Consider the following 46,673-nt stretch of genomic DNA (forward strand, 5'->3'; position numbering starts at 1 on the left):
CCCACCAGGGCCCATTCTGTCGGGTCGTCGGGAGTGAAGTGGATGGTGTCGCCGTCCGGCTGGGTTCCCGTGATCTGGAACGATCCGTTGATTTGCAGCATCGTCATAGTGACTCCCGAAGACTTGAACGGCTGGCGGGGATGGGCGAGATGCCTGCTGAACCACGCTATTCCCCCGTCGGGAGGTCTGCAATTGCTGCCATTGCCCGCCTCTCGTCGCGCTCCTGTTGGCTGTCCGTCCTATGCTGAGAGGGGGGAGCCTTTGCTGGAGGTCGGGATGGCCAACGGGAAAGCCTTCAACGGTTCGCGAAACCCGACAAAACTCAGCGGGAATGCAATCGCCTTCGCTTTCCTGTGGGTTACTTCGCTCTTGTTCGGACGCACGACGCATACGGCGGAGGCGTCGAAGCGAGATGACTCGTACGAGCCGACCAGGCCGAAGAACGTCGTCCAACTCCCCAAGATCCGCAAGGAGCTGTCCAGAGTCCACAGGACGGCCTGGCGGGAGCGAGCCGCCGCACGCATTCTCTACCTGGAGCAGCAAGCGGATCGCGAGAGGTGCCGGACGGTCGAGGTCCAATCCGAGCAACGACAGCGGGAGAAGACGCTGGAGGGGGTCGCACGGCATCTGGAGGAGGCCGGCCATGCCATCTGCGCGCGGCGCCGCCCCTTCTCCGGAGCCGCGGCGCTCGAAAGGACCTGGGCGAACCTGCGCGCGGCCGATGTCATGCTGCTCGGGCTGTGCTCGGAAGAGGACCTGATCAGCCGGAGCACCGACGTGCTGAGCTATGTCGAACAGCATCTCGGTCCGGGCAACCCGCTTCGGGTGAGGGCGGAGGCGGTCGCGGGACGTATGGAGGTGGGAAGGCTTCAGCCGGGGGACCGCGGCCTCCTCGTCCTGGCCCTGAGTGCCGCGTACGACGCGCTGGACGCCGAGGTCAGGAGGGTGCGCAGCCTCAGCGTCATCCTGCGCATCGCCACCTTCTTCGTGCTCCTCGGCGCGGCTGGACTCGCCGCATGGGGCTGGTTCAGTCCCCATTCGCTGAACCTTTGCTTCATTCCCAAGGGAGAGCTCAACGCGGCATGCCCATCCGGAGAGGTTCCAAAGAGGCCGCCCGCTGTTCCCAGCCACTACGCGCGACATACGGACGTGCTCGTCACCGAGGCGGCCGGGCTGGCCGGTGCGGCTCTCACGGTGATCGCGTCCCTGCGCCGGATACAAGGGACGAGCACTCCCTACATGCTGCCGCTGTCGGCGGCCCTGCTGAAATTTCCCACCGGGGCTCTGACCGCGTTCATAGGCGTGCTGCTCATCAGGGGGGCTTTCATCCCCGGCCTGAGCGACCTGGACTCCAGCGCACAAATCATGGCGTGGGCTGTCATCTTCGGCGCTGCGCAGCACCTCGTGACGCGCTTCGTCGACGCCCGGGCCCGCGAGACGCTGTCGGACGTGGGGCGAGCGCCGACCGATCCGGAACCGAGCAGCCCCGAGACCGAACCGGTTCCTGCGCAGACAGGTAAAGGGGCCACTCATGACATGTGATGTCCAGCGGTCCCATGGGGAGACGCGCAGTCATGCCGTGCCTAGCATGCCGGGGACTGCCTTCCCGCTGCCGGGCTCTGTGGGCCGCCCGCTCGCGTGAATCGGTGGCTGCGCTCCACTTTCGCCACATGCAGTGTGTAGCTCTGGTACCACTCGGCCCGCCCGCGCTTCTGTGCCGCGCGGTGCTCGGTGTTGCTCCGCCACTCCGTGAGGGCGTCGGCGTCGCGGAAGTAGCCGACGGTGATGCCGAGGCCGCCGGGAGTCTGCGCGTGGTCCATCCCCAGGAAGCCGGGTACGTCCTTCACCAGGTCTTCCATGCGCGCGTTGGTCTCGCTGTAGCCGCTCTGGTCCTCGGTTCGCACCGTGGTGAAGACGGCTACGTAGTAGGGGGGGTTCGAAGGCTTCGACGGGCGTGACAGGTGCTTCGGGGTGATCACTCATGGCGCCACTGTAGGGAGACCGCGCCCATGATCCGGCGACTTTGCCGAACGGGATCCGAAAGGGAGCGCCCTCTTGGAGAGCGGGCCCGACGGCCGGCTCTGCTATCGGGTGACCGTCACGGTCACGTCGTAGCGTTCCTGCCCCGGTGAGCAGCGCATGGCCTCGCCGCACGAGTGACGTCGGGCTGTGATGTGCGCTGTCCCGGGTTGTAGTGCGGTGAACCGTGCGGAGGAGAGGCCGCAGCCGCGGCCGGGCGGGCAGGTGGCTGCGACGGTCGTACCGCCGCCGCCGGGGTCGAGAACCCGTGGGTTCGAGCCCGCGGGGGTGGACCAATAGGTGCTGTGCAGACGCACGACGAGGTGGGTGCCGGTGGACACTCGCACCGTGGTTCCACGAGCCCCTTCGTCGAGAACGACCGAGTGGGCGGCGGATCCGGACGCCGAGGGCGGGGGAGTGGGCGATGCGGAGGACGAGGATCCCGCCGTGCCGGACGCACAGCCGCCGAGGGCGGCCGTCGCGGCTGCGGCGGCCACGGTGGCGAGCCCGGCGCGCAGCGTGTGCCGGGCAGAGGGGATGGGGACCGGCGAAAGGAACAAGGGGCCCTCCGGTGGTTACCGCCCGGGGTGGCCGGGACGGGAGTGGGGGCGGGCCGTCGGCCCGCCCCCACCGTGCGGTGCGAGGTGTCAGGAGACGGTCACGTCGTCGTAGTAGGTGTAGGTCGCGTCACCCGCGTAGTTGTCGTCCTTGTTGGTGAGGGTGAGCGTGTAGTTGTGGCCCGCGGTCACGGCGCCCGAGACCTGCTTCCAGCCTGCGCCCTGGGTGCAGGTCTTGGCGAGCAGGGTCGTGGTGGTGCCGGCCGTGGTGTCCTGGAGGGTGGCCGTGGCCCAGTCGTAGGTCACCGTGTCCGGGCAGGTGACGTTGTACCAGAAGGAGACCTTGCTGGTGCCGGACGGAGCGGTGAAGGACTGGGTGAGCGAGGAGGTGTTGGTCGGGCCGGTCGCGCCGACCATCGCGCCGTAACTGCCGCTGTGCGCCGCCGAGGTGGTGGCGGAGGTGCTGCCGCTGGTGGTCCAGCTCGACAGGCTGCCCGTCTCGAAGGTGCCGTTGGTGAGGGTGCCGCCGCCACCGCTGCTGCCGCCGCCGACGATCGCGTGGGAGATGGCGCAGTTGTTGGTGTCGTTGGACCAGCTCGCCTGCTCCGCGAAGGTGCCGGTGCCCATGGTCACGTTGGCCGCGCCGCCCGTGCTGCCGGGGGAGATCCAGGCACACTCGTCGGCGTTCTCCTGGCCGTCGTAGGAGCTGCCGGTGTGGTTGGTCCAGCCGCCGGCCGGGTTCTGGTCGGACATCATCTCCTGCCACTCGTGGCCGAGTGTCATGGTCCAACCGTCGAGCGTGCCGGGCGAGTTGACGAAGCCGACGCCGCAGCCCGAACCGGAGTCCATGTTGTACGGCTGGTTGCTGAAGGCGATGTCACCGTAGGAGGAGGACACGGGCCCGCCGGAGAGCGTGCTGTCACCGTTGTAGTCGTGCCAGGCGCAGTACTGCCCCTGGTAGCTGTCCGGGTTGGTGTTGTGCGGCGACAGGATGACGTAATAGGCGTCCCGGTTGGACGCGGCGGTGGTGTTGCCGAAGTGCCCGGCCGCCTTGACGGCCTCGGCGCCCAGCTGGTGCCCAGTCGCGGCGCTCGGGGAGGCCGCCGAGTTGTCGTACCAGACACCGGACAGCACGCCGCCGCTCTGGTACGGGATGAAGTTCGCGTTGGACGGGCAACTGGTGGCGCCCGACGTCACGTTCGGTCCATCGCACCACTGGGTGAGGTCGGCGGACCACCGCTCGTTGCCGGTACCGATGTCCTTGAACATCTCCTGGGCGACGGGGGCGGCGCCGTCCGGGTCGCCGGAGAACGTGGCGTCGCCGCTGCCGTTGGTGCTCTGCGTCCCCCACTGCGAGCCGTAGAAGACGAGGTAGACCTTGGAGTGGCCGCTCTGGACGCCGATGCCGTCGATGCCGCCGCCGTAGGACAGGGTCTGCGGGCCGGTCGCCGCGGTGGCGGCCGGGTGACTGGCCGCCCACGACTTCATCTTGGCGTTCCGCTGGATGGTGGGAAGGGCGCCGTGCCGGTACGGGTGCTGGTACGCGGGGCTGTAGGGGTTGGATCTCGCCGCGTGCACCGTGGCCTGAGGGGCGGCTGTCGCCTGCGGGGTGATGGCGAGTGCCAGGCCGGTGGCCAGGGACAACGACGCGACACCGGCGAGGGTTGCTCGGGCTGCGCCGCCTATGTGGGGAGTACCCATGGGTGATGGGAACCTTTCTTCGCACGGACCTCCGCCGTCGGTGCGGGGAGGTGGGTTGCATGGGACGCCGACAGGGCGCATCACCCGACAGCCGCCTCCGGACGTCGACGTCGACGCCGGTTTCGTCGCGGAGCAGGACAAGGGAGCCGAACGGCGGTTGCGTCACTGCACGGGCGGCGGTGTGCACGGCAGTTGGGCAATTGACGCGCGGCGGTGCGATCTGCGGGGAATCCAGTCCTGACCTGAACGAAGGAAAAGGGCAGTGAGAAGGGTCGCGCTGCCCCTTTTGGCGCTGGAAAGGTGATGCGTTGTCAGACGCGGCAGAGCAAATCAGATTTGACAGGCGCAGGTCAATGGAAGCAGGCAGCTTTTACACAGGGACAGGACTGTCGCCCTCTGGTGCGTGGCCGCTCCCCTGTCGTCTGTGTTCCGTTTTCGCTGGTCGAAGCGCAAGTCTGCTTGTTCGAAGCCCAGTTGGCGGAGTCGGGAGCAGGGTGTTTCATGACTGATCGTTGACCATGGGCGTCGGTGTCATGCACACCAGGACGAGAAGTCGGAGAAAGCGGCAGGCAATACTTCGCCAAGAACCGGTAATCGGCGGGCTATTGCTTTGCATGGTTTCCATTCGGATTCCCTGCCGCGATAGACAGGGGCTCGCTCGTGTTCGCGCCGAAGTCGCTGTCTACACTCCGACGATGAACGACATACGGTGCACCCAATGTGGTGCGGTGGGGCTGGAGCCGGGCTTCGTCGAGGACTCCGGGCAGGGCGCTCGCGGATACGCGCGCTGGATCGCCGGCGTCCTGGAGAAAGGTCCGCTCGGCGGCGCCAGACGGATGGGCCGGCCGCACTGGCAGATCGATGCCTACCGCTGCCCGATCTGCGGACACCTGGAGATGTTCGCGGTACAGCGCGCCTGAGGGGGCGAGCGTGAGCGGGCGGCAACCGTTCGCGCCCCGACCTGGTGGTGAGCGGGTGTCTGCCCCGGCGGCTGCCTGCTCTGTTGATCAAGGACGCTGAAACTTGCGTCCTGGGGGGTGGCGTGATAGCGCCGCTTCGGGGCACTCGGGAGGTAACGTCCGGTCACGCCAGGAGGTACGTCATGATCGCGCTCGGCATCATCCTGCTCATCGTCGGTTTCCTTACCGGCATATCGATCTTGTGGACCATCGGCATCATCCTGGCCGTGGTCGGCGCCGTCTTCTGGATCCTGGGATCCATGGGGCACGCGGTCGCCGGCCGGCGCCACTATTGGTGACCGTGACGCTCCTCGAGCGGCCCTTGACCTGAATCAAGGCCTGGCCCGGTTGTGACTGAGACCAGGGTGAAAGATCGAGGGCGCGGCCGTGCTGTCATGGCATGAGCGGCCGCGCCCCGCCCTGCGGCTGGCGGCCCGGAGCCCGCCAGGGTCAGGAATTTTCGAGAGGACACCCCGCCTCCTTGCCTCCTTTTCGGCCGCCGGCCACCTGGTCTCAGAGCCAGGGGCCGGCGGCCTTCCGCGTTGCGGATCTCGTGAGCGGTTGCCAGAAGATTCGTCCGCTGCTGTGCAAGAGCTTGCTGGATGGGTACCTGCGTTCGGTGGCCGGCCGACGACGGGTGCCTGCCAGTTTCTGTTCCTGAGGCAGGGGGAGGGCGAGTTGAGGTTGCGTGAGGGGCATGACGGACGGCCCACGCGGTACAACGCCCGGATACTGGCGGGTCGTTACCGCCTGGACGGGTTGATCGGCTGGGGTGGTGCGGCCGACGTGCACCGCGGCTTCGACCTGCAACTGCGGCGGCCCGTGGCCGTGAAGATCTTCCGGTCCGGTACCGGCTTCGACACCGAGGAGGGCTTCCGCAGCGAGGCAGTGATCCTGGCCCAGCTGCAGCATCCGGGGCTGGTGACCGCCTATGACGCCGGAAGGCATGACGGCGACGCCTACCTCGTCATGCAGCTCGTCGACGGCCCCACCCTCAAGACCCGCATCGCCGAGAGCCCTCTGTCGCCCGAAGCCGCCGCCACGCTCGGGGCGGGCCTCGCCGACGCCCTGGACCACGCCCACGAGAAAGGGATCATCCACCGGGACGTCAAACCGTCGAACATCCTCCTGGACGCCTCGGACAGCCCTCATCTGACCGATTTCGGTATCTCCCGGCTCCTGGACTCCACCACGCACACCGCCACCGGCACCCTCATCGGCACGGCCGCCTATCTCTCCCCCGAGCAGGTACTCGGCAGGCCGGTCGGCCCGCCGGCGGACGTCTACGCTCTCGGACTGGTCCTCCTCGAGTGCCTGACCGGCAGGCTCGAATACGAAGGCAGCCCCCTGGAGGCGGCCATCGCTCGACTCCACCGCCGACCCACGCTCCCCGACTTCCTGCCCGACGCGTTCGGCGACCTGCTGCACCGGATGACGGCTCTGGACGAGCAGGACCGCCCCACGGCACGGGACTGCGCCCGAGCACTGGCCCACCTGGCCGACGTCACGTCCACTGCGGAAGCGGTTCAGCCGGGGGTCCCGGCCATGAGCAGCGCCGTATCCCGGTCGACCGCGCACGACGGTGACGGTGACAGCGACCGCACGCACCGCAGCCTGCTGCCCAGCGCACAGCGGCTCGGTACCGCGGCGGCCGCGGCCGGTCTTCCCCGGGCGGCCTCCCGGCCCGCCTTCGCCCGCAGCCGTGTGGCGATATGCGGATCAGCGGCTGCCCTGGTCGCCGTGATGACCGCCGGCCTCATCGCCACCGATGGCCTCTCGCACAGCGCCACCGGCGAAGCGGCTCCGTCCGCCAGTGATCACCCCGCCACCTCCGCGTCCCCGAAGACCTCGGCCGACGAGGGCAGCTCCGCCGCTCCGAAGGCCTCGCCCTCTTCCCGCTCGGCCGCTGCGCACCCTCTCCGCGCGACTGTCTCGGACAGCAGTGCTGTCTCATCCCCCGCTGATCGGCCGACGCGGCACCTGACCGATCCTGCCTCCCGGACCTCCGGTCACGGCAAGACAACCGATGCGACGGCGGGGAAGGCCGCAGGCAAGAAGAAGTCTCCCGCGGAAGCCCATGGCCAGGGGCGAAAAGGCCGGGAGTAGCAGCGCACCCTTGGGCGACGGGCGGAGTGCCGCCCCTGTCATGTGATGGCCTCGCCTGTCATGTGATGGTCTCGCCGTCGTGGGTCCCTCCCTCGCAGTACTTGGTGTACGTGCTGTCCCCGACCGCGTTGATGATGATCACCCCGCCGCCTCTGACGCACTCCTGTGCGGAGATGTCCGCGAAAACCTGCGTCGTGCTGCCGGCGGTGGATGACTGTGGCGGCTTCTGGACGACAGGCGCGGCAGCCTGTACGGGGGCTGCTCCAAAGCAGAGTGCCGTGGTCAGCGCTACGACCACGATCGCCGGCGACAGTTTCATGGGAGCCCCGTTTCGTACGGTTGCGGGATGGCCGTACCAGCGTCAGCGCCACCGCCGCCGGTCGCGACCAGCGGCGGGCCACACGAGGGACACCGGGACTGCCTGCCCGGCCCGCGGCTCACAGGGACGTCAGCCAGGCCGCCGTGTCATCGGGGTGGGCGAAGCGGAGGGTGTGGAGAGGGGCGAAGCGGGGGTCGCTCACCCGGTGCTCGATCTCGCGGTGGCGGGTGCCGTGTTGGGACCAGGCCCACCAGGCAGGGTGTTCCCGGCTCAGCCAGTCCTTCCAGGTCTCCCTGTTGCCGCCGAAGAGGGCCTCGCGTGTGACGGTGCGCCGGAAGGACCGGCGCAGGACGCGAGGCATGATGACGCGTCTGGGATAGTCCAGCCAGATCACCGTGTCGGCTCGGTTCCACAGCAGGTCACGGACTTCCGGATAGCCGATGGAGTCGATGATCCAGCCGGGCTCCGCGGTGAGCCTCGATACGTCTTCGGTCAGCTCGTCGTTGACGGACCAGTCGGGGCCGCTGAAGTACAGGGCGTCCATCTCGTGGTGCGGCAGGCCCAGACGACCGCTCAGGGCTTGGGCGAGGGTGGACTTGCCCGCGCCGGTGACGCCCACCACCAAGATCCGTTCCATGGATGCCCCCGGTCCTGACCTGCCACTGCCTACGCATCAGCGGCGACGACGCCATGGAGGTGATTGTCTCCCTGTAGGGCCGACGAGGTGATGGCGGGTGCGGTCATGCGATCGTGGTCCTCAGGTCCTGGTGGTCTCGGCGGCGGGGGTGGGAGGGAGGCCACCGGGGATCGCGGCGAGCAGTTCGCGGGTGTACTCGTGGCGGGGGCGGGTGAACAGTTCCTCCGGCGGGCCCGTCTCGACGACGCGGCCGGCCCGCATGACGGCTACCTGGTGCGCGATCTGCCGTACGACGGCCAGGTCGTGCGAGATGAAGAGGTAAGCCACCCCGGTGTCGGCCTGCAACTCGGCCAGCAGGTCGAGGACTTGGGCCTGCACGGACACGTCGAGGGCGGAGACCGGCTCGTCGCAGACCACGAGGTCGGGGGAGAGGGCGAGGGCCCGGGCGATCGCCACGCGCTGTCGCTGTCCGCCGGAGAGCTCCGCCGGGCGGCGCTCCAGGGTGGCGGCGGGAAGGGCCACCCGGTCGAGGAGTCCGCGGGCCCGGGCGAGCCGGGAGACGCGGTCGCCCACCTTGAAGGCCCGCAGCGGTTCGGTGATCACCTCGCCGATGCTGAATCGGGGGTCGAGTGAGGCGTACGGGTTCTGGTAGATCAGCTGTGCGCGGCGGCGCAGTTGTCGGGCCCGGGAGCCCTTGGCGGTGGTGGCGTCGGTGCCGTCGAAGAGGATCTGCCCGGCGGTCGCGTCGGCGAGGCGGAGCACCAGGCGGGCGGTGGTCGACTTGCCGGAACCCGACTCGCCGACGAGGGCGAGGGTCTGCCCCCGGTGCAGGGTGAAAGCGACGTCGTCCACCGCGCGCAGGGTACGGGGGCCGTCCCCGGTGTGAGGCAGCCTGAACTCCTTGACCAGCCCGCGGACTTCGAGCAACGGCGTCGTATCCGACGCGGGGACGGAGGCCGGGGTGCGGGGCCGGGTCGTGGTCAGGCTCGGGGCGCTTGCCAGCAGGTGCCGCGTGTAGTCGTCCCGGGGGTCGGCCAGGATGTCACGGGTGGGGCCCGCCTCGACGACCTTGCCCTGGGACATCACCACCAGCCGCTGGGCCCGGTCGGCGGCGACCCCCAGATCGTGGGTGACGAGCAGGACCGCGGTGCCCGACTCCTCGGTCAGGTGCTGAAGATGGTCGAGGATGACGCGCTGCACGGTGACGTCGAGCGCGCTGGTGGGCTCGTCGGCGATGATCAGCTCGGGTCGGGCGGCGATGGCGATGGCGATCAGGGCGCGTTGCCGCATGCCTCCCGACAGCTCGTGGGGATACTGGCGGGCGCGGACGGCCGCGTCGGGCAGCCCCGCCCGGTCCAGGACGGCGACGGCCTCGGTAGCGGCCGAGCGGCGGGTCGCCAGGCCGTGGATGCGCAGCACCTCGGCGACCTGGTCACCGATGCGCTTGACCGGGTTGAGGGAGACGGTCGGGTCCTGCGGGACCAGGCCGATCCGCGCTCCGCGTACGGTGCGCAGTTCCGGCTCCGACAAGGTTGCCAGGTCGTACCGGCCGAAGCGGATCGTGCCCGCGTCGATGCTGCCGTTCGCCGACAGCAGCCGGGTGATGGCGTGGGCGGTTGTGCTCTTGCCGGAGCCGGACTCGCCGACCACCGCCGTCACCTGCCCCGGCCACACGTCGAGGTCCACGCCCCGAACGGCCTCGACGGTGCCGCCCCGGGTGCGGTACGACACCGACAGCCCGCGTATCTCCAGCAGTGGTGTGCTCACGTCCTCACCGTTCTCATGCTCGTGGGTCATCGCTGCCGGGACCATTCGCCGTCCAGCGCCCGGGCGACGCGGTTGGTGGCCAGCACCGTCGCGGCGATCGCCAGCCCGGGCAGCGCGGTCAACCACCAGGCGTTGGCGAGGTAGTTGCGGCCGTCGGAGATCAACGTGCCCCACTCCGGGGCCGGCGGGGGAGCGCCGTAGCCGAGGAAGCTCAGGGCGGAGACGGCCAGGATGGAGGAGCCGAAGTCGAGGGTGGCCAGGACGATCACCGGGCCCGCCGCGTTGGGCAGCACATGTCGGCCCAGCACCGAGTACCAGCGGGCCCCGCTCGCGCGCGCCGCCTCCACGAACACCGCCTGCCGCACCCGCAGCACCTCCGAGCGCGCCACTCGGGCGAACGCGGCGACGCTGGCGATGCCGACGACGACCGCCACCTTCACCGTGCCGTAGCCGAGTGCGGTGACCAGGGCCAGGGACAGGAACAGTGCGGGGATGGACAGGAGTACGTCGACGCAGCGCATGAGTACGTCGTCCACCCAGCGGCCCACGAACCCGGCGACCACGCCGAGCAGCCCGCCGACCACGAACGCGACCAGCACCGCGATCAGCGTGGCCTTCAGGGACAGTTGGGCGCCGTGGACGACCCGCGAGAACACATCACGGCCCAGCTCGTCGGTGCCGAACCAGTGACTGCCGCTCGGCCCGCGGAAGTTCTGCGACGGGACGCCCTTCAGCGGGTCCTGTGAGGTGAACAGGTCGGGCCGGAGCGAGGCCAGCACCACCAGCACGAGGACGACCAGAGACAGCAGCAGACCTGGGCGGCGCACCACGAAGCGCAGCAGCCGCCGTACGTCCACGCGGCGTCCCGGCTCCCGGCCCGTGCCCGCCGTGACGGGGCGGGCCGGGCCGAGCGCTGATTCGATCGGGTCGTCGACGAGACTCTGGCTCATGCGAGGGCCGCCCTTCTGCCCGAGGCCACCACGATCCGCGGGTCAAGGAGTGGATAGACCAGGTCGATGACCAGGTTCGTCGTGACGAAGATCAGCGCCCCGAACACGACCACCCCTTGCACCAGTGGAATGTCCTGTGCCGTGACCGCCGCCGCGGTGACGCGGCCGAGGCCGTCGCGGGAGAACACCGTCTCGACGACCACCGAACCCGCGATCAGTTGCCCGACCAGCAGTCCGACGACCGTCAGCGCGGGCAGCGACGCGTTGCGCAGCGCGTGCCGCAGATGGACCCGCCACCGGTCGGCGCCCTTGGCCCGGGCGGTCTCGACATACGCCTGGTCCAGCGCCGTCAGCAGGCTCTTGGCGAGGACCTGGGCGATCTGCGCGCCCGTCGGCACGGCCAGCGTCAGCGCAGGCAGCACCAGACCCCTGAGTCCGTCGTTGCCGAACGCCGGGAACCAGTGCAGCCGGAAGGAGAACGTCTCGACGAGGAGCAGCCCCACCCAGAAGGTCGGGACCGACACGCCGAGCGGCGGCAGCGACAGCAGCAGTTGGCGCAGCCAGCGCCGCGCGGTGTAGGTCGCCAGGACCGCCAGACCGCCGCCGAGGACCACCGCGAACAGCAGGGCCGCGCCGGTCAGTTGCAGTGTCTGCGGCAGGGCGTCGGCCAGCGTCGAGGTGACCGGGCGACCGGTGGACACCGAGTCGCCGAAGTCCCCGCGCACCGCACGCCCGAGGTACTCCGCGTACTGCACCGGCACCGGCTTGTCGAAGCCGTACTCGTGCCGCAGGGCGGCGATCCGGTCCGGGTCGACCTGCCCCGAGTCCATCCCGGCACTTGCCATCGCCGTGACCGGGTCACCCGGCAGATAGTCCAGGACCAGGAACGACACCGTGTACGCCGCCCACAGCACGCCCACCGCTTGCGCCAGCCGTTTGATCACATAACGGCGCATGCGCTAGCCGATCCAGGTGTAGTGCAGCTGGAGCCGGCTGGAGGCGTCGAAGTCGAGGTCGTGCACCTTCTTCGCCACGCCCAGCTGCGTCTGGAGCTCCACGACCGGCACGTAGTAGGCGTTGCGCACGATCAACTGCTGTGCCTGGAACACCAGTTCCTTGCGCTTGGCGGTGTCCGTGCTCGCCGCTTGTGCGGTCAGGACCGTGTCCAGGCCGCTCGAGGGGACGCGGTAGAAGTTGGCCAGCTCGGTGGAGAAGGAGCTGCGCAGGATGTCCGGGTCGGCACGGGTGACGTTGCCCCAGGCCGCGTCGTAGTCGCCCGACTGCAGCGTCGGCGCGAGCTGGGTGACCTGAAGCTGCTTGAGGGTGACCTGGATGCCGACGGCCTTGAGTTGCTGCTGGATCAGCTCCAGCGCGGGCTGGTTGGTGCCCGCGTTGGGAATCCAGTCGATCGTCAGACCGAGCTTCTTGCCGTCCTTGGTGCGAATGCCGTCGGCGCCGGTCTTCCAACCCGCGGCGTCCAAAAGGGATTTGGCCTTGGCCGTGTCGGACGTCAGGTCGGCGGTGAGGCTGGTGTAGCCGGGCGTGGTGTGCGCGAGGACGCTGGTCGCGGCCTGTGTGCCGGTGGGGAAGACGGTGTCGGCGATCTGCTGCCGGTCGACGGCGGACAGGATCGCCCGGCGCACCCTGGCGTCCTTGAGGATCGGCCGCGAGTTGTTCAGCCCCAGGCCGAACACGATGCCCGGGTTGGCCCGCCGCTGGAGGGCTACCTGACCGCCCTTGAGCGCCGCCTCGTTGGCCCTGCCGACGCTGGAGACGGCGTGCACCTGACCGGACTGAAGGCTGCCGGCCCGTACCCCCGCCTCGGGCACGACCTTGAACACCAGCTTGTCCAGGTACGCCTCGCCCTTCTTGCCCCACAGCGAGGATCCCCATGCGTAGCCGGTGCGCTTGGCCAGGGTGACCGACTGGTTCTGCACGTACTGTTTCAGCACGAAGGGCCCGGACCCCACCACTCCGTCGCTGCACTTCTGCTGCGGGGTCCTCTTCACGCTCGCCGACGACTCGATGCCGAGCGAGTGCGTCGAAGTCGCCTGCAGGAATTGGGCGTTGGGCTTGGCGAAGGTCACCTTGACGGTCAGCGGGTCGACGACGGTGGTGCTCTTGACGCCGCTCAGGTAGCCCTCGGCCAGGGTTCCCAGGGCACCGAGCTTCGGTACCGCGTCGAAGTTGTCCTTGACCACCTGCGCGGTCAGCTTCGAGCCGTCGCTGAAGGTGACGCCGGACCTGAGATGGAAGGTGAAGGTGGTGGCGTCGGAACTGATGTCCCAGCTCTTCGCGAGCCACGGCACGATTTTGCCGGTCCTGGGGTCCTGGTCCGTCAGGGAGTCCACGATCTGGCGGACCGAGTAGATGGTCTCGTTGCTGGCGACCTGCTGCGGATCCACGCAGCCGGCGTCCGAACTCACCGCGAAGGTCAGGGTGCCGCCGGCCGCGGGCCGTCCGCTGCCGCCGGCGGAGTCGCCGCCGCTGGAGCCGCAGGCGGTCAGCAGCACGCTGGTGGTCACGAGGGCGGACAGTGCCGCCCACCGGGAGGATCTGACATGGGGAAGTGCGGTCACGGAGGGCTTCTCCTACTCGTGTCACCGGGCACGGGCGCGGGGCGTGGCCGTGCGCGGGCGGCCGACCCCGGGCGGCGCGATGCCGCGGCCGGGGGCCGCTGTGCAGACGGGGATCAGAGGCAGACGGGGATCGAAGACGTCCGGAGATCAGGCGCGAAGGGTGCGGCGACGGCGAATGCCGTATCGTGACCGGCGGCTGGAGGGGCCGTCAGGCCTGACAGAGGCAGCTGGTCGAGCGCTTGAGGTCGATGTGGCGTCGACGCGAGAGCCGGGAGAACACGGTGGCGTCGGCGAAACGGGCGCTGAGGTCACCACCGTGCCGCATATCGGTCCTCCACCTGTCCGGCCCCGGACCGGGGCCACGCGCTTGCGGGATCGTCGGTGATCCCGCCGGGCTTTCACCTGGAGCACCCCACCGCGGGGGAGGGTTGCCGGTCAGCGAGCCAGGGCTTGACGCTGACACTCAATGCCGTTCTTGATCGTACGAAGAGATCTTGTCGTCGGTCAATGGCCGGGCCGGCTCAGGAACCTCCGCGCTCGCGGGGGATCTTCTGCCCGGCCTCGATCGCCACCGGCAGCCGGTTCTCCGCCGGGGGCAGCGGGCAGGTGGCCAGGTCCGTGTACGCGCACGGCAGGTTCGAGGCCCGGTTGAAGTCCAGGACGACCGTGCCGTCGGCGGCGGGCGCTTCCACGCTCAGGGCCCGGTTGGCCGCGTACGTGGTGACGCCGGAGGTCGCGTCGGTGAACAGCACCAGCAGCCGGCCCCCGCCCGAGCCCGGGAACGCGGTCAGCGACAGCTGCCGCCCGTCCAGCTCGAACTCGATCCTGCCCGGAGCGTCGTAGACGTGCTCCAGTCCCTCGACCGCGGCGCCCACGGTGGTCGGCCGCGGTGCGTCGAAGGGGATGTAGCGGCCGGTCACCGCCCAGCGGGGGTCGGGGGCGTAGGCGGGCGTTCCGGTGAAGGCCGTACGCAGCGGCGCGTCCGGGTGCCGGGGGCGCACGATGTCCTGGCCGCCGCGCCGGGCGACCTCGATCACGGCGTCGCCCCAGACGGCGTTGACGCCGCCGCGCTCGGGGATCACACCGAAGTGGTGCTCACCGCGCACCGGACCCTCGTCCAGGTCTACGACGACCCCCTCGGGGCCGGTGTGCCAGGCGCCGGGCGCGTCCGGGAAGCGCTGCGACCGGTCGTCGAGCCAGTGCAGGCCGGTGACCGCCAGGAACCCGTGCGGGTCGGCGAGTCGGGCTTCCTGGGCGCGATACCACTCCAGCCATGTCTCGGTGAAGGCATGGAGGTCCGTCGTGGTGGCCTCGGTGGTCATGGGCGATCTCCTCTGGATCGGGGGTGAATTGGTGCGAGCCGGCGGCGGGCGCCCGGCTCGACGGGCTTGTTCAGCGGGCCGGTTCGCCCAGGAGCCGCCAGGTGCGTCGGCGGTCCGCCTCTCCGGCGATCTCGGTGGACGAGAACACGACCTCCGTGGCGCCGGCGTCGCGGTAGCGCCGTACCTCGGCCTCGACGGTCTTCTCGTCGCCGATCACCGCCAGATCGGCGGCCCGCCGGCCGCCCGACAGTTCGATGACACGGGCGTGGGACGGGATCTGTTCGTAGAACGCGAGGTTCTCGGTGAACCTGGCCCGCACCGCGTCCACGTCGTCCGTGACGACACCGGGCACGAGCGCCACGACCCTGGGTGCCGGGCGGCCCGCGGCCTCGGCGGCCGCGTGCAGGGCGGGCACGATGTGGTCCGCCAGGGCGCGCGATCCCGCCAGGTAGGGCAGGATCCCGTCCGCCAGCTCGCCGCTGACCCGCAGCGCCTGCGGCCCCATCGCGGCGACCAGCAGCGGCACGCCGCTCTCCGCGCCCGGTACTCGCGCCGGGACGGGGTGGTGGCCGTGAGCAGCTCGCCCTGGAAGTCGGCCGTGCCGGTCTCGGTCAACTGGCGCAGGGCGGTGAGGAATTCGCGCAGTCGGGCGATGGGCCGTTCGAAGGGCAGGCCGTAGCCGGTCTCCGTCAGCAGCTTCGTGCCCAGGGCCAGCCCCAGGTGGTAGCGGCCGTGGGTCGCGGCCTGGGCGGTCTGGGCCTGGCTGGAGACCAGCAGCGGGTGGCGGCCGAAGACGGGGATCGCCGACGTGCCGACCTGCAGACCCGGCACTTCGCGTCCGACGATCGCCGCGAGCTGGGGTGAATCCGCGCCGAAGGTCTGCCCGAACCAGGCCGACGCGAGTCCGGACTCCGCGGCCTCCCGGGCCAGTTGAACGGTGGCGTCGACCTGGTTGGGCGCGCCGGCCGCGTTGAGCGCTGCTCCAACAGTCATGTCAGTCCAGAACGGCGCCGGACGCAGCCGCATTCCGGTCCGCGTGTGACAGCTTCTTGTCAGTCATGTGTCCTGGACCTGTGTCGAGAGGTGCGCGCAGGCCGAGGTGCTCGCGCAGGGTGGTGCCGGTGTACTCGGTTCGGTAGACCCCGCGTTCCTGCAGTTCCGGGACTAGCAGGTCGACGATGTCGTCGAGGCCGTCGGGGATGAGGTACGGCGTGATGTTGAAGCCGTCGATCGCGCCGTGCCGCACGAAGTGGGCGAACTTGTCGGCCAGGCCGGACGGAGTGCCGACGTGTCCGCGCTGCGGCCCGAGCGCGATGACGGTCTCGCGCAGCGACCAGCCGTGTGCCTCGGCCTTCGCCCGCCACTCGGCCACGACCGCACGCGGGTCGGCGACGCGCCGTGCCCCGAAGGAGCCGTCGTTGTCGGTGACGACCGGGTCCTGCTTCGGCAGCGGTCCGTCGGCGTCGCGGCCGGAGAGGTCGATGCCCCACAGCAGTCCGGCGATCCCCAACGCCGTCGCAGGGGTGACCTGTTGGAGCCGGATCCAGCGCTTCTTCTCCCGGGCCTCCTCCTCGGTGGCGCCGAGAATGATCTCGGTGCCGGGCAGGATCCGCACAGCGTCGTCCGGACGGCCCACCGCTCGCAGCCGACGCCGGATGTCGTCGGCGAAGGCGAGCGCGTCGTCGAAGTCGGTGCCGTGCGCGGAGAAGATGACGTCGGCATTGCGGGCGGCGAAGTCGCGCCCCTCGCCGGAGTCTCCGGCCTGGAAGATGACGGGGTGGCCCTGGGCGCTGCGTGGCAGGGTCGGCACGAGGTCGACGTCGAACTGCGGTCCCTTGTGTCGCACCGGGTGTACGGCGCCGGGTGCCGACCAGGCGGGCGCGTGCGCCGATCCGGCGACGGCGCCGTCCTCCCAGCCGTTCCAGAGTGCGCGGGCCACGGTAAGGAACTCATCGGCGCGCCGGTAGCGGTCGGCGTGGTCGAGGTAGCCGCCGCGGCGGAAGTTGGCGCCGGTCCAGGCGTTGTCCGTGGTCACCACGTTCCAGCCGGCGCGGCCCGCGGACAGCAGATCGAGGCCGGAGAGGCGGCGGGCCAGATCGGCGGGCTCGTTGAAGGTGGAGTTGGAGGTCGAGACCAGGCCGATGCGGCGGGTGACCGCGGCCAGCGCGGCGAGCTGGGTGATGGCGTCCGGCCGTCCGGCGACGTCCAGGTCGTGGATCTTGCCGTCGACCTCGCGCAGCCGGAGGCCCTCGCCGAGGAAGAACGCGTCGAACAGGCCGCGTTCCGCGGTCTGGGCGACCTTGCGGAAGGAGGCCGGGTCGATCTGGGAGCCGCTGTCGGGGGCGGACCAGATGGTCCAGTGATTGACGCCCTGGAAGAACACCCCGAAGTGGAGCTGGGCGTCGGGCCGGGGTACGTCGAGGGGGTCTGTGCGGGTCATCGTGCGTTCTCCCGGGCGGCCGGCGTCGTGGCGGCGAAGCGATTGGCGGGGCGCTCCAGCCCCAGGGTCGAGCGCAGGGACGTACCGGGCAGGGGACGGGCGATGAGGCGCCGCTCGGAAAGTGCCGGCAGGACGAGGCGGGAGAGGAGGGGCAGGTCTTCGTCCAGAACCAGCGGATGCAGTCGTACACCGTCGACGTACCTGCTCAACTCGATGAGTAGGGAGACGAGTTGGTCGGCTGAGCCGATGTGCCGCAGCCGTCCGCGGTCGGTCCACGGTGCGTGCCGTTCGAGGTCGGCGACGCGCTCGGCGCCGGTCGACTCCGGCGTGTCGAGCGCCACCTCGACCTCGGCGAGGACACGGGGCGTGCCGGCTGCGGCGGCGGCCGTGGCGACCGACGCGACATCGCGCCCGTCGACGAGGGCGACGTCGAGCTGCGCGGCGGCGACCCGGTCCGGCCGGCCCAGGACGACGAGCTGTCCCTGGGGCGGGCGCGGGACGATCGCCGGGCCCTTGACGGTGTATGTCTCGCCCGTGAAGTCGATGTAGTGGAGTCGGTCGCGGTCGAGGTAGCGGCTGGTGGCCACGGAACGGATGACCGCGTCGTCCTCCCACGAGTCCCACAGGGCGCGGGTCACCTCGACGCCGTCACGGGACTCCCGGGCCCGTGACTCGGCGTCGGCGACCAGTGGACGCCCCCAGGCGCGCGCGGCCTCCGGACGCTCCTCCTCCGTCACCACCCACCCGGCGCGGCCGGCGGAGACGTGGTCCAGCGACGCCAACTGCCCGGCTACATGGAAGGGTTCGGCGTAGGTGACCGGGACGACGGGCGCGATCCCGATGGTGCTGGTGGACGCCGCGATGAAGGCGGCCCGTTCCACCGCGCCGATGCGGCCCACCGGATCCGGTGCGGCGCCGGGCGGCAGCACGCCGTCGTCCAAGGTGATCAGGGTGAACCCGGCATGCTCGGCGACGGCGGCGACCTGGGCCACGCGGCGCGGGGTGAGCAGCTGTTCGGGGGAGTGGGCGGCGCGGCGCCAGGCCGCGGGATGGGTTCCGTCACCGTCGATCTCGACGGCGAGGTGCAGGGCAGGACCGGACAACGGGGTTCCTTCCGGGAAGCACACGCGGACTCGCGGCGACAGGGCCACGAGGGGACGGCCGGCGGGACGGCCGGCAGATGTCAGACGTGTACGGAAGGACAGACCGCGGAGGAGGTACGGCAGAAGTCGACATGCCGTCGGGTGATGAGTCGCGCACCGGTGCACGTACCGCGCGGTGCCGCGCCCAGTACGTGCATCAAAGCCTCCGGTGGTCAGGGATTTCCTTTTCAACGTACGTCGCCTGCCCCGGCGAGTGTCAAGGTCGGACATGGCGGAGTCACGTCCGACCGGGACGTGTGCGGCACTGCGTGTCCGCAATGCAAGACCGGACCGGGTAGGCATTGACCGACGAGGTGGGCGTCTGCTGGACTCCCCTGCCATGAACCCGCGCGTGGACCTGACTCGGCGGCGCCACATCGATCTGGCGCACGTCTCCAGCGCGTTTTGTTGTCGCTGACCCGGCGAGCGGTCGTCGGCAGCGGCGGGGGCGCGTAGTCGGCCCGCGGCGGCCCGAGACGTGTGAGTCCGCCCCTTCCGCATTGCCTCCCCACGGGATCGAAGCACCCAACTCCCTGTGAGCTCTTCGCGCCGTACGAGCGGGAAGCCCGTCGGCGTACGTCAGCGCGGTCGCTGAGACAACGGCCGTGGCGATCCGGAAGCACGCACATCCTCTGAACCGGCCCGGACGACTCCGCACGCCGGTCGATCAGCCCTGCGCACGGTCGGCGCCGGCACCAAACCGTCCGGCACACCTCGGTGTGCCCATCCGTCCGAGAGGGACCCTTCATGCCTCTGTCCATCCGTAAGCTCACCGGCCGTATCGGCGCAGTCGTCGAGGGCGTCGACCTCACGACGTCGCCGGACTTCTCGACGATCACCACGCTCCGAGACGCCCTCAACGAGCACAAGGCGATCGTGTTCGACGACGTGCGCCTGGACAACGCCGACCAGGAGCGCGTGGCCGGCTGGTTCGGCGAGCTGACGACCGCTCATCCCAACGTGCCGGCGGCGGACGGCACGACGAACGTGCTCGCCGTCGACAGTGAGACCTCCAAGGCCAACGAATGGCACACGGACGTCACCTTCGTCGTCAACCCGCCCCAGCTGACCACGCTGCGATCCGTGGTGGTCCCGCCGTACGGCGGCGAGACGCTCATCGCCAACGCCGCCGCGGCCTACCGCGACCTCCCCGAAGCGCTCCGCTCCCTCGCGGACTCACTGCGCGTCGTGCACACGAACCAGTACGACTACGCGCGGCCCCCGGCCGCGACCGCCGAACGGCAGGAGTACGACCGCGTCTTCGTCTCGACGCCGTACGAGGCGGAGCACCCGGTCGTGCGGGTACATCCGCTGACGGGTGAACGCGGCCTGTTCATCGGCGGGTTCGCCAAGCGGATCGTCGGCCTGTCGAGCGGCGAGTCGGCCGATCTGCTGCGCGTCCTGCAGTCGTACGTGACGCGTCCGGAGAACATCCTGCGCTGGAGGTGGTCCCCGAACCAGCTGCTGATCTTCGACAACCGGATCACCCAGCACTACGGGGTCGACAACTACGACGACCACCCGCGCCGCCTCAACAGGGTGACGGTCGCCGGTGAGGTGCCCACAGGTGTCGACGGCCGCCGCAGCGAGCAGCTCGTCGGCGATTCCTCGCACTACAGCGCTTTGCTGGCGGTGGCGGCATGACCGAGCTCGGCCTCAAGGCACCGGCCGCCACCGAGCGTCCGGCCGCCGGGACGACGAGCGGGCGGTCGCGGGAGGTGTTCCTGCCGCGCGGTGCCCGCCGCCGAACACCTTTCAGCAGACTGCGCGAGCGCCTGCGCTGGCCGCTGGGCATCTACACGACCCCGGTCGTGGTCTTCATCGCCTGGGAGGTGCTCGCCCGGGCCGGGGTGGTGTCGAAGACGTACGCTCCGGCGCCGACCTCGGTCGTGCGGTCGGCCGTCGACCTGTGGCAGCAGGGCGTCCTCGGACCCGACCTGGCCATCTCGCTGCAGCGGGCCGGTATCGGTCTCGCCATCGGTCTGACGGCGGGCATCGTCACCGGTGTGCTCGGCGGGCTGCTGCGCAGCGGCGAGTACCTGTTCAACGGGCTCGTGCAGGTGCTCAACACGATCCCTCTCCTCGCCGTGCTGCCGCTGATGATCGTGTGGTTCGGCATAGACGAGCTCACGAAGGTGCTCCTGATCTCCTTCGGCGCCGGCGTGCCGATGTACCTCAACCTGTTCGCCGCGATCCGGGGCGTCGACCAGCGGCTGATCGAGATGGCACGTACGACGGGCGCGGGCACCTGGCGCCTGGTGACACGCGTGCTGGTGCCCGGAGCCCTGCCCGGGTTCCTGGTCGGCCTGCGGTTCTCCCTCGCGTACAGCGTGCTGGGCCTCGTCGCGGCCGAGACGGTCAACGCCGACAAGGGGCTCGGCTTCCTCATCACCCAGGGGCAGACGTATCTGCAGACCAACCAGGTCTTCGTGGGGCTGGTCATCTACTCGCTCCTGGGTCTGCTCGCCGACCAGTTCGTCCGGGCTCTCGAGCGGGTGCTGCTGCGGTGGCGCCCCGGTTATGAGGCGTCATGAGCAGCACGATCGCACCGCGGTTCCGTCAGCAGACCGGAGTTGTCGTCGAGCAGGTGGTTCGCCGGTTCGGTGACCGGACGGTGCTCGACGGCCTCGACCTCACCATCTCGGACGGGGAGTTGGTGATCCTGCTCGGGCCCTCGGGCTGCGGCAAGAGCACCCTGCTGCGTCTGCTCGCCGGCCTCGACCGGCCCGACGGCGGGCGGGTGGAGGTCCCGGCCCGGCGCGCGATCGTCTTCCAGGCCGACCGGCTGCTGCCGTGGCAGCGGGTGCTGCGCAACGTCACGCTCGGACTGTACGGGCCCGACGCCGAACAGCGGGCCCGCGACGTGCTCGCCGAGGTCGGACTCGCGGGCCGTGAGAAGGCGTGGCCGAAGCAACTCTCCGGCGGGGAGGCCCAACGGGTGTCACTCGCCCGGGCGTTGGTCTCGGAACCCGAACTCGTGCTCCTCGACGAGCCGTTCGCGGCGCTCGACGCCATCACGAGGCTGCGCATGCACGACCTCGTACGCGCGCTGCGCAGCAGGCACCAGGCCGCCATGTTGCTCGTCACCCACGACGTCGACGAGGCGATCGCCCTGGCGGACCGCATCGTCGTCATGGGCAACGGCCGCATCGGCGCCTCGCACGAGGTGGACCTCCCCGCCGCGGACCGCGAAGCCAGCGTCGCCCGCGAGGAACTCCGCGCCCGGCTCCTGGCGGACCTCGGCCTCGCCGGCCGCCACTGACCTCCCCCAACACCCTCACCCGGCACAGAAAGCACGACAACCATGCGAAGAAGAACAAGCAGACTCATCGCCACCATCGGCTCGCTCACCCTGGCGGGCGCTCTCGTCGCCTGCGGATCGTCGGCGTCGGACACGGCCGCACCCCTGAGCAATGCGGCCGACGCCGGCGACGTCAAGCACCCCGAGTGGAGCAAGTACACCTTCACCATCGGCGACAACGGCGGTGACGGCAGCCAGGAACTCGCGAAGGTCACCGGCGTGTTCGACAACGCCCCCTACAAGGTGAAGTTCGCCCGCTTCACCTACGGCCCGCCGCTCGTGCAGGCCGCCGCCTCGGGCGACATCGACCTCGGCAGCGTCGGCGACGTACCACCGATCACCGGTGCCGCGAAGGAGTACGGCTTCAAGATCGTCGCCGTCAACCGCTCGCTCACGCCCGACCAAGCGGTGGAGAACATCATTGTGGCCAAAGGCTCCAAGCTGAGGACGGCGGCGGACCTCAAGGGCAAGAAGATCGCCGTCCCGCAGGGCAGTTCGGCCCACGGTCTGGCCCTCAACGCCCTGAAGAGCGTCGGCCTCACCCCCAAGGACGTGAAACTGGTCTTCCTCGACCCGGCGGCCGGCGCGACCGCGTTCAACACCGGCAAGGTGGACGCCTGGTCGATCTGGAACCCGCAGTCCGCGATCGCGGTCAAGAACGGTGCCCGAATCCTGGTGAAGGGGCTGCCCCCGATCGACCAGACGAGCAGCTACTACGTCGCCAATGACTCGTCCCTGAAGGACAGGACCAAGCGTGCGGCCCTCACGGACATCCTGAAGAGGCTGTCCCGGGAGTTCGCCTGGGCCGTCAAGAACCCGGACGAGTACGCGAAGGCGCTGTCGAAGGAGCAGGGCATCCCGCTCGCCGACGCCAAGGCGTCCCTGGCCGCCTACTCGAACCGGGTCACCCCGGTGGAGCACTCGGACATCGAGCTGGAGCAGAAGCTCGCCGACGCCTTCCTGGACGCGGGCCAGATCACCACGAAGGTCGACGTCGAGTCCATCACCGACAACCTCCTCCCGGCCGGTTACGACAGCTCCAAGCTCAAGGTCACCTCATGAGCGCCGGACGGCGGCGACAGCTGCACCTCAACGCCTTCCTCATGGAGGCGGGCCACCACGAGGCGGCGTGGCGGCTCCCGCACAGCAATCCCCGCGCCGACTTCGACCTGCGGCACTGGATCGAACTTGCGCGCCTAGCCGAGAGCGCCAAGTTCGACTCGCTGTTCCTCGCCGACGGCCCGGCCCTCATCGGCACCGGCGAGTTCCGGCCGCCGGGCCAGCTGGAGCCGCTCACGCTGCTGACCGCACTGTCCCAGGCGACCAGCAGGATCGGCCTCATCGCGACGGTGTCGTCGACGTACAACGAGCCGTACAACCTCGCGCGCCGGCTCGCGTCCGTCGACCACGTCAGCGGCGGCCGCGCCGGCTGGAACATCGTCACCTCGGCGGGCGCCGACGAGGCCGCCAACTTCGGCCTCGACGACCGCCCCGGTCACGCCCGGCGCTACGCCCGCGCCGACGAGTTCCTGAAGGTCGCCAAGGCGCTGTGGGACAGCTGGGAGGCCGAGGCCGTCGTCGCGGACAAGGCGGCCGGGCGCTACGCCGACCCCGCCCGGCTGCACCGGCTCGGTCATGAGGGCACGTACTTCAAGGTCGCCGGTCCGCTCAACGTCGAGCGCCCGCCGCAGGGTCACCCGCTGCTCGTCCAGGCGGGTTCCTCGGAGGACGGCAAGGACTTCGCGGCCCGTCACGCCGAGGCCGTCTTCACCGCGCACACCACGTACGAGCGCGCCGCCGCCTTCTACGCCGACATCAAGGCACGCACCCGAGCCGCCGGGCGCGATCCGGACGGTGTGATCGTCCTGCCGGGCATCGTCCCCTACATCGGGTCGACCGAGGAGGAAGCCCGCGCCCTGGCACGGCAGTTCGACGAGCTCCGCATCCCGGAGTACGGGCTGCGCCAGCTGGCCGCGGTGTTCGAGACCGAGCCGTCGGTCTTCGAACTCGACCGGCCGCTGCCGCAGTCCATCCTGGCGAGGCCGAAACTGGAGGGTTCGCAGAGCCGCTCCGACCTCATCATCGACCTGGCGGCACGCGAGAGGCTGACGGTGCGGGAGATCATCTCCCGGCTCGGCGGCGGCCGCGGGCACTTCGAGTTCGTCGGTACGCCCGAGCAGGTCGCGGACACGATCATCGCCTGGTTCGAGGGCGGTGCCGCGGACGGCTTCAACATCATGGCCCCGGCGCTGCCGTCCGGCCTGGCGGCCTTCGTCGAGCAGGTGCTGCCGATCCTGCGCGGCAAGGGCCTGTTCCGAGAGGAGTACGAGGGCACGACCCTCCGCGAGCACTACGGGCTCCCGGTCCCGGCGAACCAGTTCCATGTCTGACCCCTCCCGTGGCGGCCGGGTGTCCTGAGCGCGCGAGCCGCCGTCCACCGGGATGTCCGCGATGCGGGACGGCCCTCTTGACGTCGGTGGCCGTCGGATCGACACTCTGTAAGGAATCCTAGTGAACAGGTAGGGAAATATGAGGCGCCTTGATCCGGTCACCGTTCGAGTGAGCCGTCCGCCTCTGCTGACCTCTCGGCGTCACATCGACCTGCTCCGCGTCTGCAGCGCGCTCGGCCTCATGGGCTGACCTGCGCCCTTCCCGCGCCGACGGCGTCCCCAGGGACATCGTGCCGTTCGGCGTGCCCAGGTGAGCCCCGCTCCTGAGGTTCCGTCGTCGCATCCCCGCAGCCCCGGCGGGCCCGGCACCGAGTGCCGGGCCCGCCCTCCGGGTGGAGGAGGGGATGCGACCACGGTGCCCAGCCCGTTGCCGCATCCGCCGCGCGTACGTCCGCGCCCGCTTTCGGGGAGAGTCATGACCGTCACCACGCCGGCCGCCCACGTTTCCGTCCGGTCCGCGCCCGCCTTCCGCGGCCGCATCGGCAGGGACGCGCGCAGCGGCCACTACGCCGTTCCCGGCCGCTACCGGCTCCATCTGTCGACCGCATGTCCCGACGGCCTGCGCATCGCCGTCGCCCACACGCTGCTCGGCCTGGACGCCGTCTGTCCGGTTACCCTCCTGCCCGCCGTCCCCGACTGTCCCGAGGGCGGCCACTCGGCCCTGCGCCCGCTGTACGAGGCGAGCGCGCACCGCTACCCCGGTCCGGCCGCGGCGCCGGTGCTCAGTGACGGCTGGTCCGGGCGGATCGTCAGCACCCACGACCGGGACATCATGCGTGACCTCGCCGACCGCTTCGACACCGGCGGCCCCTCGCTCTACCCGTGCGGCGCGGAGTCGGAGATCGAGGCGGTGGAGCGGATGTGCGTGGAAGGGATCGAAGGGGCGGCGCAGCGGGCCGGGACGGTCGGCGGGGACGCGGCGGAATGTGACGCGGCACTGGCCACGCTGCTGGAGACCCTCGGCGCCCTCGACCGCTGGCTCGCCGGCCGCACCTGTCTGATCCGCGACGAAGTCACCGCCTCCGACGTCGAGTTGTGGGTCGCGCTGGTCCGGCTCGACACCGTGCACCGTCACCACCTCGACGCCGCCGCGGTCCAGCGCATCGCCGGCCACCCGGTGTTGTGGGCCTACGCCCGCCGTCTGACCGCCCACCCGGCCTTCGGCGTCCACCTCGACCTCGACGGCATCGATCGCCGCCACCACGCCCAGTGCCGGGGACTGGAGGCCGCCGGATCGGCCGTCCAGATCCTCGACTGGGCGGCGCACTCGGCCCGTTAGCCGTTCCACCTGGTGGACCGGCGTTGACATACGTTCGGGCCATTGTCTTAACTACGGCCCAGAACGGTCATGAGTGTCAGCGACAAGCCCTGGCTTGCTGACCGGCAACCCTCGCACCGCGGTGGGGTGCCCCAGGTGACGACCCGACCGATGACACGTCGGTAAGCGCGAGGCCCACAGGGCCGGAACAGTGACGGTGACGCCATGTACGCAGCTCCCAGAACGGCCGCACGCCGTTCCCAGGGCTGCGTACGGACGTACGCGAACATGCTCGTCGCAAACCGCGCCGTCGATCTGCTCCGCGTCAACAGCGCACTGTGTACCGCACCGGGCCGTGCCCGCTGTCGGGGCTGACACCTCCCCGCAGCCCCCGCACTCCCTGACCGACACCGCCCGCGCGGTGTGCCGTTGCCCTCCCCACCCCCGGTCCTGCGCCGCCGTGTGCGTCCCCGCACGCCGCCGCGCCTCCGGGGTGTGCCCACCCAGCCGGAGCCCACCATGAGCGAACCCCCTGGCGCCACCGTCACCCTCCCCGAGGCGCCCACCGCCACCGAACCGCCCAAGGCCCTCACCGCCCAGCGAGTGCTGCCGTTGCGGCGGCCGGGGCGCTGGATCGCCACCGCGGTCGTCCTGATCCTGGTCGCCCAGTTCGTCCACGGACTGGTGACCAACCCCTTCTACCAGTGGGACCGCTGGAGCTACTGGTTCCTGCGGCCGACCATCCTCGACGGCCTCCTCATCACCCTCGAAGTCGCCGCCTACAGTGCGGTGTTGGGCTTGATCGGCGGCATCCTGCTCGCCCTGGCCCGGCTGTCGAAGAGCCCGGTCCTGCGCGCGGTCAGCTGGACCTACGTGTGGGCGTTCCGCTCCATCCCGCTCATCGTCGTACTGATATTCCTCTACAACTTCAGTGCCCTGTACAAGACGTTGAGCGTCGGCATTCCCTTCGGGCCGGCCTTCTTCTCCTTCGACGAGTCGAAACTCGCCACCGACATGGTCGTCGCCGTCGTCGGCCTCAGCCTCAACGAGGCCGCCTACGCGGCCGAGGTGGTGCGCGGCGGCATCCTCTCCGTCGACCAGGGCCAGCACGAGGCGGCCGCGGCGCTCGGCCTGCCGAAGGGCTACCAGTTCCGCAGAATCGTCTTTCCGCAGGCGCTGCGCTCCATCATCCCGAACTACGTCAACCAGCTCATCGGCCTGATCAAGGGCACCTCACTGGTCTTCTACGTCTCCCTGCTCGACCTGTTCGGCTCCGCGCAGACCATGGGCTCCACCTACCCCGGCGACATCGTGCCGCTGCTGCTGGTCGTCACCGTCTGGTACCTGATCCTGACCAGCGTCGTCTCCGTCATCCAGTTCTACGTCGAGCGGTACTACGCCCGCGGTGCCACCCGCAGCCTGCCGCCGACACCACTGCAGAAGCTCCGCACCGGACTCACCGACCTGCGAGCCCGCATCCGCCGGGAGGCCGCCGTATGACCGCCAAGACCGCCGACACCCTGCTAGACGGTGAGGCCGCCACCGTCGAGGTGCACGACGTGCACAAGTGGTACGGCACCCACCAAGTCCTGGACGGCGTCGACCTGACCGTCCGACCCGGCGAGGTCACCGTCGTCCTCGGCCCCTCCGGCTCCGGCAAGTCCACCCTGCTGCGGGTCATCAACCACCTGGAGAAGCCCGAGATCGGCTACGTCAGCGTCAACGGCGAACCGATCGGCGTGAAGCGGCAGGGAGACCGGTTGAAGGAGCTGAGCGAGCGGGCCATCCTCGCCCAGCGCGGGCGGATCGGGTTCGTCTTCCAGAACTTCAACCTCTTCCCGCACCTGACGGTCCTGGACAACGTGGCCGCGGCCCCGGTCGCCACCGGCCGGCTCGGCAGGCCCGAAGCGCAGGAACTGGCCCGCGAACTCCTCGGCCGCGTCGGCCTCGCCGACAAGACCGGCGCCTACCCGCGCCAGCTCTCCGGCGGCCAGCAGCAGCGCGTCGCCATCGCCCGCGCCCTGGCCCTGCGCCCCGGCGTCATCCTCTTCGACGAGCCCACCTCCGCCCTGGACCCCGAACTCGTCGGCGAAGTCCTCGCCGTCATCCGGGACTTGGCGTCCAGCGGCACCACGCTCGTCATCGTGACCCATGAGATCGGCTTCGCCCGCGAGATCGCCGACCGGGTCGTCTTCATCGACGGCGGCAAGATCATCGAGCAGGGGCCGCCCTCCGAGGTCCTCGACTCACCGCGGCACGAGCGGACCAGGGACTTCCTCAGCAAGGTTCTCTGACCCGCCGCACCCCACGACTCCCCCCCCCACGCCACCACTCTCATCACCGCCCCTGAGCGACAAGGAACGGCCATGCGCACCCACTTCACCCGACGCAGCCTGATACGCGGCATCACCGCGGCGACCGCCGTCGCCTCCCTGGCCACCGGGCTCGCCGCCTGCGGTGGCAACAGCGACGCGGCCGCCACCACCGACACCGCCGCCAAGTCCGGCGAGGTCGTCATCGGCCAGGTCTCCAACGGCGCCGCCAAGCAGACCGCCATCAAGGTCTCCGAGGTCAAGTCCATCAGCGCCGAACTGCCCGCCGCCCTGAAGAAGAGCGGCAAGCTGGAGATCGGCATCGGCGCCCTGCCGGCCGGCTTCCCACCGCTCGCCTACGTGGGCAGCGACCAGAAGACCCTCACCGGCGCGGAGCCCGACTTCGGACGCCTGGTCGCCGCCGTCCTCGGCCTCAAGCCCGAGGTGAAGAACTCCACTTGGGAGAACCTCTTCGTCGGCATCGACAGCGGCAAGGTCGACGTGGCCTTCTCCAACGTCACCGACACCGAAGAGCGCAAGAAGAAGTACGAGTTCGCCTCCTACCGGCAGGACAACCTGGCCTTCACCGTGCCGAAGAAGAGCACCTGGAACTTCGACGGCAACTACGAGAACCTCGCCGGCAAGACGGTCTCCGTGGGCTCCGGCACCAACCAGGAGAAGATCCTTCTGGAGTGGAAGGCGAAGCTGGCCAAGGAGGGCAAGAAGCTCACCGTCAAGTACTTCCAGGACAGCAACAGCGTCTACCTGGCCCTGTCCGGCGGGAAGATCGACGCGTACTTCGGCCCCAACCCCGGCATCGCCTACCACAACCGGCAGACCGCGAACACGCCCAACGCCACCCGCACCGCGGGCACCTACTCGGGCGCCGGTGCGAGCCTGCAGGGCCTGATCGCGGCCACCGCCAAGAAGGACAGCGGCCTGGCCAAGCCGCTCGCCGACGCCATCAACCACCTGATCAAGAACGGTCAGTACGCCGAGTGGCTCAAGGCCTACAACCTCTCCAACGAGGCCGTCGCCAAGTCCGAGGTCAACCCGCCCGGACTCCCGCTCGACAACTCCTGACCACCGCGTGCCGGGGACTCCACCACCCATCTCGCGGTGGAGTCCCCGGCACTGCGGACACCCCGAGCCGCACCCCGGAGACCGCCACACCATGTCCGTCATCACCGTCGACGCCACCGACTCACACGTCCTGGACAACCCCGCCTGGGCCGCCCTCACCGGACCCCAAGCCCACTTCGCCGAACGCATCGGCCGCGCCGCCCGCTACCACCAGGACGTGGCCCCCTTCCACGCCGTCTCCGACGAGGACGACCCGCGCGCCTGGGCCGACCTGGCCAGACTCGTCGGCCCCGGCGGCACCGCCGCGGTGCGCGGGGTCACCGAGGCGCCGGACGGCTGGGAGGTCGTCAGTCTCGGACACGGCGTCCAGCTCGTGGACACCTCCCTGCGCGCCGAGCCCGACCCCGAGGCCGTACGCCTCGGTCCCCAAGATGTGCCCCAGATCCTCGACCTGATCGCCCGCACCGAGCCGGGCCCCTACCGGCGACGCACCGTCGAAATGGGCACCTACCTCGGCATCCGCCACCGCGGCCGGCTGATCGCCCTGGCCGGCGAGCGGCTGCGCCCGCCCGGCTGGACGGAGATCAGCGCCGTGTGCACCGACCCCGACCACCGAGGCCGGGGGCTGGCCACCCGTCTGGTCCGTGCGGTGGCCGCCGGCATCAAGGAGCGCGGCGAACACCCCTTCCTGCACGCCGCGGCCGCCAACGCCAACGCGATCCGGCTGTACGAGTCCATCGGCTTCACCCTGCGCTGCCGCACCGTCTTCTCGCTCGTCCGGCACACCGGCGCCGCGGCCCTGGAAAGAACGGCATAGCCATGACGCAGCCCCTCTCACCCGACCTCCAGGAAGGCACCCCCGTGTCCGCAACTCCTGCCACTTCTCTGCATCTGGCCGTCGCCCTCGACGGAACCGGCTGGCACCCCGCCTCCTGGCGCGAGCAAGTCGCCCGCCCCCGCGACCTGTTCACCGCCCGATATTGGGCGGACCTCGTCATCGAGGCCGAGCGCGGACTGCTCGACTTCGTCACCTTCGAGGACGGCCTCGGCCTGCAGTCCTCCCACTACAATGAGCTCGACGGCCGCACCGACCAGGTCCGCGGCCGACTGGACGCCGTACTGACCGCCGCCCGGATCGCGCCACTGACCCGGCACATCGGCTTGGTGCCGACCGTGATCGCCACCCACACCGAGCCGTTCCACATCTCCAAGGCGATCGCCACCCTCGACTACGTCAGCACCGGCCGCGCGGGCCTGCGTGTGCAGATCTCCGCCCGGCCGCACGAGGCCGATCACTTCGGCCGCCGCACCCTTCCCCCGCTGAGCCTGCGGGAACTGCAGACGCCGGCCGGACAGGAGCAGGTGACCGACCTGTTCGACGAGGCCGCCGACTACGTCGAGGTGGTGCGCCGGCTCTGGGACAGCTGGGAGGACGACGCGGAGATCCGGGACGCCGCCACCGGACGCTTCATCGACCGCGACAAGCTGCACTACATCGACTTCCAGGGCAAGCACTTCAGCGTCAAGGGGCCCTCCATCACCCCGCGCCCGCCCCAGGGCCAGCCCTTGGTCACCGCACTCGCCCACCAGACCGTTCCGTACCGGCTGGTGGCCCGCCAGGCCGACATCGGGTACGTCACTCCGCAGGACGCCGAGCACGCCCGGGCGATCGTCGCCGAGATCCGTGCCGAGCAGGAGACGGCCGGTCGGGCCGGTGAACCCCTGCACGTCTTCGGTGACCTCGTGGTCTTCCTGGACGACGAGCAGGCCGCCGCGGAGGACCGGCGCGCACGGCTCGACGCCCTCGACGGGGAGCCGTACACCAGCGACGCCCGGATCTTCGCCGGTACTCCAGCACAACTCGCCGATCTGCTCGAGGAGTTGGCGGCGGAGGGGCTGAGCGGCTTCCGGCTGCGGCCCGCCGTCGCCCGACACGACCTGCCGGCCATCACCCGCGGCCTGGTCCCCGAACTCCAGCGCCGGGGGGTCTTCCGCACCGCCTACGAAGCCGACACCCTCCGCGGCCTGCTGGGCCTGCCCCGCCCCGCCAACCGCTATGCCGCCGCCTGAGCCGGAAGGACCCGCACCGACATGACCAGCAAGCCGCTGAAGCAGATCCACCTGGCAGCCCATTTCCCCGGCGTCAACAACACCACGGTGTGGAGCGACCCGAAGGCCGGCAGCCACATCGAGTTCAGCTCCTTCGCCCACTTCGCACAGACCGCCGAACGCGCCAGGTTCGACTTCCTCTTCCTCGCCGAGGGACTGCGACTGCGCGAACAGGGCGGAAAGATCTACGACCTGGACGTCGTCGGCCGTCCCGACACCTTCACCGTCCTCGCCGCGCTCGCCGCCGTCACCGAGCACCTCGGCCTGACCGGCACCATCAACTCCACCTTCAACGAGCCCTACGAGGTGGCCCGCCAGTTCGCCAGCCTGGACCACCTCTCCGGCGGCCGTGCCGCCTGGAACGTCGTCACCTCCTGGGACGCCTTCACCGGCGAGAACTTCCGCCGCGCCGGCTTCCTGCCGCAGGAGGAGCGCTACTCCCGCGCCAAGGAGTTCCTGGCCACCGCCAACGAGCTCTTCGACTCCTGGCACGGCGACGAGATCGTCGCCGACCGGGCGACCGGTGTCTTCCTGCGCGACGCGAAGGCAGGCTCCTTCGTCCACACGGGACAACACTTCGACATCCACGGCCAGTTCAACGTCCCGCGCTCCCCGCAGGGCCGCCCGGTCATCTTCCAGGCCGGCGACTCCGAGGAGGGACGCGAGTTCGCCGCCTCCAGCGCCGACGCCATCTTCAGCCGGCACGCCACTCTGGAGGGCGGCCAGGCCTTCTACACGGACGTCAAGAACCGCCTCGCCAAGTACGGCCGCCGCCCTGACCAGTTGCTGATCCTGCCCGCCGCCTCCTTCGCGCTCGCCGACACCGACGCCGAAGCCGAGGAACTCGCCAGGGAGGTACGCCGCCAGCAGGTCAGCGGCGCCACCGCGATCAAGCACCTGGAGTTCGTCTGGAACCGGGACCTGTCCTCCTACGACCCGGAAGGTCCGCTGCCCGACATCGACCCGGACGTCAGCGACAATCACATCTCCAAGGGCCGTGCCCAGGTGCGCATGTACCGCGACCCGCTGGCCACCGCCCGCGAGTGGCGCGAGCTGGCCGCCGCCAACAACTGGTCCATCCGTGACCTGGTGATCAACACCGGCAACCGGCAGACCTTCGTCGGCTCCCCGACGACCATCGCCAAGACCATCAACGACTACGTCCAGGCCGACGCCGGCGACGGCTTCATCCTCGTGCCGCACATCACGCCCACCGGTCTCGACGACTTCGCCGACAAGGTAGTCCCGCTCCTGCAGGAACAGGGCGTCTTCCGCACCGAATACGAGGGCCCCACCCTCCGTCACCACCTGGGGCTCGATCACCCCGACGCAGTCGACGACCGGGTCGCCTCGTGAAGTTCCTCGCCATCACCCTCATCGCGCACCACCCCGATCCGGTCACCGGCGTGCGGAAGCCGACCCACGACCGCTTCCGTGAGGTACTCGACAACGCAGTCCTGGCCGAGGAGTTGGGCTTCGACGGCTTCGGTGTCGGGGAGCGGCACGAGCGGCCGTTCATCTCCTCGTCCCCGACCGTCGTACTCAGCCATGTGGCCGCCCTGACGAAGCGGATCCGGCTGTTCACGGCCGTCACGACGCTCAGCCTGCTGGACCCGGTCCGGGCTTACGAGGACTACGCCACCCTCGACCACCTCTCCGACGGGCGTCTCGACCTGATCATCGGCAAGGGCAACGGCGCCGCGCAGCGCGAGCTGTTCCAGGTCACGCCCGAGGACCAGTGGGACCGCAACGCCGAGAGCTACGAGGTGTTCCGGCAGATCTGGCGGCAGGACAAGGTCACCGCCGACACCCGCTTCCGCCCCGCACTGACGGACGCGGAGGTGTGGCCTCGGCCGTACCAGCGGCCGATCCGCGTCTGGCACGGCAGCGCCACCAGCAAGGAGTCGGTCGACCTGGCCGCCCGCTACGGCGACCCGCTGTTCTCGGCGAACGTCACCAACCCCATAGAGCCGTACGCGGAGTTGATCCGCTACTACCGGGAGCGCTGGGAGCACTACGGCCACGATCCGGCGCGGATCGCGGTCGGCGCGGGTACGGCCGGCGTCCACGTGGCCCGGACCTCCCAGCAGGCGCTCGCCACCTATCGGCCGATCTTCGAGGCCAACCTGGCGCACTTCAGGCAGGCAGGTCTCCCCGTGGTCTTCGAGACGCTGGAGGACTTCGTCGCCCGCAGCTCCGCCCTGATCGGCAGCCCGCAGCAGGTCATCGAGAAGGTGCAGCGCTACCACGAGGAGTTCGGGCACACGGTGCTCCATCTCCATGCCGACGCCGGGGGACTGCCCGACGCCTCGCACCGCGCCTCCCTCGAGCTGTTCCAGTCCCAAGTCGCCCCCGTGTTGCGCCGCGAGATCCCGGACCCACCGTTCGTGTGGGGACCCGTGCTGCCGACGCAACCGCTCACCCAGGAGTCCGTCCATGTCTGACATCGCCCTCGGCGTTCTCGATCTGGTCCCGATCCCGTCCGGCTCGACGGCAGCCGATGCCCTGCGCAACTCCATCGACCTCGCGCAGCAGGCCGAGCGACTGGGATACGCCCGCTACTGGTTCGCCGAGCACCACCTCAACCCGGGCGTGGCCGGCACCTCTCCCGCCGTCGTCCTGGCCCTGACCGCATCGGCCACCTCGACCATCCGGCTCGGCTCCGGGGCCGTGCAGCTCGGGCACCGCACCGCGCTGTCCACCGTGGAGGAGTTCGGCCTGCTCGACGCGCTGCACCCGGGCCGCTTCGATCTGGGCCTCGGGCGCTCCGGGGGCCGCCCGCCCGCACAGTCGGACGCACCGCCGCCCACGGCGACCCCGGTCGTCGACGGCCGCACCCCGAACGGCCTGTTGATCCCGCCGCCCTTCTCCTTCGCGCATCTGCTCGGCTCACCCCGGATCGCCCTGCAGCGCAAGCTCCTTCTGCTGCCGGGCGCCGAATCGCAGGACTACACCGAGCAGATCGACGACATCCTCGCCCTGCTCGCCGGCACCTACCGCTCCCCGGAGGGCGTCGAAGCGCACGTCGTGCCGGGAGAGGGCGCCGAGCTGGAGGTGTGGATCCTGGGCAGCAGCGGTGGCCAGAGCGCCGCCGTCGCGGGCCGCAACGGCCTGCGGTTCGCGGCGAACTACCACGTGAGCCCCGGGACGGTCCTGGAGGCCGTGGAGGGCTACCGGTCCTTCTTCCAGCCCTCCGAGGTGCTCGACAAGCCCTACGTCAGCGTCTCGGCCGACATCGTCGTGGCCGACGACGACGCCACCGCCCGCGAACTCGCCACCGGCTACGGCCCGTGGGTCCGCAGCATCCGCACCGCCGAGGGCGCCATCGAGTTCCCCACGCCGGACGAAGCGCGCGCCCACACCTGGACCGACGAGGACCAGGCACTCGTCCAGGACCGCCTCGACACCCAGTTCGTCGGCTCGCCGGGCCGGGTGGCCGACCAGCTGGAACAGCTCCAGGAGGCCACGGGCGCGGACGAGTTGCTCATCACGACCATCACCCACGACCACAAGGACCGGGTCCGCTCGTACGAACTGCTCGCGGAGGAATGGCGCCGAAGGGGCCACGCGTCCCAGCCGACGAGCTGATGCTCACGCGTGTCCCCGACGAAGCCCACCCCGACCAACCGAAAGGTCCTCCCATGGCCACCATCCTGTCCGTCTCCGGAAGCCCCTCCGCCACCTCCCGCACCGCACGGCTGCTTCGCCACCTCGACGAGCGGCTCACCGCCCAGGGGCACGAGGTGATCGCGCTGGACGTGCGTACGCTCCCGCCGGAGGCCCTGCTGCACGCCGACTTCGGCCATCCCGCGATAGCCCGGGCCGCGGCCCTGTTCGAGCAGGCGGAAGGCGTCGTGATCGGCACCCCCGTCTACAAGGCCGCCTACTCGGGTCTGCTGAAGGCGCTGCTGGACCTGCTGCCGCAGTACGCGCTGGTGGGCAAGACGGTCCTGCCGCTGGCCACCGGCGGCAGCACGGCCCACGTCCTGGCCATCGACTACGCCCTGCGCCCGGTCCTGGCCTCCATGGGGCCCGCCCACATCACCCCGGGCTGGTTCACCCTCGACAAGGACATCACGGTGGGCGACGACGGCTCGCTGACCGTCGCGCCGGGCTCGGCCGAGGCGCTGCTCCAGGTCACGGACCAGTTCTCGGCCGCGCTGGGCGGTCGTACGACGCTGCTGGCGGCCACCGGCTGACCGGCGCGGCGAGGTGCAACCCCGCCGCTGCCTTGTGTGACACACACCGACAACCGGCCGATCGGAGCCCCGCGTGTCCCTCACCTTTCACTGGTTCCTGCCCACCAACGGTGACAGCCGCCATGTCGTCGGCGGCAGTCACGGCACCCCCGCCACCGCTTCCGGACGGGACCGGCCGCCGACGGTCGCCTACCTCAGCCGGATCGCCGGCGCCGCCGAGGAGCTGGGCTTCGTCGGCGTACTCACCCCGACCGGCGCCTGGTGCGAGGACGCGTGGCTGACCACCGCGATGGTCAGCCGGCACACCGAGCGACTGAAGTTCCTCGTCGCCTTCCGCCCCGGATTCGTCTCGCCGACGCTGGCCGCCCAGATGGCCTCCACCTTCCAGCGGCAGAGCGGCGGACGGCTGTTGCTGAACGTCGTCACCGGCGGCGAGAGTCACGAGCAGCGGGCCTACGGCGACTTCCTCGACAAGGACGCCCGCTACCGCCGTACCGGCGAGTTCCTGCAGATCGTGAGGGAGTTGTGGGAGGGGAAGACCGTCGACCTGCACGGCGAGCATCTCCGGGTCGAGGACGCCAGGCTGGCCCGGGTGCCCGACCCGGTCCCCGAGGTGTACTTCGGCGGGTCCTCGCCGATCGCCGGTGAGATCGCCGCGCGGCGCGCCGACGTCTACCTCACCTGGGGCGAGCCGCCGGCCCAGGTCGCCGAGAAGATCGCGTGGGTGAAGGACTTGGCAGCCGCGCAAGGGCGCACCCTGCGTTTCGGCATCCGGCTGCACGTCATCACACGCGACACCTCCGAGCAGGCGTGGGCGGAGGCCGGCAGGCTCCTTGAGGGCTTCGACCCGGAGACCGTGAAGTCCGTGCAGGCCGGGCTCGCCCGCAGCGAGTCCGAGGGACAGCAGCGGATGCTCGCCCTGCACGGCGGCGGCAATCGGGACGGCCTGGAGATCCACCCCAACCTGTGGGCCGGTATCGGCCTGGTGCGCGGTGGCGCGGGCACCGCCCTGGTGGGCAGCCACGACGAGGTCGCCGAGCGGATCAAGGAGTACCACGCCCTCGGTATCGACGAGTTCGTGCTCTCCGGCTACCCGCACCTGGAGGAGGCGTACTGGTTCGGCGAGGGCGTGCTGCCGAGGCTCGCCGCGCAAGGCCTGTGGCGGCACCCCTTCGACGGGCCGATCGCGCCCGCCGCGCAGGTGCCGTTCGCCTGAACGCGCCCCCGATGAGCGTGAACCAGCCAGATCGCGACTCTATCCCTAGTATTCCTATCGAATTACTAGGAAAGTATTGACGGGGGTCGGCGGGGAGGGTGAGCATGACGAAACCGACGTGCCACCACACCCCCCACCTCCATGTCGCGTTCGCTTCGCCCTGTGAAGGAAGACCCGATGACCACATCACTCAGCTGTGGCGACAGCCGCAGTCGTACGACGCGGGTCCGCGCGTGACGGTCACGGCGGACGAGGCGACCGAAGCGGCGCCCGGGCCGCAGGCCGACTGGGTGCACATCGCCCGTGAGGTGGCGGACGACCTCGCCACGGACGCGGTCGAGCGCGAGCAGGCCGGCAAGACACCGCTCGACGAGGTCACTCGGCTGCGCGAGTCGGGACTGCTGTCGCTGCTGGTACCGGCCGAGTACGGGGGAGGGGGCGCGGACTGGCGCACGGCCTGCACGATCGTGCGGACGGTCGCCGCGGCCGACGGGGCCATCGGCCACCTGCTGGGCAGCCACTACTTCCTCTCCTTCAGCGCCCGGTTCTTCGCCGGGCCCGGCCAAGTCGCCCGAATCCAAAGGGAATCGGCGGCGGGGCAGTGGTGCTGGGGAGGCGGCATCGCCGCGCACGAACCGCCCCTCATGCTGATCCCCACGGCGGACGGCCATCTGCTCGACGGCTACCAGAGGTTCGCCACCGGAGTCGGGATCGCCGACCGCCTGCTGGTCCGCGCCTTCAGATCCGGCACCGGCGAGCCGCTGGCCGTCCTCGTCGACCCTGCCCGCCCTGGCGTCGTCACCGGCAGCGGCGGGGACACCTTCGGCCAGCGGCTGGCGGCCGGCGGGAGCGTGGAGTTCGACTCCGTGCCGGTCGCGGCGGACGACGTACTCGGTTCCCTCTCGCCGGACGAGGGCGTCCTGTCGCCCTTCGCCTGCCTGGCCGCACCGACCGCGCGCCTGGTCTCCGCCCAGTTCTGTCTCGGCGTCGCCGAGGGCTTGCTCGACGAGGTCCGCGAGTACGGCCGGGTAGTGAAGTCCCCCTGGCAGCCCTTCTCCGCACAGCCCTGGCCCGACGGCCCGCCCCAGGACCCCCACGCACTGGTCGCGTACGGCGAACTCGCCGTCGCCGCACGGGCCGCGTCCGCCCTCGCCGGCCAGGCGGTGGACGCCCTGCAGCGCGGCCTCGGCCGGGGCGAGGCCCTCGACGACGAGGAGTGCGCGGAGATCACCGTCCTCGCCGGCGCGGCCGAGGCCGCCGCCTCCCGCGCCGTGCAGGAGATCACCACCCGCGCCCTGGACGCCATCGGCGCCCCCGCCGCCTCCTCCCGCCTCGGATTCGACCGCTTCTGGCGCAACGCCCGAACCCACACCCTCCGCGAACCCCTCACCCACAGACTGCGCGAGGTCGGCGACTACTACCTCAACGGCACCCACCCACCCTTCACGCTTCCGGCGTGACGGGGCGGCGCCGTCGGCTTCGCCGGGTGGCAGGACGCCGGACCGGCCGCTCACATGGACGCCTGGACGGCACGCCGCGGGCTGTGCAAGTCCACGGAGAACGCCCAGGAGCGCGTCGTTGTGCCGGGTGAGCAGCCGACGCTCGTAAGCCTCGTGCGCGGAGTCGCCCCGCATGGAGTCGCCGGGCAGTTCACGCTCGTACGTCACCGTCACGCCTTCGTGGTCCTCGACGTCGAGGATCTCCGGGGGTTGCGATCGGCAGCGGATGCCGAGCGCTGTCTGCGTACACCTCGCGCGTGACTTCGATGTCTCCCGGCGGCCGGCCACTCCACACCTTGGCGGCCAGGCCCTCGCCCAGGCTGTAGACGACGCCCTCGACACCAGCGCCGATACGGCGGACACCCATGTGCCCGCGGTCGGCGAAGAACGCGAACCACGGGTCGGAGCCTGGGGTTTCCGCCTCCGGGATGTTCTCCATCCGCGTATTGCACCAGCAGCCGCACCGACCTCACGGGGGCCGCGGTATTCACTGGGCGCTCTCCTCGCCGGCGGATACCGTGTGACACGGGACCGAGGGGGGATGAGCCGGTGCGACCCGTGTTGTTGGTGGATGTCGATGGGCCGCTGAACCCGTACGCCGCGAAGCCGTACCGTCGGCCCGAGGGCTATCGGACGCACCGTCTGCTGACCCCGCGCTGGGAAGCCGCCGAGCGTCGGCGGCTGGATGAGTGGGGTCTGCCGAACAAGCCTGTCAAGCCGCTGCGAGTGTGGCTCAACCCAGATCACGGCCCGGCGTTGGAGGCACTTCCCTTCGACCTCGTGTGGGCGACGACGTGGGAGGAGGAGGCCGACGTCTTCGTCGCGCCGGTCCTGGGACTGCCCGAACTGCCCTTCATCCCCTGGCCCGCGCCTCGGCCCGAGCCCGGAGACGGCGTGTTCTGGAAGACGCCTGAGATCGTCGCGTGGGCGGAGGGCTGGGCGTTCGCCTGGGTCGACGACGAGATCACAGAGGCGGACCGCACCTGGGTGAAGGACCACCACGACGGCCCCGCCCTGTTGCATAGGATCGACCCCCGACATGGCCTCACCCGTGACGACTTCGCCGTACTCACGGCATGGGCAACCGGCCTCGTCTGACACGGAAGCCAGAAAGATGACCACGCAGATCCAGCAGGTCGACCACGAGTTGATCCAGGCCGCGGCCCAGGTCGCGCGCACGCGGTGCCGGGGGGACAACCACACCATGGCGGCCGCGGGACGCGCCGGCGACGGGCGGATCGTCACCGCGGTCAACGCCTACCACTTCACCGGAGGTCCGTGCGCGGAGCTGGTCCTCATTGGCGCGGCAGCCGCCCAGGGCGTCTACGAGCTGGACACCATCGTGGCCGTCGGTGACCGTGACCGGGGGGTCGTTCCTCCGTGCGGGCGGTGCCGCCAGGCGCTGCTGGACTACTTCCCCACGCTCAAGGTGATCGTCGGTGAAGGGGACCGCACCCGCACCGTCCACATTGCCGACCTGCTGCCCGAGACTTACGTCTGGGCCGACCACCAGCTCGACGCCGACTGACATCGTGGGCCGACTCGGTCACGACGCCCGTGCCGCGTAGGCCCTGACGTCCGCGTCAGAATCCGTGGTGGCCGTGGCGAGGGCGGCCCGGGCCTCGGGGACCGGCAGGTGCCGGGTCAGGGACAGTACGGCGGCCTTGCGCACGTCGGCATTGGAGTCGGCCAGCGCCTTCGCCAGCGCCGGGACCGCGGTGGCCGGGTCGGCGGCGGACAGGGCCGTGGCGGCGCCGGCGCGGACCTGCCAGGCCCGGTCGGACAAAGCGGCAACCGCGCGGACGGTGAGGGGCGCGGGGCAGCCCACTGACGCCAGTGCGCCGAACGCGGCACCGCGCACCAAGGGGTCGCTGTCCTCGGTGAGTGCGTCCAACGCCACCGGTGCGACCGTCGAGGAGCCCACGCCGGCCAGCGCCTTGGCCACGGTGACGCGGACCTCGCGGGACGGGTCGTGCGCCGCACGCGCCAATGGCTCGGCCGCGTCGACCGACACGAGCGCACGCACCGCCTCGATCCGTACCGCGACGTCGGAGTCGGCGAGGGCCCCGGCGAACAGCCCGGCGTCCCCCAGGCGCAGTGCGCGCAGGACGTCGAGGGCCGCGGCGCGGACGACGGGATCGGCCTCCGTGAGCGCCGGGGTGAGCGCGTGGCGCAGGGCGGGTTCGGGCGGCAGGGTCTCGACCAGCTCACGCAGGGATGCCGCCGCGGCCGACCGGACCTGGGCGTCGGGGTCGGCGAGCGCGTCGGCCAGCGCCTGTCCCGTGCCGGGAGGCACGGTCTCGGTGAGGACCGAGACAGCGGTCCGCCGGACGCCCGGGTCAGGGTCGGTCAAATAGGGCTGGAGGAGTGAGAGTTCGGGTTCTTCCTCGGCGAGCGCCAGCAGGGTCAGGAGCCGGGGCGAGGCGATCTCGCCAGGGGCGGATGCCGCGGACTGCACGTCCCGCGTGCCGGTCCTCGGGCCGGCGGCCACCGGTGCCACCTCCCGCGCCCCCGCCGTGGCCACCGGCTCGGCATGGACCTCGCCGAGGTGCCGGGAGGCACCGCCGACCGGGGTGAACTCCTCGACCGGAACCAGGTAGGGAGCCACGGGGCGGACCGTGAACTCCATCGCCCCGGAAGGTGACTTGCGCAGATCGAGATGGTGCAGCCAGGACGTGTCGTCGCGCCGCGGATGGTCGATGCGCTCGTGGTAGAGACCCCAACGCGACTCCGTACGGGCCAGCGAGGCCCGCGCGGCCATCTCCGCGCAGTCGCGGATGAAGTCGACCTCGGCACACCGCATCAGCTCGTGCGGGGTCCGGGCGCCCATCGAGGCGATGTCGGCGCGCATCCGCTCGAAGGCCTCCAGGGCCAGCGACAGACGGGCCCCGGACTTCGGCGGGGCCACGTAGTCGTTCACGAAGCGGCGCAACTTGTACTCGACCTGGGGCTGCGGCGGCCCGTCCGGGTTGCGCAGCGGGCGGTAGACCAGTTCGTGCGCCTCGCGCAGCTGCTCCTGCGGCAACTCGCCCTCGTAGGAACGGTACTGGGACGCGTCCGCGCCCGCCAGGTCGCCGAAGACGAACGCGCCGATCATGTAGTTGTGCGGCACACACGCCAGGTCGCCGGCCGCGTAGAGGCGGGGGACGGTCGTACGGGCGTGGTCGTCCACCCGTACCCCTGAGGCCGAGTGGCCGCCGCACAGGCCGATCTCGGAGATGTGCATCTCGACGTCATGGGTGCGGTAGTCATGACCGCGGCCGGCATGGAACGTGCCGCGGGTGGGCCGCTCCGTGGAGTGCAGGATCGACTCCAGGGCCGAGACCGACTCCTCGGGCAAATGGCTCAGCTTGAGGTAGACCGGCCCCCGGTCGCTGGCGACCTCCGCCGCGAACTCCGCCATCATCTGGCCCGACCAGTAGTCGGAGTCGACGAAACGTTCGCCGTGCCGGTTGACCTGGTAGCCGCCGAAGGGGTTGGCGACGTAGGCGCAGGCCGGGCCGTTGTAGTCCTTGATGAGCGGGTTGATCTGGAAGCACTCGATGCCGGTCAGCTCGGCGCCCGCGTGGTACGCCATCGCATAGCCGTCGCCTGCGTTCGTGGGGTTCTCGTACGTGCCGTACAGATAGCCGGAGGCGGGCAGGCCGAGGCGGCCGCAGGCGCCGGTGGCCAGGATCACCGCCCCCGCCCGCACCACCACGAACGTGCCCGTGCGCGTGTTGAAGCCGGCCGCCCCCACGGCCCGCCCCTGGGAGGTGAGCACCCGCACCGGCATCACCCGGTTCTCGATGCGGATCCGCTCCCGCATCTCGCGCCGCCGCAGCTGCCGGTACAGGACCTTCTTGACGTCCTTGCCCTCCGGCATCGGCAGCACATACGAACCCGACCGGTGCACCTGACGGACCGCGTACTCGCCGTGCTCGTCCTTCTCGAACTTCACGCCGTACGACTCCAGGCGCTGCACCATGGCGAAGCCGCGGGTGGCGGTCTGGCGGACGGTGGACTGGTCGACGACGCCGTCGTTGGCGCGGGTGATCTCGGCTACGTAGTCGTCGGGCTCGGCACGTCCGGGCACGACCGCGTTGTTGACGCCGTCCATGCCCATGGCGAGCGCGCCCGAGTGGCGTACGTGGGCCTTCTCCAACAGCAGGACATCGGCGCCGTGTTCGGCGGCGGTCAGGGCCGCCATGGTGCCGGCTGTGCCGCCGCCGACGACCAGGACGTCGCAGGAGATCTCCTCCGCGTCGCTGAGGGCCGGAATCTGCAGGGGAGTGTCCACCAGGGTGCCTTTCACGTTGCGGATCACGTTCCGAGCGAGGACAGGACCTCGCGCCGCAGCGCCACGCGCGCGGGATCGTCGTGGGCCGTGCGATCGCGCGGACGCGGTACGTCCCGTACGGCGGTCGGCCGGCCGTTGCCGAGGAGTGCCACGCGGTCACCGAGGAAGAGAGCCTCGTCCACGTCGTGGGTGACGAACACGACGGTCGCGCCGGTGCCGTGCAGCACCTCCACCAGCAGGTCCTGCATGCCCGAGCGGGTCTGGGCGTCGAGCGCGCCGAAGGGCTCGTCCATGAGAACGGCGCGCGGCGCCCCGGCGAGGGCGCGGGCCAACTGGGCGCGCTGGCGCTGGCCGCCGGAGACCCGGTGCGGCAATTGCCCCGCCAGGTCGGCCAGTCCGACGCGGGCCAGCCACTGCTCGGCCTGGAGGCGGCGCTGCGCGCGGGGGACACGGCGGACGGCCAGCGGGAGTTCGACGTTGGCGCGCAATGTGCGCCAGGGCAGGAGGGCATCCTCCTGGAAGACCAGGACGCGTTCGGCGGACGGCCCGGCCAGGGGCTGCCCGTCCTGGCCGATCTGTCCGGCGAGCGGGGACAGCAGTCCCGCGAGGGTGCGCAGCAGGGTCGACTTGCCGCACCCGGAGGGGCCGACGACGGTGAGGATCTCACCGGGCGCGATGTCCAGGTCGACGTCGGCCAGGACGGGAGCGTCGGGGCGGCCGAGTGTGGCGGCGCGGAGGGTGAGGCCGGTGCCGCGTGCGAGGGACGGCGCCCGGTCCGTCGTACGGAGTACGGGTTCGGTGTCAGACGAGGTGCTCATCGCGTGCCTCCTCGGTGCCGGAGGGCTGTAGGGCGGGGGACGGGCCGGCGGGCGGGCGCGAGGGCGTCGGCCGGACGGCGGTGACCTGGGACGTACGCGGCAACCAGCGGGTCAGCCGCCGGCCGAGCAGTTCCACCGCCGTGGAGGTCAGCCAGCCGAGGACGCCGATCGTGACCATGCCGACGAAGACGCCCGGGTAGTCGACGACCGTGTAGTCCTGCCAGGTGCGGTAGCCGACCCCGTACTGTCCGGAGATCATCTCCGCGGAGATCACGCAGATCCAGGAGACGCCGATGCCGACCGACAGGCCGCCGAAGATGCCGGGCAGCGCACCCGGCAGCACGACCGAGCCGAGGACGCGCCACCGGCCGCCGCCCATGGTCAGCACGGCCTCCTCCCACACCGGTGTCAGCGCCCGAACGGCATGCCGGGTGGAGACCAGGACCGGGAAGAAGGCCGCGGTGAAGGTGATGAAGACGATGCCCTGCTCGTTGGAGGGGAAGAGGAGGATCGCGACGGGGACCAGGGCGATGGCGGGGATCGGGCGGACGACCTCCAGCAGCGGACCCAGCAGGTCCTCGGCGAGCGGGGAGCGCGCCACGAGCACGCCCACCGCCACGCCGGCCACCGCGGCCAGCACGAAGCCCGTCACGATGCGGGTCAGGCTGTCGGTGAGGTCCGTCCAGTAGTCCGCCCCGGCAAGGCGGTCCGCGAAGGTGTGGGCGACGTCGGTCACCGTGGGGAACTGCGAGAAACGCAGCCACAGGTCGACGTCCAGGCTGGTCAGCAGCTGCCAGAGCCCGAGGGCGGCCGCGAGGGCGGTCACCCGCAGCGCGTACCGGGTCACGAGGCACGCTCCAGGGCGTCGGCGTAGGTGATGACGCGGGCGCCGGCATGGGCGAGGACGTAGCCGTGTGCGGTCGCCGGGGCGACGAAGGGCAGCAGCCGGTCGCCGTCGGCCACCCAGACCGCCTTGTCGGCGAACCACAGGGTGCCGGTGGTGGCGTCGGGGACATAGGCGGCGCGGATGCCGTCCCGGTGCGCGGACACGTAACTCAGAAGCTGCGCCGGGGACTTGAAGGCAATGGTCTTCCCGGCGCCCTTCGGCCATGCCTCGCTCGCGGCGGTCGGGGGAGTGGCGGCGAGCGCCTTGCCGTACGACGCTCCGAGGGCCTTCTTGACGTACCGGTCGTCGACGAAGGAGTCCACGTCCACGTCGCCGGTCAGCTTCGCCGCCTTCAGGACCGGCACGTCCCGCTTCAGCGCGGCGACGAGCTGCGGCTTGACGGCCGGGTCGAAGGTGGAGATGCCGTGGGCGCCGTTGTAGAGGTAGACGACCTCCGCGGGCAGGCCGGTGGCCTTCGCCACCTTCTCCGCGGCGGTCACGGGATGGGCGTCGAGGTAGTCGGTGGCCTGCGCCTGGGCCTTGAGGAAGGCTTCCAGTACGGTCGGCTCGCGCTTGGCGAAGTCCTCGCGGGCGGTGACGCCGTGGAAGGTGGGCAGGTTCAGCAGGGCGCCGTCGTACAGGGCCTGGGCCTTGCCCTGGTAGGCGAGCAGCCCGGGCCAGGCCACGAACTGCGACAGCGCGTCGACGCTGCCGGCGCTCAGGGCGGAAGCGCCCACCGCGGGCTGCTGATTGAGCTTCTCCACGCCCTTGTCCGGGTCGATGCCGGCGCGCTGCAGGGCCCGTACGAGCGTGCCGTCGGCGGCGGAGCCGATGCTCGTGGACACCTTCTTGCCCTTGAGGTCCTTCAGGGAGGTCAGCTTGGAGCCGGGAGCGGTGACGATGGTGTTCAGGCCGCCGCGCAGGTTGTAGCCAGTGACCGAGACCAGGCGGGTGGGGCGGTTCAGCTGCTTGCCCCGGGCGGCGTTGATGAGCAGTGGGAAGTCGCCCATCGAGCCGATGTCGATCTTCCCGGCGGTCATCTGGGCGGTGATGGGCGCGCCGGTGGCGTAGTCCTGCCAGTCGACCTTGTAAGTGCGGCCGTCGCCCAGGGAGTTGAGCTGCTTCTCGAAGTAGCCGAGTGAGCGCAGCAGGGTTCCCGCGGTGACGGTGTTGATGGTCTTGGACTGGTAGCCGACGGTCACCGTGACGGTGGAGCCGTCACCTCCGGCCGCGGCGGTGCCACCGCAGGCCGTGAGCGGTGCGAGGAGTACGACGACGGCGGCGGCGACTGCTGTGTTCTTCATGGTGGTCGGGACCTCTCACCGGAGCAGATAGGGCATGTTGACCGTGACGGCTCCGGTGGGACAGCGGGCCGCGCACGGGCCGCAGTACCAGCACTCGTCGACGTGCATGTAGGCCTTGCCGGTGCTGTCGTCGATGGCGAGGGAGTCCAGCGGGCACATGTCCACGCAGAGCGTGCAGCCGTCGATGCACTTCGACTCGTCGATCGTCACGGGCACGTCGGCCCGCTGGGGTGCCAAGGGCATGGCTGTCTCCAGGAAGGTGTGCAGGCGGGGTAGGTGTCTTACAGCGACCGGTGGAGCAGGCCGCTCATCGTGATGCGGTCGCCGCGGAAGCGGATGAACTCGAGGTCGACGGGCCGGCCGTCGGACAGATGGGTGAGGCGCTCCAGCATCAGTACGGCGGCGCCGTGCGGGGCCTGCAGTACGGCGGCGGAGTGGGCGTCCGCGTTCACCGCCTCCAGGCTGATCTCGGCGTGTCCGAGCGGCCGGCCGGTGAGGGTCTCCAGGAGCCGGAAGATGTCGGTGTTCTCCAGGTCCTCTCCGAGCAGGGCGGCGCCGACGTCGAGGGGGATGTAGGTGAGGTCGAGGGACAGAGGCAGGCCGCCCAGCCGTCGCAGGCGTTCGATGTAGAGGACGTCGGTGCCGGACGGCAGGTGGAGGCGGTCGGCCACCGGCGCGGGGGCGGGTACGGGGCCCATCGTGCGGACCTCGTTGGTGACGCGGCCGTGTTCGCGCAGGGTCTCCGCGAGTCCCATCAGCCGGTCGAGTCCATGCGGGTACTTCTGTGCCACGACGACCGTGCCGACGCCGGGGAGGCGCTCCACGAGGCCTTCGGCGCGCAGGAGGTCGAGGGCCTCGCGGACGGTGTTGCGGGAGGCACGGTAGTCGGTGGCCAGGACGGACTCGTGGGGAAGAGGGCCCGTGGGGAAGGCGCCGCCGAGGACCTGGTGTCGCAGGAGGTCGGCGAGTTGGCGTGCCCGGTCCGCGCGCAGCCGACGCCGCGCACGGTGGGCGGCGACGGTGCTCGCGCCCTGGCCGGCGTGGTCTCGGACGCGGTCGCTGGAGGACATGTTCTGGACCATACCTATCCGGTAGGGAATGGGGTGTTGCTGGATTGTTGCGCCACCTGACTCATCAACAGATGAGCTGCTGACCTGCGGTTTCGTGGCGGGACGGGGGAGATCTGCCAGTGCTCTCCACGGTTCGCGTCGCCCGTGACGTCCGGCGGCACGGCGAACTCTCCGCACATGACAGCACCGGCTCGCGGTGGGGCGGTCATGCCTCTGCGAGCCGGTGCCGTTTGAGCGTGTCCCGAGGTGCTGGGGACCTCGGCGGGGTCGTGGTGGTGCAGAGCCGTTCGGTCAGTTCCTCACGAGCAGGCCGCGGCTGCGCAGGACCCAGCGTTCGAGGGGGCTGAAGACGAGCAGGTCGATGGCGATGCCGACGAAGAGGATGAGCAGG

Annotated in this window: 43 protein-coding genes, 3 pseudogenes and 2 riboswitches (1 of these 48 cut by a window edge); of the genes and pseudogenes, 24 read left to right on the plus strand and 22 right to left on the minus strand. The window is 70.6% G+C overall.

The genetic code is table 11. The annotated features are described in order from the left end of the window. Positions 1–107, minus strand: partial view of a thermonuclease family protein gene (locus tag ACIGDI_RS39165; RefSeq protein ID WP_399907027.1) — the 5' end (the start) only. Its footprint begins 757 nt before the window's first position; 107 of the gene's 864 nt are visible here — the first part of the coding sequence; it begins with the start codon at positions 105–107; its stop codon lies off the left edge, out of view. A gap of 169 nt (positions 108–276) precedes the next feature. On the opposite strand from ACIGDI_RS39165, the gene ACIGDI_RS39170 reads away from it, so the two are divergent. Continuing rightward, positions 277–1,542, plus strand: a complete 1,266-nt coding sequence (locus ACIGDI_RS39170) for a hypothetical protein (RefSeq protein ID WP_399907029.1) — start codon at positions 277–279, stop codon at positions 1,540–1,542. Between the two features lie 41 nt (positions 1,543–1,583). Here ACIGDI_RS39170 and ACIGDI_RS39175 read toward each other — a convergent pair. Continuing rightward, a pseudogene (locus ACIGDI_RS39175) lies at positions 1,584–1,983 on the minus strand (antibiotic biosynthesis monooxygenase family protein). Between the two features lie 683 nt (positions 1,984–2,666). Then, positions 2,667–4,277 (minus strand): hypothetical protein, encoded by a 1,611-nt coding sequence (locus ACIGDI_RS39180; RefSeq protein WP_399907031.1) that lies wholly within the window; start codon positions 4,275–4,277, stop codon positions 2,667–2,669. Positions 4,278–4,972: 695 nt separating this feature from the next. On the opposite strand from ACIGDI_RS39180, the gene ACIGDI_RS39185 reads away from it, so the two are divergent. The 3 genes from ACIGDI_RS39185 to ACIGDI_RS39195 all read left to right on the plus strand — a co-directional run bounded on the left by ACIGDI_RS39185 (position 4,973) and on the right by ACIGDI_RS39195 (position 7,342). After that, complete coding sequence (locus ACIGDI_RS39185; protein WP_399907033.1) at positions 4,973–5,197, plus strand: hypothetical protein; 225 nt, start codon at positions 4,973–4,975, stop codon at positions 5,195–5,197. Between the two features lie 182 nt (positions 5,198–5,379). Continuing rightward, on the plus strand, positions 5,380–5,535 hold the full coding sequence (locus tag ACIGDI_RS39190; RefSeq protein WP_200700047.1) for a DUF6131 family protein: 156 nt from the start codon (positions 5,380–5,382) through the stop codon (positions 5,533–5,535). A 379-nt stretch (positions 5,536–5,914) separates the two neighbouring features. After that, on the plus strand, positions 5,915–7,342 hold the full coding sequence (locus ACIGDI_RS39195; protein WP_399907035.1) for a serine/threonine-protein kinase: 1,428 nt from the start codon (positions 5,915–5,917) through the stop codon (positions 7,340–7,342). 58 nt (positions 7,343–7,400) lie between these two features. Here ACIGDI_RS39195 and ACIGDI_RS39200 read toward each other — a convergent pair whose 3' ends face one another. From ACIGDI_RS39200 to ACIGDI_RS39250, 11 genes and pseudogenes are all read right to left on the minus strand, one after another. After that, the gene (locus tag ACIGDI_RS39200; RefSeq protein ID WP_399907037.1) at positions 7,401–7,661 is read right to left on the minus strand and encodes a hypothetical protein; all 261 of its coding nucleotides are present in this window, start codon (positions 7,659–7,661) and stop codon (positions 7,401–7,403) included. Positions 7,662–7,779: 118 nt separating this feature from the next. Then, positions 7,780–8,298, minus strand: coding sequence for an adenylate kinase (locus tag ACIGDI_RS39205; protein ID WP_399907039.1), 519 nt, complete (start codon positions 8,296–8,298; stop codon positions 7,780–7,782). A gap of 120 nt (positions 8,299–8,418) precedes the next feature. Further along, positions 8,419–10,110 (minus strand): dipeptide ABC transporter ATP-binding protein, encoded by a 1,692-nt coding sequence (locus ACIGDI_RS39210; protein ID WP_399907041.1) that lies wholly within the window; start codon positions 10,108–10,110, stop codon positions 8,419–8,421. Beyond that, positions 10,092–11,015 (minus strand): ABC transporter permease, encoded by a 924-nt coding sequence (locus tag ACIGDI_RS39215; protein WP_399907043.1) that lies wholly within the window; start codon positions 11,013–11,015, stop codon positions 10,092–10,094. The genes ACIGDI_RS39210 and ACIGDI_RS39215 overlap by 19 nt, the downstream gene beginning before the upstream one ends. Beyond that, positions 11,012–11,971, minus strand: coding sequence for an ABC transporter permease (locus ACIGDI_RS39220; RefSeq protein ID WP_390630773.1), 960 nt, complete (start codon positions 11,969–11,971; stop codon positions 11,012–11,014). Before ACIGDI_RS39220 ends, ACIGDI_RS39215 begins: the two co-directional genes overlap by 4 nt. Before the next feature lie 3 nt (positions 11,972–11,974). Further along, positions 11,975–13,594, minus strand: coding sequence for an ABC transporter substrate-binding protein (locus ACIGDI_RS39225; protein WP_399907045.1), 1,620 nt, complete (start codon positions 13,592–13,594; stop codon positions 11,975–11,977). A gap of 208 nt (positions 13,595–13,802) precedes the next feature. Then, positions 13,803–13,919, minus strand: coding sequence for a putative leader peptide (locus tag ACIGDI_RS39230; RefSeq protein ID WP_334314335.1), 117 nt, complete (start codon positions 13,917–13,919; stop codon positions 13,803–13,805). Between the two features lie 33 nt (positions 13,920–13,952). Further along, positions 13,953–14,065, minus strand: a riboswitch (SAM riboswitch). Positions 14,066–14,115: 50 nt separating this feature from the next. Further along, positions 14,116–14,916, minus strand: a complete 801-nt coding sequence (locus ACIGDI_RS39235; protein WP_399907048.1) for a DUF1684 domain-containing protein — start codon at positions 14,914–14,916, stop codon at positions 14,116–14,118. 70 nt (positions 14,917–14,986) lie between these two features. Then, positions 14,987–15,909 (minus strand): annotated as a pseudogene (locus ACIGDI_RS39240) (LLM class F420-dependent oxidoreductase). Between the two features lies 1 nt (position 15,910). Continuing rightward, positions 15,911–17,356 carry an NtaA/DmoA family FMN-dependent monooxygenase gene (locus ACIGDI_RS39245; protein ID WP_399907049.1) on the minus strand — a complete coding sequence of 482 codons (1,446 nt, stop codon included), beginning with the start codon at positions 17,354–17,356 and terminating at the stop codon, positions 15,911–15,913. After that, entirely contained in the window at positions 17,353–18,459 is a 1,107-nt protein-coding gene (locus ACIGDI_RS39250; protein WP_399907050.1) for an LLM class flavin-dependent oxidoreductase, read from the minus strand. The genes ACIGDI_RS39245 and ACIGDI_RS39250 overlap by 4 nt, the downstream gene beginning before the upstream one ends. 786 nt (positions 18,460–19,245) lie before the next feature. On the opposite strand from ACIGDI_RS39250, the gene ACIGDI_RS39255 reads away from it, so the two are divergent. The 18 genes from ACIGDI_RS39255 to ACIGDI_RS39340 all read left to right on the plus strand — a co-directional run bounded on the left by ACIGDI_RS39255 (position 19,246) and on the right by ACIGDI_RS39340 (position 37,886). Further along, positions 19,246–20,142: a TauD/TfdA dioxygenase family protein gene (locus tag ACIGDI_RS39255; protein ID WP_384817355.1), complete on the plus strand. Its 897-nt coding sequence runs from the start codon at positions 19,246–19,248 to the stop codon at positions 20,140–20,142. Then, on the plus strand, positions 20,139–21,032 hold the full coding sequence (locus ACIGDI_RS39260) for an ABC transporter permease (protein WP_399907053.1): 894 nt from the start codon (positions 20,139–20,141) through the stop codon (positions 21,030–21,032). Before ACIGDI_RS39255 ends, ACIGDI_RS39260 begins: the two co-directional genes overlap by 4 nt. After that, a complete protein-coding gene (locus tag ACIGDI_RS39265; RefSeq protein ID WP_399907054.1) occupies positions 21,029–21,760 on the plus strand; it encodes an ABC transporter ATP-binding protein in 732 nt (243 codons plus the stop codon). Before ACIGDI_RS39260 ends, ACIGDI_RS39265 begins: the two co-directional genes overlap by 4 nt. Positions 21,761–21,802: 42 nt before the next feature. After that, positions 21,803–22,861, plus strand: a complete 1,059-nt coding sequence (locus tag ACIGDI_RS39270; protein ID WP_399907056.1) for an aliphatic sulfonate ABC transporter substrate-binding protein — start codon at positions 21,803–21,805, stop codon at positions 22,859–22,861. After that, positions 22,858–24,189 carry an LLM class flavin-dependent oxidoreductase gene (locus ACIGDI_RS39275; protein ID WP_272178619.1) on the plus strand — a complete coding sequence of 444 codons (1,332 nt, stop codon included), beginning with the start codon at positions 22,858–22,860 and terminating at the stop codon, positions 24,187–24,189. Before ACIGDI_RS39270 ends, ACIGDI_RS39275 begins: the two co-directional genes overlap by 4 nt. A 139-nt stretch (positions 24,190–24,328) precedes the next feature. Next, complete coding sequence (locus ACIGDI_RS39280; protein WP_399907059.1) at positions 24,329–24,439, plus strand: putative leader peptide; 111 nt, start codon at positions 24,329–24,331, stop codon at positions 24,437–24,439. A gap of 225 nt (positions 24,440–24,664) precedes the next feature. After that, on the plus strand, positions 24,665–25,528 hold the full coding sequence (locus ACIGDI_RS39285; protein ID WP_399907061.1) for a glutathione S-transferase C-terminal domain-containing protein: 864 nt from the start codon (positions 24,665–24,667) through the stop codon (positions 25,526–25,528). Positions 25,529–25,593: 65 nt separating this feature from the next. Next, positions 25,594–25,702: riboswitch (SAM riboswitch) on the plus strand. Between the two features lie 324 nt (positions 25,703–26,026). Then, positions 26,027–27,007 carry an amino acid ABC transporter permease gene (locus ACIGDI_RS39290; protein WP_399907063.1) on the plus strand — a complete coding sequence of 327 codons (981 nt, stop codon included), beginning with the start codon at positions 26,027–26,029 and terminating at the stop codon, positions 27,005–27,007. Beyond that, positions 27,004–27,801, plus strand: coding sequence for an amino acid ABC transporter ATP-binding protein (locus tag ACIGDI_RS39295; protein WP_399907065.1), 798 nt, complete (start codon positions 27,004–27,006; stop codon positions 27,799–27,801). The genes ACIGDI_RS39290 and ACIGDI_RS39295 overlap by 4 nt, the downstream gene beginning before the upstream one ends. Positions 27,802–27,873: 72 nt before the next feature. Next, on the plus strand, positions 27,874–28,902 hold the full coding sequence (locus ACIGDI_RS39300; RefSeq protein WP_399907067.1) for an ABC transporter substrate-binding protein: 1,029 nt from the start codon (positions 27,874–27,876) through the stop codon (positions 28,900–28,902). 91 nt (positions 28,903–28,993) lie between these two features. Further along, positions 28,994–29,719, plus strand: coding sequence for a GNAT family N-acetyltransferase (locus tag ACIGDI_RS39305; RefSeq protein WP_399907068.1), 726 nt, complete (start codon positions 28,994–28,996; stop codon positions 29,717–29,719). 44 nt (positions 29,720–29,763) lie between these two features. After that, the gene (locus ACIGDI_RS39310) at positions 29,764–30,972 is read left to right on the plus strand and encodes an LLM class flavin-dependent oxidoreductase (protein ID WP_399907070.1); all 1,209 of its coding nucleotides are present in this window, start codon (positions 29,764–29,766) and stop codon (positions 30,970–30,972) included. Between the two features lie 21 nt (positions 30,973–30,993). After that, on the plus strand, positions 30,994–32,367 hold the full coding sequence (locus ACIGDI_RS39315) for an NtaA/DmoA family FMN-dependent monooxygenase (RefSeq protein WP_399907072.1): 1,374 nt from the start codon (positions 30,994–30,996) through the stop codon (positions 32,365–32,367). Further along, the gene (locus ACIGDI_RS39320; protein ID WP_399907074.1) at positions 32,364–33,455 is read left to right on the plus strand and encodes an LLM class flavin-dependent oxidoreductase; all 1,092 of its coding nucleotides are present in this window, start codon (positions 32,364–32,366) and stop codon (positions 33,453–33,455) included. Before ACIGDI_RS39315 ends, ACIGDI_RS39320 begins: the two co-directional genes overlap by 4 nt. Further along, complete coding sequence (locus tag ACIGDI_RS39325) at positions 33,448–34,599, plus strand: LLM class flavin-dependent oxidoreductase (RefSeq protein WP_399907076.1); 1,152 nt, start codon at positions 33,448–33,450, stop codon at positions 34,597–34,599. Before ACIGDI_RS39320 ends, ACIGDI_RS39325 begins: the two co-directional genes overlap by 8 nt. Positions 34,600–34,652: 53 nt before the next feature. Beyond that, complete coding sequence (gene ssuE, locus ACIGDI_RS39330; RefSeq protein WP_399907078.1) at positions 34,653–35,210, plus strand: NADPH-dependent FMN reductase; 558 nt, start codon at positions 34,653–34,655, stop codon at positions 35,208–35,210. A 73-nt stretch (positions 35,211–35,283) separates the two neighbouring features. Beyond that, positions 35,284–36,426, plus strand: coding sequence for an LLM class flavin-dependent oxidoreductase (locus ACIGDI_RS39335; RefSeq protein ID WP_399907080.1), 1,143 nt, complete (start codon positions 35,284–35,286; stop codon positions 36,424–36,426). A 104-nt stretch (positions 36,427–36,530) separates the two neighbouring features. After that, complete coding sequence (locus tag ACIGDI_RS39340; RefSeq protein WP_399907082.1) at positions 36,531–37,886, plus strand: acyl-CoA dehydrogenase family protein; 1,356 nt, start codon at positions 36,531–36,533, stop codon at positions 37,884–37,886. 190 nt (positions 37,887–38,076) lie between these two features. Here ACIGDI_RS39340 and ACIGDI_RS39345 read toward each other — a convergent pair whose 3' ends face one another. Further along, a complete protein-coding gene (locus tag ACIGDI_RS39345) occupies positions 38,077–38,364 on the minus strand; it encodes a hypothetical protein (RefSeq protein WP_399907083.1) in 288 nt (95 codons plus the stop codon). A gap of 119 nt (positions 38,365–38,483) precedes the next feature. On the opposite strand from ACIGDI_RS39345, the gene ACIGDI_RS39350 reads away from it, so the two are divergent. Both ACIGDI_RS39350 and ACIGDI_RS39355 read left to right on the plus strand, forming a co-directional pair. After that, positions 38,484–39,023, plus strand: coding sequence for a hypothetical protein (locus ACIGDI_RS39350; RefSeq protein WP_399907106.1), 540 nt, complete (start codon positions 38,484–38,486; stop codon positions 39,021–39,023). Between the two features lie 16 nt (positions 39,024–39,039). Beyond that, positions 39,040–39,453: a cytidine deaminase family protein gene (locus ACIGDI_RS39355; RefSeq protein WP_399907085.1), complete on the plus strand. Its 414-nt coding sequence runs from the start codon at positions 39,040–39,042 to the stop codon at positions 39,451–39,453. Between the two features lie 18 nt (positions 39,454–39,471). Here the strand turns inward: ACIGDI_RS39355 and ACIGDI_RS39360 are convergent, their stop codons facing one another. The 7 genes and pseudogenes from ACIGDI_RS39360 to ACIGDI_RS39390 all read right to left on the minus strand — a co-directional run. After that, a complete protein-coding gene (locus ACIGDI_RS39360; RefSeq protein ID WP_399907087.1) occupies positions 39,472–42,231 on the minus strand; it encodes a fumarate reductase/succinate dehydrogenase flavoprotein subunit in 2,760 nt (919 codons plus the stop codon). Further along, entirely contained in the window at positions 42,228–43,022 is a 795-nt protein-coding gene (locus ACIGDI_RS39365; protein WP_399907088.1) for an ABC transporter ATP-binding protein, read from the minus strand. The genes ACIGDI_RS39360 and ACIGDI_RS39365 overlap by 4 nt, the downstream gene beginning before the upstream one ends. Then, entirely contained in the window at positions 43,006–43,869 is an 864-nt protein-coding gene (locus tag ACIGDI_RS39370; RefSeq protein WP_399907090.1) for an ABC transporter permease, read from the minus strand. Before ACIGDI_RS39370 ends, ACIGDI_RS39365 begins: the two co-directional genes overlap by 17 nt. Next, on the minus strand, positions 43,866–45,212 hold the full coding sequence (locus ACIGDI_RS39375) for an ABC transporter substrate-binding protein (protein WP_399907092.1): 1,347 nt from the start codon (positions 45,210–45,212) through the stop codon (positions 43,866–43,868). The genes ACIGDI_RS39370 and ACIGDI_RS39375 overlap by 4 nt, the downstream gene beginning before the upstream one ends. 15 nt (positions 45,213–45,227) lie before the next feature. After that, positions 45,228–45,455, minus strand: coding sequence for a ferredoxin family protein (locus ACIGDI_RS39380; RefSeq protein ID WP_030180763.1), 228 nt, complete (start codon positions 45,453–45,455; stop codon positions 45,228–45,230). A gap of 38 nt (positions 45,456–45,493) precedes the next feature. Next, on the minus strand, positions 45,494–46,282 hold the full coding sequence (locus ACIGDI_RS39385) for a GntR family transcriptional regulator (protein ID WP_272178599.1): 789 nt from the start codon (positions 46,280–46,282) through the stop codon (positions 45,494–45,496). A 291-nt stretch (positions 46,283–46,573) separates the two neighbouring features. Next, positions 46,574–46,673, minus strand: a pseudogene (locus ACIGDI_RS39390) (ABC transporter permease); the annotation flags it as partial.

Origin of the sequence: Streptomyces sp. NPDC085900 (genome assembly GCF_044540925.1) — a bacterium.
Lineage (GTDB): Bacteria > Actinomycetota > Actinomycetes > Streptomycetales > Streptomycetaceae > Streptomyces > Streptomyces gilvifuscus.

Excerpts from the sequence above, each read along its gene's own strand:
- ACIGDI_RS39295 (WP_399907065.1), top strand. The coding sequence starts at position 27,004 with ATGACCGCCAAGACCGCCGACACCCTGCTAGACGGTGAGGCCGCCACC.
- ACIGDI_RS39385 (WP_272178599.1), bottom strand. The coding sequence starts at position 46,282 with ATGTCCTCCAGCGACCGCGTCCGAGACCACGCCGGCCAGGGCGCGAGC.
- ACIGDI_RS39285 (WP_399907061.1), top strand. The coding sequence starts at position 24,665 with ATGACCGTCACCACGCCGGCCGCCCACGTTTCCGTCCGGTCCGCGCCC.
- ACIGDI_RS39290 (WP_399907063.1), top strand. The coding sequence starts at position 26,027 with ATGAGCGAACCCCCTGGCGCCACCGTCACCCTCCCCGAGGCGCCCACC.
- ACIGDI_RS39365 (WP_399907088.1), bottom strand. The coding sequence starts at position 43,022 with ATGAGCACCTCGTCTGACACCGAACCCGTACTCCGTACGACGGACCGG.
- ACIGDI_RS39220 (WP_390630773.1), bottom strand. The coding sequence starts at position 11,971 with ATGCGCCGTTATGTGATCAAACGGCTGGCGCAAGCGGTGGGCGTGCTG.
- ACIGDI_RS39235 (WP_399907048.1), bottom strand. The coding sequence starts at position 14,916 with ATGACCACCGAGGCCACCACGACGGACCTCCATGCCTTCACCGAGACA.
- ACIGDI_RS39190 (WP_200700047.1), top strand. The coding sequence starts at position 5,380 with ATGATCGCGCTCGGCATCATCCTGCTCATCGTCGGTTTCCTTACCGGC.
- ACIGDI_RS39205 (WP_399907039.1), bottom strand. The coding sequence starts at position 8,298 with ATGGAACGGATCTTGGTGGTGGGCGTCACCGGCGCGGGCAAGTCCACC.
- ACIGDI_RS39210 (WP_399907041.1), bottom strand. The coding sequence starts at position 10,110 with ATGGTCCCGGCAGCGATGACCCACGAGCATGAGAACGGTGAGGACGTG.
- ACIGDI_RS39305 (WP_399907068.1), top strand. The coding sequence starts at position 28,994 with ATGTCCGTCATCACCGTCGACGCCACCGACTCACACGTCCTGGACAAC.
- ACIGDI_RS39280 (WP_399907059.1), top strand. The coding sequence starts at position 24,329 with ATGAGGCGCCTTGATCCGGTCACCGTTCGAGTGAGCCGTCCGCCTCTG.
- ACIGDI_RS39170 (WP_399907029.1), top strand. The coding sequence starts at position 277 with ATGGCCAACGGGAAAGCCTTCAACGGTTCGCGAAACCCGACAAAACTC.
- ssuE (WP_399907078.1), top strand. The coding sequence starts at position 34,653 with ATGGCCACCATCCTGTCCGTCTCCGGAAGCCCCTCCGCCACCTCCCGC.
- ACIGDI_RS39260 (WP_399907053.1), top strand. The coding sequence starts at position 20,139 with ATGACCGAGCTCGGCCTCAAGGCACCGGCCGCCACCGAGCGTCCGGCC.
- ACIGDI_RS39255 (WP_384817355.1), top strand. The coding sequence starts at position 19,246 with ATGCCTCTGTCCATCCGTAAGCTCACCGGCCGTATCGGCGCAGTCGTC.
- ACIGDI_RS39380 (WP_030180763.1), bottom strand. The coding sequence starts at position 45,455 with ATGCCCTTGGCACCCCAGCGGGCCGACGTGCCCGTGACGATCGACGAG.
- ACIGDI_RS39230 (WP_334314335.1), bottom strand. The coding sequence starts at position 13,919 with ATGCGGCACGGTGGTGACCTCAGCGCCCGTTTCGCCGACGCCACCGTG.
- ACIGDI_RS39265 (WP_399907054.1), top strand. The coding sequence starts at position 21,029 with ATGAGCAGCACGATCGCACCGCGGTTCCGTCAGCAGACCGGAGTTGTC.
- ACIGDI_RS39275 (WP_272178619.1), top strand. The coding sequence starts at position 22,858 with ATGAGCGCCGGACGGCGGCGACAGCTGCACCTCAACGCCTTCCTCATG.
- ACIGDI_RS39300 (WP_399907067.1), top strand. The coding sequence starts at position 27,874 with ATGCGCACCCACTTCACCCGACGCAGCCTGATACGCGGCATCACCGCG.
- ACIGDI_RS39375 (WP_399907092.1), bottom strand. The coding sequence starts at position 45,212 with ATGAAGAACACAGCAGTCGCCGCCGCCGTCGTCGTACTCCTCGCACCG.
- ACIGDI_RS39185 (WP_399907033.1), top strand. The coding sequence starts at position 4,973 with ATGAACGACATACGGTGCACCCAATGTGGTGCGGTGGGGCTGGAGCCG.
- ACIGDI_RS39315 (WP_399907072.1), top strand. The coding sequence starts at position 30,994 with ATGACCAGCAAGCCGCTGAAGCAGATCCACCTGGCAGCCCATTTCCCC.
- ACIGDI_RS39325 (WP_399907076.1), top strand. The coding sequence starts at position 33,448 with ATGTCTGACATCGCCCTCGGCGTTCTCGATCTGGTCCCGATCCCGTCC.
- ACIGDI_RS39270 (WP_399907056.1), top strand. The coding sequence starts at position 21,803 with ATGCGAAGAAGAACAAGCAGACTCATCGCCACCATCGGCTCGCTCACC.
- ACIGDI_RS39200 (WP_399907037.1), bottom strand. The coding sequence starts at position 7,661 with ATGAAACTGTCGCCGGCGATCGTGGTCGTAGCGCTGACCACGGCACTC.
- ACIGDI_RS39180 (WP_399907031.1), bottom strand. The coding sequence starts at position 4,277 with ATGGGTACTCCCCACATAGGCGGCGCAGCCCGAGCAACCCTCGCCGGT.
- ACIGDI_RS39345 (WP_399907083.1), bottom strand. The coding sequence starts at position 38,364 with ATGGAGAACATCCCGGAGGCGGAAACCCCAGGCTCCGACCCGTGGTTC.
- ACIGDI_RS39355 (WP_399907085.1), top strand. The coding sequence starts at position 39,040 with ATGACCACGCAGATCCAGCAGGTCGACCACGAGTTGATCCAGGCCGCG.
- ACIGDI_RS39215 (WP_399907043.1), bottom strand. The coding sequence starts at position 11,015 with ATGAGCCAGAGTCTCGTCGACGACCCGATCGAATCAGCGCTCGGCCCG.
- ACIGDI_RS39245 (WP_399907049.1), bottom strand. The coding sequence starts at position 17,356 with ATGACCCGCACAGACCCCCTCGACGTACCCCGGCCCGACGCCCAGCTC.
- ACIGDI_RS39340 (WP_399907082.1), top strand. The coding sequence starts at position 36,531 with ATGACGAAACCGACGTGCCACCACACCCCCCACCTCCATGTCGCGTTC.